Source organism: Mesorhizobium japonicum MAFF 303099 (genome assembly GCF_000009625.1).
Lineage (GTDB): Bacteria > Pseudomonadota > Alphaproteobacteria > Rhizobiales > Rhizobiaceae > Mesorhizobium > Mesorhizobium japonicum.
Map to the genome: position 1 here is coordinate 6,444,496 of NC_002678.2, position 55,461 is coordinate 6,499,956.

A 55,461-nucleotide genomic window follows, 5' to 3' on the forward strand; every position below is an offset into this window, starting at 1 on the left:
GGCCGAGATGACGCTGCGGGCAAACCCACCGCTTTTGAGCTGCACGGCCGAGACATTGACCGCGATGCGCAGGCCGGGAGGCCAGCTGGCCGCCGCCGCGCAGGCCTTCCTCAGCGCCCACTCGCCGAGCGGCACGATCAGCCCGGTCTCTTCGGCGACGGGAATGAACGCGTCCGGCGCGACAGTGCCGCGCGCAGGGGAATGCCAGCGCATCAAGGCCTCGGCGCCGATGATCTCGCCGGAGGCGATGTTCATGATGGGCTGGAAATCGAGATCGAACTCCTGGCGCGGCAGCGCCGCGTCGAGGTCGACTTCGAGCGCCCGCCGAGCCTGCACGATGGCGTCCATCGCGGGCTCGAAGAAGCGATAGAGGTTTCTCCCTTCGCTCTTGGCCCGATAGAGCGCCGTATCGGCGTTTTTCAGCAGCGTATCGGCGTCCCTGCCATCTTGGGGGAAAACAGCGATGCCCAGGCTGATGCCGATATGCATATCCCGGCTCTTGTCGCGAAACTGTTTTGCGATGGCCTCGACGATGCGTTTCGCCAGTTTTTCGGCATCGGCGATGCCCTTCGAGTTGAACTGCATGACGACGAACTCGTCGCCGCCGAAGCGGGCGACGACGTCCGTCTCATTGTGCAGGCAACGCTGCAGCCTCTCGGCGACGCTTTTCAAGAGCCAGTCGCCGGCGGGATGTCCCCAGGTGTCGTTGATCGCCTTGAAGCGGTCGAGATCGAGCGAGAAGATCGCCAGCGGCGGTGCCGCCGCATCCTCCAGCGCCAAATCGAGCCGTTCGCGGAACATCGAGCGATTGGGCAGTCCGGTCAGCGTGTCGTGATGCGCAAGATGGATCATGCGCTCTTCGGTGCGTCGACGTTCGGTGACGTCGTCGAAGGTCACCACCCAGCCGCCGCCGCTCATCGGCTGGCGCGTGACCAGAACCGTCCTGCCGTCGGTTAGGTAGCGATAGGCCGAGTGCATTTTTGCCACCACCAGACAGGCCTCGGTCTTGGCGACTTCGCTGTCGACGTCGATCTGCTGATAGATGCCGATTTCCAGCAGTTTTTCCAGCGCATCGCGATGCGTCGTTCCAAGCGGGAAGTCCGCCGCGGTAACGTTGTAGAGCTCCAGAAAACGCCGGTTGCGCACGATCATCTTGCCGTCGGCGTCGTACATCAGCAGGCCTTGCGACATGTTGGCGAGTGCCGCGTCGAAACGGCGATGTTGCTCCTTGAGGTCCTGCTCGGCGCGCCGCTGTTCGGTGATGTCCTCGTAGATCGAAACCCAGCCGCCCAGGGCCAGCGGGCGGTGCGAGATGTTGATGATGCGACCATCCGACAGCGTCTCTTCGTAGGTCGAGGGTTTCGCCTGGTCGATATAGGGTTTGCGGACGGCATAGAGCTCGTCGGCGCTTTGCGAGGCGATGCCGATGTCGACGCTGTGCCGCAGGATGTCGATGAAGTGGATGCCCGGTCGTACCAGCTTGGCGTCGAGGCAGAAGATGTTGATGTAGTTGCCGTTGCAGATGATCATGCGTTCGTCGGCGTCGAACATGCACAACCCATGCGACATGTTCTCGACAGCGGCCGAAAAGCGTTCGTTCTGTTCGCGCAGCTCGTCTTCCATGCGGCGCGGGCGCTCCACGCCTTCGGCCGCCCGCTCCGGCACGATCGAACCATCCTTGACATCCACGACGGGCATGAGGCGCGCCTGCGGTGCGTGATCGAACACCACACTGTTGCCGTTTCCGGTTAATTTAGCGTTCTCTACCCTACCACCGACGTCGCAACTGGATGCCGCGATTTCTCAAGCGCCGAAAACCGCTTCAGGAAGGCATCCTGCGCCCAGGTGACCGAGCGTGGTGTGAAATCGAAGCGCTCGGCTGAAAAACCGCGCGGACGGCCGAAGAATTCGGTCGCTTCGGCGGTCGAGAAGCCGGCAAGCAGCGTTGCCTCGAAATAGGCTGCGATCTGGTCGGCGCGCTTGATGTCCCTGCGCACCGCCGCGGCCGGTTCGGCCGGCAGCGAAAAGCGCTGGTGGATGGCACGCTGCAGGCGCAATTCGCAGTCCTTGTAGCTGCCGCCCATCACCGACTTAAACGGCGAGATCATGTCGCCAATGACATATTCAGGCGCGTCATGCAGCAGCGCGGCAAGCCGGTCGGTGGCAGAAGCCTGAGGCACCAGGTCATTGAACAGGGCTTCGACCAGCAACGAGTGCTGGGCGACTGAAAACGCATGCTCGCCGCTGGTCTGGCCGTTCCAGCGGGCGACGCGGGCGAGCCCATGGGCAATGTCCGAAATCTCGATGTCGAGCGGAGAGGGATCGAGCAGGTCGAGCCGGCGGCCGGACAGCATGCGCTGCCAGGCGCGCGGCGGCGCCCCGGTGCGGTCCGCCGCCATCAGGCTTCCTCCGCGCTGACGGTTTCCTGCGGAAAACTGAATTTGGCCCAGGCGGGAATGGCGAGCCGCACCGGAACGTCGCCGGCCAGGATCGGCTGGCCGGCGTCCAGTGCCACCTTGACCCTGTCGATGCGGGCAATGGCAAGCCCGATGTCGCCGGCGCTCGAGCCGAGCGTGCCGACCGGCCGGCCCTCGACGGTGAGTTCGGTGCCGGGGGCGGGCAGGGCAAGCCCGGCCTGCACGATCAGCACACGTCGCCTGGCGGTGCCGCGATGCTGCATGCGCGAGACCACTTCCTGGCCGACATAGCAGCCTTTCTTGAAGCCGACCCCGCCGGTCTCATCGAGAAGCACGTCATGCGGGAAGGCGTCGCCCAGCGCATAATCGGCACCGCTCTCCGCCATGCCGTGGGCGATGCGGAAGGCCTGCCACGCGGCGATGTCGCCGGCGTCCGCAATGCCGGCATAGGTGCGTGTGACGCTTTCCTTGGCAAAGCGCTTGTCGGCAAACGCGGTTGAATCATTTTCTGAGGCGATTGACTCTTTTCCCCACGCAACAGCGACAAGCGACTGTTCCGACTTGGCAATCTCGACCTTGGCGCGAAGTTTGTAGAGCATCAGCCGGCGAACAAAATCATCTGAAATGTCGGCCCGGCATTCCAGCCGGAAGGCGTTTTCGCCGGCACGCGAGATCAGGAAGTCGAACAGGATCTTGCCTTGCGGCGTCAACAGCGCGCCAGGCTTTGTTTCGCCGGCGCCAAGCGTATCGAGATCGGTGGTCAGGATGTTTTGCAGAAAATGCTCGGCATCCGGGCCGGAGACGGAGATGAGCGCGCGGTCTTTCAGCAGGGCAAAGGGCATGGGGAGGATAAACGCCTGATCTTGCAAAACGGTTGGCCATTACGTAAGCCGCTGACACTCCCCCCGCAAGAGAGCATGGCCATGACCTACGACCTCATCCTGACAGGCGGCACAGTGGTCAACCATGATGGCGAGGGGGCACGTGACATCGGCGTGAAGAATGGACGCATCGCCGCAATAGGCGATCTCCGCCAGGCCTCGGCCGACGAGACGATCGACTGCCGCGGCCTGCACATCCTGCCGGGCGTCGTCGACAGCCAGGTGCATTTCCGCGAGCCGGGACTGGAGCACAAGGAAGATTTGGAAACGGGCTCGCGGGCGGCGGTGCTTGGCGGTGTCACCGCGGTGTTCGAGATGCCCAACACCAACCCGTTGACCACCAGCGAGGCAACGCTGGCCGACAAGGTGCGGCGCGGCAGTGGGCGCATGCATTGCGACTTCGCGTTCTGGGTCGGCGGTACCCGCGACAACGCCAGGGATGTCGGCGAGCTTGAACGGCTGCCAGGCGCCGCGGGCATAAAGGTCTTCATGGGATCGTCCACCGGCGACCTGTTGGTCGAAGACGACGAAGGCGTCGCGTCGATCCTGCGGAACACCCGCCGCCGTGCCGCCTTTCATTCGGAGGACGAGTTCCGGCTGCGCGAGCGCCTTGGCGAACGCATCGAGGGCGACCCGTCATCGCATCCGGTTTGGCGCGACGAGATCGCCGCCTTGCGTTGCACCGAACGGCTGGTGCGCATTGCGCGCGATGTTCGCGCCCGCATCCACGTCCTGCACATCTCGACCGCCGAGGAGATCCTGTTCCTCGAACAGCACAAGGACGTCGCGACCTGCGAGGCGACGCCGCACCATCTGACGCTGAGCGCCGACGACTATCTAAGGCTCGGCACGCTGATCCAGATGAACCCGCCGGTGCGTGCCTCCCGCCACCGCGATGGCGTCTGGCACGGCATCGCGCAAGGTATCGTCGACGTGCTCGGCTCCGATCACGCGCCGCATACGCTGGCCGAAAAGGCAAAACCCTATCCGGCCTCACCGTCGGGCATGACCGGTGTGCAGACGCTGGTGCCGATCATGCTCGACCACGTCAACGCCGGCCGGCTGACCTTGCAGCGTTTCGTCGATCTCTCCAGCCACGGCCCGCAGCGTATTTTCGGCATGGCCAGAAAAGGCCGCATCGCCGCCGGCTACGATGCCGACTTCACGGTTGTGGATATGAAGCGGCGCGAGACCATCACCAATGCGCAGGCCGGCTCCAAGGCCGGCTGGACGCCTTATGACGGCAAGGAAGTCACCGGCTGGCCGGTCGGCACCGTCATTCGCGGCCGCCGCGTCATGTGGGAAGGCGAAATCGTCACGCCCGGGCAGGGCAGGGCGGTGGAGTTTTCCGAGGCGTTGCCTGCTTAGAGCCTCAAACTCCCCTTGTGAGGTTGGACCGAAAGTTCGGGTGGACGCGGCGCCGCCCCCTTGCTCCGAGGGGCAGGGGTAAGCCCACTCAGTCTCCGGCGACGAAAAATGTCCACTGCCCTGCAGGCGTGATGCCGACGCGATAGAAAATATAAGCGCCGAACTGCTTCATGTCGTCGAAATCGCCGGCTGTGACGATCTTGAACAGTTCGACACGCTGCTTGGCGTCGAGCTTGTCCAGCGGCAGCGCGAAGAAATACGGCCAGACATAGAGTTCCTGGGCTGTTCCGGCGTCGACATGGACATAGCCGGCGCTGAGCACTTCCTCCAGGATGGCCAGGATCTCCTGGCCGTCAGGGTCGCCGGACAGGCCTTTGAGGAAGGCGATGGCGTCGCCATCTATGTCGGCCAGCGACAGCTGGGTCATGCTGTCGCCCTTGCCGATCAGGGGCCGGAGCTTTTCGATGTCGCCGCTCTTGCAGGCCTCGATGATCAGATCATGCATGCGCCGCACGGGCTCGGGCAGCTTGCTAAGGTCGTAGACCACCTCGGGCAACGGCGCCTCGGGATCGACACGCGGCCTGTTGCTGCCGCCATCCGCTGGACTGTCGGGCTCCGCCGCGTCAGGAGCGGCCGGCTGCTGGCCGGTGGAAGGCGGCGTTCCGACCGGGGCGGGCATGGGAACCGCGCCGCCGGGCGACGAGACGTCGTCATCCGCTGACGGTGTGACAGGTGAGGGAAGTTCTTCGCGTTGGATCTCGCTCAGCGCATAGGCCGGGCTGCTTTCCAGACACGTCACAAAGGCAATCGCTGCACAGCAAGTGGCGAGACGGATGTAGAGGACCAAGCCCTTCGGCCCGCCTGACATCGGAAAATTCACTGCCCGTATCTCCTTGGCTCCCGGGCATGATGCCCAAACGGCACTCGATCGTCAAAGAACCGGATGTCGGTTCAGTGCCGCAGCCGCTCGGGTTCGAAGGCGCCAGCAATCACCTTTTCACGCATGCGGTCGAGCAGGGCAAGGGCCGACGTCTCGCCATTGGCGCGCAACATTTCACCGAATGCGGTCTCAAGCGCCGCCTCGGCAATGATCTCGGGCTCGATGCCGGCTGAAAGGCCTTCGGCCCAGGCTTCGCTGTGGCTTTCCACTGCCGTCAGGCGTTTTTCTTCCCTGACCAGCGCGTCGATGTCGTTGACACCATGTTCCATAAGCGATGTCCACCCTTTCAAGCTGCGATCCATCAGTGCGGATCTGGCTTGATCTGTTCCGTTTACACGCAGCCCTAAGTAAGTATCTGTAAATACGACATTTTTTTGATCGTCTTTTACAGCAGACGGCTGTGTTTGGCGAAGCTGCGTTTCAACCCGGATCAAACTTAGCCGATTAGGCCGGCCTGCGGGGTGAAAACCTTCAGTTTGAGTTAATTTCGCATTCTCGCGGTAACGTTTGATTAACGTTGTTGCAGAAGTGCAACATCAGGTTTGCACCAAGACACAGGCCGCTACAAGCCAGATTTGTCCGACATGCCCAGCGACGGCTCGGATATCTGTTGATGGACGCCTAGTTGCCATAGCGCGAGGCGATATCGCGCGACAGCGTCTCGCCTTCCTTCATATAGCGGCTGATGGCTTCCGTGGCTGAAGCGGTGCACTGCGTATAGGTGCCGCCGAAGGAACGATAGCCGCGATTGAAGCTGGCAATGAAGCGGGCGCGACGCTCGGGATCCGGATTTTCCGAATCGAGCAGTTTCTCCATCTCGCCACGCCACTGGTCGCCCTTCTCGCCGCACAGATTGCGCAGGAAATGCAGCGACCCCAGCACCTCCGCCAACCGCATCAGCCCCGGCTCGAACGGCGACTCGGCGCTAAACGCCGGCCGCACGGCCACGGCCGTACTGGCGGCAAGGCATAAAGCGACAAGAAAGGGAGCGCGGCTCATAAGTCTATGTGACCAAACAATTTGTCGCCTGCAAGGCGTTTCCGGCGCGGCGGCTGGGGGATTCAGCGGCTTTCAGGGGAACCAGCAAGTCGGCCAAGCAGATCTTCCGCCACCGCGAACACCGAGCCGGCAAGCGGCAGCGCCGTCATCTCACGGAGCGTGTAGAAGGCAGCTGTCTCGGCATCGTCGCTGGCCACGGCCTCGCCGCCTGCATAGGCAGCGCCGAAGACCGTGAGGCGGTAATCGACCGGGTGGGAATCGTCCCTGCCGTCGATATGGATTTCCCGAAGCGGGCGAAAACCGGTGGCACGCAAACCGGTCTCTTCCTGCAGTTCACGCTTGGCGGCATCCTCCAGCGTCTCGCCGGCCTCGACCTTGCCGCCAGGAAAGGCATAGAGACCCTGCGAAGGTTGCCGCGCCCGCTTGACCAAGAGCACGGTGTCGCCACGCACCACGGCTACCGAGACCGCCGGCAGTATCTTTCGCGTATCGCTCATGGCTCCCAATCGTTCGACCGCCGCAGCCGCTGTGGACGGTCAGCACCGGACAGCTTTAGCGGTTGCGGTGCGGCTGTACCATCGCCACTTTCTGGCGGAACCATTCGAAGGCAGGAGCAATCGATCATGTGCGGACGTTTTGCCTTGACCGCCACGCCGGATCAGACCGCCGCCTTTCTCGGCCTGGCCGAGCTGCAGGATTTCCCGGCGCGCTACAACATCGCGCCGACGCAACCGGTGCTGATGGCGACCGCCGGCGCACCACGGGCGCCGGGCTCCAATTTGCCGGACCTGCAACCGATGCTGGTGCGCTGGGGGCTCATTCCCACCTGGGTCAAGGACACAAGGGAGTTCCCGCTGCTGTTCAACGCGCGCTCGGAAGGCGCAATCGAAAAGGCGTCGTTCAAGGCCGCCATGCGCCATCGCCGCGCGCTGGTGCCGGCGTCTGGCTTCTACGAATGGCGGCAGAGCGGGGGCAAGAAGGGGCAGCCCTACTGGATCCGGCCCAGGCATGGCGGGCTGGTCGCCTTTGCCGGCCTGATCGAGATCTATGCCGAGCCCGGCGGCTCGGAAATGGACACCGGCGCCATCCTGACGGTCAACGCCAATACCGACATTGCCCATATCCACGATCGGATGCCTGTGGTGATCGATCCCAGGGATTTCGCCCGCTGGCTGGATTGCCGCACGTTGGAGCCGCGCGATGTCGCCGACCTGCTGCGGCCGGCGCAACTCGATTTCTTCGAAGCTATCCCCGTCTCCGACCTCGTCAACAAGGTCGCCAACACCGGCCCTGAGATTCAGCAGAGGGGCGAGGTCGGGCCGGAACCCGAGAAGACCAGGCGCCAGAAGCCCGACGCGGACGACAGTCAGATGACGTTGTTTTAGAGGATACCGCTTTTCGAGGCGTATGTGAGCGCCTCATGCCCGGCGCCTTTGGCGCCGGCGGCACTGCTTCAGGCAGCGCGGGGTGATACGATCTTCGGCGCCGGCTTCTTTTTCTTCGCGGTGTGAAGAAGGGCGGCGACGATCGCGGCCGGGCCGATGGCGCGATAGTGGCTGGCCAGCGCCGGTTGCTTGGCGCGGGCGGCTTCCTGCTTGCTTCGAGGCATGTTTCTCTTCCCAGGTAACGTTTTCGTGTTCGCGTTTGACCGTTGAATCCGACCAAATCGTGACGTTTGGTGATCTAGCCGGCGAATGTTTCATGACTGTGCCGACATGTTTAATAAAATGTTTCACTGCCTGATTCCGCGTGATCGGGCGACGCGTTTCCCAATCTTTACAGCGTTTTTCTTGGAAGCAGCGGCTTGACGGCAACACTGACCAAGGCGATAAAGCCGCCCATGAAAACGTCTTTCGCCATTTGTGGCATTTGCATTATTGGCTAGCCTCGCGCTGGTCCGGACGTTTTCGCCTCATCTTTTCCCAGAGTGGACAAACGCCCCGGCCAGCAGGCTGGAGTCTGATTTGCGCCTCGGCGCGGGCCTGGCTCCATCCAGATAGAAGTTCTGAACCGGGAAGGCATGGAATGTCCGACGCATCGCAGGGCCTGCGCCTCTACAACACACTGACACGTGCGAAGACGGACTTCGTTCCGATCGATGCGCTCAATGTGCGCATGTATGTCTGCGGCCCGACGGTCTACGACTTCGCCCATATCGGCAATGCCAGGCCGGTTATCGTCTTCGACGTGCTGTTCCGCCTGCTACGCCATCTCTATGGGCAGGCGCATGTCACCTATGTGCGCAACATCACCGACGTCGACGACAAGATCAACGCGCGTGCGCTGCGCGATTTCGGTAGCGAGATATCGGCCGGAAAGCTGTCGCTCAACGAAGCCATCCGGCGGGTGACCGAAAAGACCGCCGACCAGTTCCACAGGGATGTCGCCACGCTCGGCTGCCTTGAGCCGACGGTCGAGCCGCGCGCCACCGAATTCGTCGAGCCACGCGCCGACGGCAAGGCCGACATGATCACCTTGATTCAAAGCCTGATCAAACGCGGCCATGCCTATGCCGCGGCAGGCGAAGTTCTATTCGACACCGCGTCGATGCCGGACTACGGACAATTGTCGAAGCGCAATCTCGACGAACAGCAGGCCGGCGCCCGCGTCGCCGTCGACGCGCACAAGAAGAACCCTGGCGATTTCGTGCTGTGGAAGCTGTCATCGCCGGAAGAACCGGGCTGGCAGAGCCCATGGGGCAGGGGCCGGCCGGGCTGGCACATCGAATGCTCGGCGATGTCGGCAGCCTATCTCGGCGAGGTGTTCGACATCCATGGCGGCGGCCTCGATCTCATCTTCCCGCATCATGAGAACGAGATCGCCCAGTCGCGCTGCGCCCACGGCACATCAGTCATGGCCAATGTCTGGATGCACAACGGCTTCCTGCAGGTCGAAGGGCAGAAGATGTCGAAGAGCCTCGGCAATTTCTACTCGATCCACGAACTGCTGGAGACGGAGACCTTCGGCGGCCGCAGCTGGCCCGGCGAGGTGCTGCGGCTGGCGATGCTGATGACGCACTACCGCGAGCCGATCGACTTTTCCGTGCGCAAGCTGGAGGAGGCCGAGAACACGCTGCGCAAATGGAAACGCGCCGCGGATCTGGCGCCTGCGGCAGGGCAGTTGCCGGTGGAGGTGATCGATGCCTTGTCGGACGATCTTGCCACCTATGCCGCCTTCCAGGTGCTGACGCAGTTGGCCGGCGAGGCCGCGGACGGCAACGAAGCCGCCGCTGCGCTGAAGGCGTCGCTGCTGTTCCTCGGCTTCGATGTCGCCTCGGCCGACATCGATGAAGATGGTGTTGCCAAGGCGATCGCCAATCGCCTCGCGCTCATCGCCGCAAAGAACTGGACCGAGGCCGACCGCATCCGCGACGAGTTGCTGGCGCAAGGTGTACAGTTGAAAGACGGCAAGGACCCCGTCACGGGCGAACGCATCACCACCTGGGAGGTAAAAAGATGATCGACCATCTCGGCATAACCGTGGCCGATTTCGATGCTTCGAAGGCTTTCTACGACAAGGCGATGGCTCCGCTTGGCGCCTTGCTCCTTTACATGGTGCCGCTGGAATACACCGGCGGCGCCAAGGTCGGTGGTTATGGCCGTGACCGGCCGGTGTTCTGGCTGAGTTCGGCCAAGGACAAGCCGAGAGATCGCCAGCACGTCGCCTTCACCGCGCGCAGCCGCGCCGAGGTCGATGCCTTCTATGCCGCGGCATTTGCCGCCGGCGGCAAGGACAATGGCGGGCCGGGCCTGCGCCCGCACTATCACGCCAACTATTACGCCGCCTTCGTCTTCGACCCCGACGGCAACAATGTCGAGGCCGTCTGCCATGCCTCGGAGTGACCAGCGATGAGCCTCGACAACCGGCCGACCTACACCGGCGGCTGCCAATGCGGCGCGGTGCGCTTTCGTGTCGAGGGTGCGCTTGGCGACGCTTCGATCTGCCATTGCCGCATGTGCCAGAAGGCGTTCGGCTCGTTCTACGCGCCGCTGGTATCGGTGCGCGGCGCCAGGCTCGACTGGACGCGCGGCGAGCCGAAATACTTCCGCTCTTCCAGCCATGTCGACCGCGGCTTTTGCGCCGATTGCGGCACGCCGCTGACCTTCACCGCGCCGGATGGTGTCGGTCTCGCCATCGGTGCGTTCGACAATCCGGCGGAGATCGTACCGCTGATCCAGTGGGGTACCGAGGCAAAATTGCCCTATGTCGACACGATCCCGCAATTGCCGGGCGAGGAGACGATGGCCGACATATCGTCGGCCCCCTATCTTGCCGATCTCGTCTCCTACCAGCATCCGGACCACGACACCGAACAATGGCCGCCGAAGGAAAGATCATGACCGAAACAATACGAACCGGCGGCTGCCAGTGCGGCGCGGTGCGCTTTCGCATCAAGGGGGCGCTCGGCCGTCCGTCGATCTGCCATTGCCGCATGTGCCAGAAGCAGTTCGGCTCGTTCTTCGGTGCGCTGGTCATCGTGCCCAAGGATGGCGTCGAATGGACCCATGAAGAACCGAGCTATTTCCAGTCGTCGGTCAACATCGATCGCGGCTTCTGCGCCCGTTGCGGGACACCGCTGACCTACCGGCAGCCCGGCGGATTGGAGATCGCCATCGGCGCCTTTGACGACCGTTCCGATCTCGCCCCGCAAATCCAGGTCAACTACGCCGCGCGGCTGCCCTGGGTGGAGACGATCTTCGATCAGCCCATCCATCAGGACCCCGACTACTATGCCCGGCAGGAACAGATCATTTCCTTCCAGCACCCAGACCATGAAACAGCGGACTGGCCGACCAAGGGTTTGCAGCTATGAGCAGCCAATTGCGTAGCCTCTATCCCGAGATCGAGGCGGTCGAGTCCGGCATGCTCGACGTCGGCGACGGCCATCAGGTCTATTGGGAACGTTCCGGCACCAAGGGTGCCAAGCCGGCCGTGTTCCTGCATGGCGGGCCGGGCGGCACCATCTCGCCAAAACACCGGCGGCTGTTCGACCCAAAGCTCTACGATGTCATCCTGTTCGACCAGCGCGGTTGCGGAAAGTCGACGCCGAACGCCTCGCTGGAGGCCAACACCACCTGGCATCTCGTCGCCGACATAGAGCGGCTGCGCGAAATGGCCGGCTTCGATACATGGCTGGTGTTCGGCGGCTCCTGGGGCTCGACGCTGGCGCTCGCCTATGCCGAGACGCATCCCGATCGCGTCAGCGAACTGGTGGTACGCGGCATCTATACGCTGACCCGCGCCGAGCTCGAATGGTATTATCAGTTCGGCGTCTCCGAGATGTTTCCCGACAAGTGGGAGCGTTTCCTGGCGCCGATCCCCGAGACCGAGCGCGGTGACATGATGGCCGCCTACCGCAAGCGGCTGGTCGGCTCGGACCGCAAGGCGCAGCTGGAAGCGGCCCGCGCGTGGAGCCTGTGGGAAGGCGAAACCATCACGCTGCTGCCCGAGCCGGAAACCAGCGGCAAGTTTGGCGAGGACGACTATGCCGTCGCCTTCGCCCGCATCGAGAATCATTATTTCGTCCATGCCGGCTGGCTCGACGAAGGGCAGCTGCTGCGCGATGCCTGGAAGCTCAAGGATATCCCCGGCACCATCGTCCATGGCCGCTACGACATGCCGTGTCCGGCACGTTACGCCTGGGCGCTGCACAAGGCCTGGCCGAAGGCCGATTTCCATCTGATCGAGGGCGCCGGCCATGCCTATTCGGAGCCCGGCATCCTCGACCGGCTGATCCGCGCGACGGACAAATTTGCAGGCAAATGACCATGACCCGCGAGCGCCTCTATCTCTTCGACACCACATTGCGCGATGGCCAGCAGACGCCGGGCATCGACTTTTCCGTCGAGGACAAGATCGCAATTGCAAAACTGCTCGACGAATTCGGCATGGACTATGTCGAGGGCGGCTATCCCGGCGCCAATCCGACCGACACGGCCTTCTTCCAGCAGAAACGCACGGCAAGCGCCAAATTCGTTGCTTTCGGAATGACCAAGCGGGCAGGGGTGTCGGCATCCAACGACCCCGGCCTTGCGGCGCTTGTGCAGTCGAAATCCGACGCCATCTGCTTCGTCGCCAAGAGCTGGGATTATCATGTCCGCGTCGCGCTCGGCTGCACCAACGAGGAGAATCTGGAGTCGATCAAGACTTCGGTGGAAACCGCTGTCGCTTCGGGCAAGGAGGCGATGGTCGATTGCGAGCATTTCTTCGATGGCTTCAAGGCCAATCCGGACTATGCCTTGGCCTGCGCCAAGACGGCATACGACGCCGGCGCACGCTGGGTGGTGTTGTGCGACACCAATGGCGGCACGCAGCCCTCGGAAGTGCGTACCATCGTCGCCAAGGTCATCGCCTCGAGCATACCGGGAGATCATCTCGGCATCCATGCCCATGACGACACCGGCCAGGCGGTCGCCAATTCGCTGGCCGCGGTCGAGGCCGGCGTGCGCCAGATCCAGGGCACTCTGAACGGCATAGGCGAGCGCTGCGGCAACGCCAATCTGATCTCGATCGTGCCGACACTGGCGCTGAAGCCGGCATTCGCGGATCGCTTTGTATCAGGCATTTCGGCCGAAGCGCTGACCGGCATTTCGCGCCTGTCGCGCGCATTCGATGAATTGCTGAACCGCGCGCCGGAAGCGCAGGCGCCCTATGTCGGCGCCTCGGCTTTTGCCACTAAGGCCGGCATCCATGCCTCCGCCCTGGCCAAAGAACCGGCGACCTATGAGCATGTGCCGCCGGAATCCGTCGGCAACCGCCGCCGCGTCATGGTCTCCGACCAGGGCGGCAAGGCCAATTTCCTCGCCGAGCTGAAGCGGCGCGGCATCGAGGTGCCCAGGGACGATCACCGGCTCGACGCGCTGATATCAGTCGTCAAGGAGCGCGAGGCCGAAGGCTATGCCTATGAGGGCGCCGACGCATCCTTCGAGCTCCTGGCGCGCAAGATGCTGCATGGCCTGCCGGAATTCTTCAATGTCACCTCATTCCGCTGCATGGTCGAGCGCCGCTTCGACGCCAACGGCAATCTGAAGACCGTCTCCGAGGCCATCGTGAAGGTCGAGGTCGACGGCGAGGAGAAGATGTCGGTGGCGGAAGGCCATGGTCCGGTCAACGCGCTCGACATCGCGCTGCGCAAGGATCTCGGCAAATATCAGAGCGAGATCGTCGACCTCGAACTCGCCGACTTCAAGGTGCGTATCCTCAATGGCGGCACCGAGGCCATCACCCGCGTTCTGATCGAATCGCATGACGGTACCGGTGCGCGCTGGTGGACGGTCGGGGTTTCCGAAAACATCATCGACGCCTCGTTCCAGGCGCTGATGGATTCGATCATCTACAAGCTGATGAAGAACCGTGAGATGGCCGGGCTTGTTGCCGCCGAATAAGGTTGAACCATAAGCGAAAGTCCATTGATCCATCAGAACTTTGTGATGGTCTTGCCAAGGTTACTGGGCCATAGCGTTGGGCCATGGTCACTGAAGCAATTACCCTGGACGCAGAGTCAAAAGGCCGTCGCGGCTTCCTGCTGGCGCTGGGCGCCTATCTCTTGTGGGGGTTGCTGCCTTTCTACATGAAGGCGGTGGCGCATCTGCCACTTGCCGAGGTGATCGCCCACCGCATCGTCTGGTCGGTGCCGATCGCCGCGGCGGTCCTGGTCTGGGCCGGCCGCACGGCGGACTTCAAGGCGGCCATTCGCTCCCCCCGCACCATCGCCATGGCGGCGCTGACGGCGGCGCTGATTTCGGTCAACTGGGGCATCTATGTCTGGGCGATCGCCGTCGACCGCACCGTCGAGACCGCGCTTGGCTATTACATCAACCCGCTGGTCAGCGTCGTCGTTGGTGCGCTGCTGCTTGGCGAGCGACTCGACCGTTTGCAGATCGCGGCGGTGGTGCTGGCGACGGTCGCCGTCACGGTGCTGACAATCGAGGGCGGCAAGCTGCCCTGGGTGTCGCTGGCGCTGGCGTTTTCCTTCGCCGCCTACGGCTTTTTCCGCAAGACACTGCCGATCGGCCCAAGCCAGGGCTTTCTGCTGGAAGTGCTTTTGCTGTCCGTGCCGGCTCTTGGCTGTATCGTCTACCTGATCGCGACCGGACAGGACCACATCGTATCCAGCACCGGCACCGACACGGCGTTGCTGATCGGCTGCGGTCCGGTCACGTCGGTGCCGCTGCTTTTGTTTGCGTTCGGCGCCAAGCTTTTGCGCCTCTCGACCATCGGCATCATGCAATACATCGCGCCGACCATGGTGTTCCTGATCGCGGTTCTGATCTTTGACGAGCCGTTCGGCACGGCACAAGCCATTGCCTTTGTCCTGATCTGGACGGCGCTGGCGATGTATTCCTGGTCGATGCTGGTCACGGCGCGACGGGCGGCGGCTACATCTGTCCGAGCCGCCTGACGAACAGGTACGTCACGCCGGCGATCAGCAGCGAAACCGCCGTCACTACCCAGAAACCCATCGGCGTGTCGACCAGGGGCAAACCGCCGACATTCATGCCGAACAGGCCCGAGATGATGGTCATCGGCAACAGCACCGCCGTCATGACCGAGAGAATGTAGAGAAGCTGGTTCGACTGCATGGTCAGTTTCGCCATCAGCTCGTCCTGCAACAACCTTGTGCGTGCCTGCAACTGCTCGCCGTCATTATAGAGGGTGAGTGCCCGGTGCGAGAGCCTGGCCGCCATATCGTTGATCAGATCGGGTAGCTCGTCGCGATGCGAATGGTCGAGATGCCGGAACAGGTTGGTGAGTGTCGCCATCTGCCGGTGGATCACCACCAGTTGCCGGCGCGCCTCGACCAGCGCCTGGCGTTCATTGTGCCATGCATCGCGCACGACGCGGTCCTCTATGCCGTCGAGCGCATCGCCGAGCTTGCCGAGCTCACTCGACATGCCGTCGAGCGACTGGCCCATGACCGCCTCGATCAGGTCCGACGGCGAGCGGAATTTCCGCGATCCATTCTCCACCGCCTTGCGGATGGCGTCGACGGACTCCAGCGGCTGCTTGCGGGCGCCGATCAGCATCGTGTCGTTGAAAGCGAAGCGGAAATGGACGAGCCCACGCGCCTCCGAGAAGTCGTGCTTGAGGTCCGGCAGATCGCCATAGAGCCAGCCATCCTCATAATCGATGTGGCAGCCATGGCTGGGGGCGAGGAATGCGTCGCGTGCCGGGGCCGGCAGGGCCTGCTCGGCGCCTATCTCCTGGCGAGCGTGGAGGTCGGTGATCTGGTAGCTGCGCCAGGTCCAATGGGCTTGCGCGGGATCCTTGGTGCGCACGCCCTCAGCGGTGAAATGGTAGATGAAGAACAGCCCGTGTTCATCGGGCAAATAGGGCGAAAGGTCGGTGCCTTCGGCGGGGAGGGCGATGTTCACTTGTCGCTTCTCCAGATGGTCCAAGCAACGAACCGCGCAAGCGGCTCAACTCCAAGGTCTTAGCATGCGAGAAGCCGGTTTCGTGTGACAGTTTCTTGACAGCTGATCACAGTGTGTCGAGCAGGGAGCGCGGTGACGGCGCCTTCACCGCCACCGCGTCGCGATCGGGGCAACTCAGTGCTTCGGCCCAAATCCGGGATAGGGGTTCAGCGGCACGATGGCCGCGATCTCCATCATGCCGGCCTTGATCAGCGGCAAGGTGGCGAGGTGGCCGCGCACTTCGGCGTCGTCGGCCGCCTCGAACATCATGCCGCTGCCGGGGATGTCGCCACGGTTCCAGACCTGGCGCACCGCACCTTCGGCGTAGAGCGTGCGGCGCTGTTCGGCCTCGCCTGGCAGAAGCGGTGCAAAGTCGGCGTCGGCGAACTTTGCGGTGTTGCGGGTGAGAAGGGCAAAGAACTGCATGTCGGTCTCCTTTGGTTGGGATGACCGAATATCCCTGAGACTGGTCAGACTGTCCAAGACTGATTAGGATAGAGTTCAGACCTGTAAGGACTTGATCGCCAGGGAAAAGATGTTCGACCTGCGCCAGCTCCGCTACTTCATCACGGTCGCCGAAACCGGCAATGTCGGTCGCGCCGCCGAAATCCTGCACATTTCGCAATCGCCGCTCAGCCGGCAGATCATGCAGCTCGAGGAGCAGCTGGGCGTCGCCCTGTTCGAGAGGGCAAGGCAGCGGGTTCATCTCAATGCCGAGGGCCGCGCCTTTCTCACCGAGGCCCGCGCACTGATTGCCAATGCGCGGCGCGTGGAGGAGTTCGGCCGCAGCCTCGCCAGCGGCGCGGTCGGCCGTCTCGCCATCGGCTATGTCGAGGGCGCCGTGCATGCTGGGTTGGTCGCCGGCATGCTCGGGCAATTTCGCCGCGAGCGGCCGCAATTGCATCTCAGCCTGATGAGCCTCCGCTCCGCCGCACAACTGGAAGGGCTGCACCTGCGCACGCTCGATCTCGGCCTGGTCTATTCACCGCCGCCGGCCGACTATCCTGAAATTGCCTCGATGCTGGTCCGCCGCGAGCCATTGGTGCTGGCGATACCCGAGGGCGATGCGCTTACGGCTGTCGCCGACATCGGCCCGCATCACCTCGACGGGCGCCCGTGGGTCACCGTGGTGCGCCAGCCCGCCGACACCAACCGCGGCCAGTTCCTGGCCGCTTGCATCGAGGCCGGCTTCGTGCCCGACATCGCCTATGAGACCGCCGATCCGTTGACCTCGCTTGGCCTGGTCAGCGCCGGATTGGGCCTGGCGACGGTGCAGCAAAGCCTGCGAAGCGCCGCGCCGCCGGGAATAGTCTTCCGCGACCTTCCCTGGTTCAAGCGCAGCGTGGCGATTTATCTCGCCTGGCGCCGGCAGGATGAGCGCGCGGTGATTGGGGATTTGCGGAAGGCAGTAGGCAGTAGGCAGTAGGCAAGCCCTATTCCCCACTTCCTATTCCCTACATCTTGTCGATCACCGACTGCACGCCCTCGGTCGGGGCGTCGACGGAAGAGCCTGCCACCATGATGGCGGCGACGATGGCCTCCGGATCGTTGACGACCAGCGGCTTGACCCGCTGCGCGGTGTGGATGAAGCCCTCCGCCGTCATATGATCAAGCAACGCCGTCATCGGATCCCAGAATCCGTTGATATTGGCGAAGACGATCGGCTTGCGGTGATGGCCGAGTTGCGCCCAGGTCATGATCTCGACGATTTCCTCGACTGTGCCGATGCCGCCAGGCAGCGCCACAAAGGCGTCGGATTTCTCGAACATCTTGTGCTTGCGCTCGTGCATGTTGTCGGTGATCAGCAACTCGTCGAGCCGGTCGAGCGCGGTTTCGGTTGCTTCCCTGTTGATCAGGAAGCGGGGAATGATGCCGGTCACCTTGCCGCCGGCCTTGAGCGCGCCTTCTGCGACGGCGCCCATAATGCCTTTGGTGCCGCCGCCATAGACCAGCCGCAGGCCCGCTTTGGCAATCGAGCGTCCAAGCAGGTGCCCGGCCTTCGCATAGATTTCATTGCGGCCCGGAGACGAGCCGCAATAAACGCAGACGGATCGAATCGTGTTCATGCGGATGATTGGTGATTGGGTCTGAAAGCGTGGTCAAGCCCTAAGGGTTGACAAGCCGGGCTTTTTCTTGAGTGCCCGTTTTTCTTGTCGGCATTGGCAAAACACGCTAGACCGGCATTAGGTGGCTAAGGGGTAGGGAAATATGGCAATTAATCCACTGAAGGCGTTCCTGTTCGCGGCGGGTGGGACCGTCGCGGCCGCGGGAACTGCCTATGTATCGGGCGCACTCGACCCGTATCTTCATCCAACGCCGCCGGCGAAGGTCGCGGCCTTGACGCCGCCCGAGGCGCCGAAACCGGCTGATCCCGGCACGGAAGGGCGACTGCCAGCGCCGGCGGTGCCGGCCGCCCCCGCCGCGGCGCCGCAGGCGACTGCTCCAGCCGCGTCCGCGACAGAGGCTACAGCTCCGGCAGCGCCTGCACCGGCCGCACCCGCAGCTGCCGGCCCGACCGCGCCGACTTTCGATGTCGTGCGCGTCGAGAGCAATGGCTCGATCGTCATTGCCGGCAATGCAGCGCCCAATTCAAAGGTCGAGATCCTGAGCGGCACGGCGGTGCTCGGTTCGACGGTGGCGGGTGCCGATGGCGCCTTTGTCATCGTGCTCGACGATCCGCTGAAGCCTGGCGACTATACGATTACCCTGCATTCGACCGTCGGCACGGTCGTGACCGTCTCGGTGCAGACCGCTGTCGTTTCGGTTCCCAAGAACGCCGCCGGCCAGGTGCTGGCCATGGTCGAGGAGCCCGGTAAGCCGGCCGAACTGCTGACGGTTCCCGCGCCCGAGACCAAACTGGCAGCACCCGCCACCGGCGACCAGGCTGCCGCTCCGGCTGCACCGGGGCCAGCTCCGGCCGCTGAAGCGCCCGCAACGGCTGCTCCGGCCCCCGCCGCACCGGCAACGCCGCCCGCCGCCGTGGCCGAACCCAAGATCGTCGTCGAGGCGGTCGAGATCGACGGCAACAAGATCTTTGTCGCCGGTCTCGCCGATCCGGGCCGCAAGGTGCGCGCCTATGCCAACGACATCCTGCTCGGTGACGCGCTGACATCGCCGGACGGTCATTTCCTCATCGAAGCGACGCGCGACATTCCAGTCGGCAGCTACACCATCCATGTCGACGGCCTCGATGCCGACGGCGTGAAGGTCGTGGCCCGCGCCGCCGTGCCGTTCGAGCGCGAGCCGGGCGAAGCGGTTGCCGCGGTGGCGCCTGCCGGGACCAAGCCGGCGGATGCCAAGCCGGCCGCACCGGCAGCCGCCGAAGCACCCGCCGCTCCGGCTCCTGCCGCACCGGCTGCGCCCGCTGCGGAGGCTCCGGCCGTTGTCGTTGCCCCCACGCCGCCAAGCGACGTGCCGGAAGCCGTGGCGCCCAAGCTCGAACATGCCGACGGCGCCGTGATTATCCGCCGCAACGACACGCTGTGGCGGATTTCGCGGCGCGTCTACGGCCACGGCGTGCGATATTCCACCATCTACCTCGCCAACCAGGACCAGATCAGGGATCCCGACCACATCTGGCCCGGCCAAGTGTTCAAGGTCCCGGAAAAGTCCAAGGAAGGCGAAGCCGCCGACCTCAAGGCAATGGGCGAGCAGGCCACGACGGCGCCGACTAAGAAGCAGTAGGAGCCTACATCGATCAGCTGGCATCGCCTGCTTGGTTGGAGTGAAGCGCGAAACCGTTTGCCCCGGGATCGCCCAGCTCAGGGCGGAGATTCATGCTCGGAATGAGATAATCTCCGCCATTTTGCCGACGGTATGGAATGGGCGCCGTCGTCGCAAGCGTCCTCATCCTGTCACGCAGCCGTTCAGCCACGGGCTCGAAGCCGGTCTCGTCGAGACGATCGACCTTGTAGACCACGAACGGCGGAAGCACGTCGTATCCGGGGTAATAAAGGATCCCGTGATTGATCGGAAACAGCAGGTCGTCGATGGGTCCGTTGATCCCGCGCGGCGTGTAGTGCTCCTCCCAACCCCCGGCGGTCACGATCAACATAGCGCGTTTCCCGACAAGGGTGCCCTCGCCATAGCGATCGCCCCAGCGCCGATCGCTGTGCTCACCAACGCCATAGGCGAATCCGTAGGCGAACACACGGTCGACCCAGCCCTTGAGGATTGCCGGCATGGCGAACCACCAAAGCGGGAACTGCAGGATCAAGGTGTCGGCCCACAGCAGCTTCTCGATCTCGGCCTTTACATCTGCGGTTAGCGTATTGGCCTCGAAACCCTTCTTGGAAGCCGCGACCGGGATGAGCCGCGCATCGGGTTCCAGCGAAGGGAAGTCGGCGCGATCGATTTCGGATTTCCAGCCATCGGCGTACAGGTCCGATACGCGCACCTCATGCCCTTGAGCCTCGAGTTCCCTTATGGCGACGTCACGAAGCGCGCCGCTCAGCGAGCGTGATTCAGGGTGGGCGAAGACAAGCAGAACTTTCATGGGTCAGATCCGGTATTGAGGAAACTGACGCAAACGTAGTCAACGACGATACGATCCACTATATGCAGGTAATGCATAATATTGTGCCGAATAATGGATAAGTCCGACATTACATTCGAGCGCATGCGCAGCTTCGTTCGCGTGGCCGAGCGTGGCAGCCTGTCGGCCGTCGCGCGGGAATTTGGTGTCGGGCAGTCAACGATCACGCGGCATGTGCGGGAACTGGAAGAAGCTGTCGGCGTGCCTTTGCTCAGCAGGACGACCCGGCGGGTCACGATGACCGCCGAAGGCAGCCGCTATTATGCCAATAGCGTTCAGATCCTGCGCCTCGTCGAACAGGCCAGCGATGAGGCCCGGGGCACGCGCGGCGCGCCCGCCGGCACGATCCGGATAAGCTGCACGGCGGCCTTTGGCGTCTTGCACGTCAGCCGCCTGATCTTCGCTTTTCAGGACCGTCATCCCGACATAGGGGTTGACCTCAGCCTCACGGATGAGCGGGTGGACCTCGTCCGTGAGGGTGTCGATATCGCACTTCGGCTGGGCCCGCTCACGGACAGCTCGTTGAAGCTGCGGGCTCTCGGCCAGTCGCGGCGCCTGCTCGTGGCGTCTCCGGACTATCTTGCGGCGCGGGGAAGACCGGCCGACCCTTCAGATCTGTCCCGGCATGAGGGCATCCGGATGTCGAACGTGGCGGGCAGCGAAACGCTTGCTTTGCAGGGCGCCGACGGCCAACGCCACACGGTGCCTTTCGCCGGGCGACTGCGTATCGATCATGGACTTGCCGCGCGGCAGGCCATGATCGCCGCTCGCGGGATCGCGCCGGCGCATCGATGGCTGGTGGACGATCTCCTGGCTGCGGGCTTGCTCGAGACGATCCTTGCGGATTATTCGCTGCCGTCCGTCCCGCTGAACATGTTGATCGTCCCGGAGCGCGCGGGCGTCGCAAGGGTCCGCTTGCTGGTCGAGTTTCTGGCTGAGCAGATTGCCGCCATTCCAGGGATCGAGAAATCCCTGTCGGAGCATTAGCCGCCGTCCGATCTGCCCGGAAGAGTAGCTTGCGGCGGTGCCGTTCATCGTCTATCGCCGATGAACGATGACAGAATCCGCCCTTGAACCAGACCGCGCGACGAGTGCTATACCCAGCTGCATCTCAGACAGTGGCGCTATCGCGGCGCGATTTGCGGCGTTGTCGCATCCCGCCCGCATTGAGATATTGAAACACCTTTCGGCCAGCAATTCCTGCTGCTGCCGCGAGGTCGTCGACCGTTTCGATCTGGCGCAGTCCACCGTCTCCCAGCATCTGAAAATACTGGTCGAGGCCGGTCTGGTTCGCTTCGAGCCCGACCGCCAGCGCTCGCGCTATGCCGTTGATCGCGCAGCCCTTGCCGATGTATCGGCATCGCTGAACGCCCTCGTCAATTCCTGCTGCTCCGGCCGCTGATCCTCTCACCCAAAAGGCAAGAAAAGTGGCCGAAAAAACCGTCTCCGCCGACACCTCAACGCTCACGACATTGCGCAATTTGTGGCCCTATATGTGGCCAGCCGACCGCGCCGATCTCAGGGCACGCGTCACCTGGGCGACGCTGCTGCTGGTCGTTGCCAAGTTAACGCTGGTCGCCGGTCCCTATTTCTTCAAATGGGCAACCGATGCGCTGGCGGGCGGCTTCAAGACGCCGCCGCCGCTGCCGTCTTTCATGCTCGCCCCGGTGATGCTGGTCGTCGCCTACAATGTGCTGAGGCTGGTTCAACTCGGCTTCAACCAGTTGCGCGACGCGCTGTTTGCCCGCGTCGGCCAGCATGCGGTGCGCCAGCTTGCGTTCCGCACCTTCGTTCACATGCACCAGCTGTCGCTGCGCTTCCATCTGGAGCGCCGCACCGGCGGCCTGTCGCGTATTATCGAGCGCGGCACCAAGGGTATCGAGACGATCGTGCGCTTCATCATGCTCAACACCGCGCCGACCATTCTCGAATTCGCGCTGACCGCCGGCATATTCGGTTTCACCTATGGCTGGAAATATGTGGCCGTAGTGGCAATCACCGTCTGGGTCTATGTCTGGTTCACGGTCAAGGCCAGCGACTGGCGCATTTCGATCCGCCGCGACATGAACGACAGCGACACCGACGCCAACACCAAGGCGATCGACTCGCTGCTCAATTTCGAGACGGTCAAGTACTTCACCAATGAGCGCATGGAGGCCGACCGCTTCGACCGTTCGATGGCGCGCTACGAGATCGCCGCCACCAAGACCTGGACCTCGCTCGGTTGGCTGAATTTTGGCCAGGGCGTCATCTTCGGCCTCGGCACGGTTGTCGTCATGTGCATGTCGGCGCTGGAAGTGCAGGCCCACACCCAGACCGTCGGCGATTTCGTCTTCATCAACGCCATGCTGGTGCAGCTTTCCGTGCCGCTCAACTTCATCGGCTTCATCTACCGCGAAATCCGGCAGGGGTTGACCGATATCGAGCATATGTTCGATCTGCTCGACGTGCCGCAGGAGATTGTCGACAGACCGGACGCCAAGCCGCTCAGCGTCAGCGCGGGCAAGGTCGAGTTCCGCGACGTGCATTTCTCCTATGATCCGAACCGCAAGATCCTGAAGGGTGTTTCCTTCGAGGTGCCGGCCGGCAAGACGGTCGCCATTGTCGGGCCGTCGGGCGCCGGCAAGTCGACCATCTCGCGGCTGCTGTTCCGCTTCTACGACGTGCAGGCCGGCCAGGTGCTGATCGACGGCCAGGATATCCGGGATGTCACCCAGGACAGCCTGCGCTCCATGCTCGGCATGGTGCCGCAGGACACGGTGCTGTTCAACGACACCATCGCCTACAACATCCGCTACGGCCGCGTCGGCGCGAGCGAGGAGGAAGTCCGCAAGGCTGCCGAACTCGCCCAGATCGGGCCGTTCATCGAAAAGCTGCCGGACGGCTACAAGTCGATGGTCGGCGAACGCGGGCTGAAGCTTTCCGGCGGCGAAAAGCAGCGCGTGGCGATTGCCCGCACCATCCTGAAAGCGCCGCCGATCCTGATGCTCGACGAAGCGACTTCGGCGCTGGACAGCCACACCGAGCAGGAGATCCAGGCCGCGCTCGATCTCGTCAGCAAAGGCCGCACCACCATTGTGATTGCCCACCGTCTGTCGACGGTGATTTCGGCCGATGAGATCATCGTGCTCAAGGACGGCCAGATCGCCGAACGCGGCACCCATGTCGAGCTGATGCGCAAGCACGGCCTCTATGCCTCGATGTGGGACCGCCAGCGCGAGGCGACCGAAGCCGAGGAGCGCTTGCGCCTTGCCCGCGAGGGCGACGAGCTCGGTGTCATCGTTCGCCGGCGGACGTCGGAGGTAAATTGACGCCGCTTTCCTTCTCCCCTTGTGGGAGAAGGAAAAAATTCGCTTGACCTCAACTTAAGTTGAGATTGTACGCCGTTCCTGGAGCCCGAAAACGCCATCATCCAGGAACGGAACAATCGAAATGAACGACATAAATCAGAACGTTAACGGCGGCAGCGTGTTCAGGGTGGACAAGTTCGTCGTCCCGGCCGCCGCCCGCGAGGAGATCCTCGTCAAGGTCAAGACGACGCATGAATTGCTGCGCCAGCAGCAGGGTTTCGTGCAGGATTTCCTGCTCGAGCAATTTTCGGGGCCGGGCGAATTCAACCTGGTGACGATCGTCGAATGGGAAAGCCAGGCGGCCGTCGACAAGGTCGTTCCGATCGTCAAGGCCGCGCATGAGCGCATCGCCTTCAATCCGCAGGAGACGATCGCGCGCCTCGGGGTACGGGCCGACATCGCCAACTATCAGCGGATTCCCGAGGCATAGAGCGACGAACTGCTCCAGGCTTAAGGCCAGCCGACGCCGGGTGCCGGCGCATCCACGCTGAGCACCTGGCCGGTGCGGGCGTCGCCGACCATGTGTTCGAAGCCGCGCCACTCGGCGGCGACGATGAACAGCGTCCTCCTGTCCGCGCCGCCCAGCATGCACGCGAAGCAGCCGCGATCGACGGTGACGGTCTGCAGCACCTCGCCGCCTTCACGCACCCGTACGCAGTGCTTGTTGGGAACATCCGCATACCAGACCGCGCCTTCTGCATCGAGGCAGATGCCGTCGGGATAGCCGTCGAGGTCGGCCCAGGCGCGCCGGTTGGACAGGCTGCCGTCGGCGGCGATATCGAAGGCGGTCAGCCGATTGCCATGGGATTCGGCAAGGATCAGCGTCTTGTTGTCCGGGGTCACCGCCATGCCGTTGGCGAAGGCGATGTCGTCAGCCACTTGCCGGACCGCGCCGTCCGCCGTGATCAGCACGACGGTGCCCGGGCCGAAATACTCACCGGCAGCCGGCGCCGGCCCGCCGCCATTGACATAGATGTTGCCGCGCCCGTCGACGACGATCTCGTTCCAAGGGCTTTTCGACAGGCCGCGCAGATCGGCATGGGTGACGAGCTTGCCATCAACTTCCTGTCGCAGCAGCAAGCCTTCACGGCCTGAAACGACCAGCAGACGACCGTCCTGCAGCCAGTCGATGGAATAGGGCAGGACGGCAGGCACTATGAGCATGATTTCGCGGTTGCCATGCGCATCGGTCGCGATGATCTCGCTGGTGCCCCAGTTGCAGACCCACAGGCGTCCGCCATGCCAGCGGGGCGATTCCCCGAAGGCAAGGCCAGTGGTGACGAGACGCGCCGGGGTGACCGATTGCATCTGCATGGGGAACTCCTTGTTGCGCGTCATCATGGCTGAAAGAGCCTTGGAAAGACCGCTGTCTCAGCAAGGACGGGCGAGGGGTCTTCTTTCCGACAGCCGCTTTGTTATTTCGTTCAGGAAAGTTGCCGATAGGGCGCTGGCAACGCATCACGGTGGCTTGTTCGTTGTCGTTGGTATCGGCGCCTGCGGGTCTTGACCGTGCCGCCAGCATTTGCAGGTACTGTAGCCCATCGTCGCGCCCGCCAGCGGCAGCCAATGCGGCGTGGCCGATTGTTGCGTTGCGGGCAGGGGGTGTTTCGGCTATTGAGGCCGGACCTGAAACAGGGACCGCCCCCACCCCATGAGCCTTGTCGACACGGTCAAGAACGCGTTCGTACCGATCCATCGCGAAGGCTATCCCTTCATCGCGGCCTGTGGCGCGGGTACGCTTTTCCTTGGCTATTTCTCCTCGGTCCTGTTCTGGCTCGGCCTGATCCTGACAGCCTGGTGCGTCTATTTCTTCCGCGACCCCGAGCGGGTTACGCCGGTAGACGACCGCCTGGTGGTGAGCCCCGCCGATGGCATCATTTCGGCTGTAGGACCGGCCGTGCCGCCGCGCGAGCTTGGCCTCGGCAATGTCGAGATGACCCGCATCTCGGTGTTCATGAACGTCTTTTCCTGCCATGTGAACCGCTCGCCCGTGCGCGGCCGTATTGCCAAGATCGAACATCGGCCGGGAAAATTCCTCAACGCCGAACTCGACAAGGCCAGCACCGAAAACGAACGCAACGGCCTGGTCATCGAAAGCCCCAACGGCACGGTGGCGGCCGTCCAGATAGCCGGCCTGGTGGCGCGCCGCATCGTCTGCTGGGCCGAGGCCGGCGGCTCGATCGGCACAGGCGAGCGTTTCGGCCTGATCCGCTTCGGCTCGCGCGTCGACGTGTTCCTGCCCTTGACCGCGACGCCACGCGTCGCCGTTGGCCAGACGGCGGTCGGCGGTGAAACCGTGCTCGCCGAATTCGGCGGCGTCGCCGGCACCCCGCTGGTCAGGATTTCCTGAGCCTTGGGCGCGCCATTCAAGAAGTTCGAGGCCCATGCCAGCGGCGGTCCGCGCATCCGCGAGATCCCGATGCGCATGGTGCTGCCCAATCTGGTCACCGTGCTTGCCATCTGCGCCGGCCTGTCCGGCATCCGCTTTGCCTTCGAAGACCGCTTCGAGACGGCGGTGGTGATGGTGCTGCTGGCTGCCTTTCTCGATGGCATCGACGGCCGGCTCGCACGCATGCTGAAGGCGACTTCGAAATTCGGCGCGCAGATGGATTCGCTCGCCGACATCGTCAATTTCGGTGTCGCGCCGGCCTTGGTGCTTTATGCCTTCCTGCTCGACCGCGCCGGCTCGCCGGGGTGGATCGCCGCCCTTCTGTTCGCCATCGCCTGCGGGCTGAGGCTCGCCCGCTTCAACGTGCTCGACGACGAGAAAGCCGAACGCCCGCTGTGGCAGTCGGAATATTTCGTCGGCGTGCCGGCACCGGCGGGCGCGGTGCTGGTGATGCTGCCGCTCTATCTGTTTTTCTTGCGGCTCGGACTGGAGCCAAGCCGGCCGGCCGCCTTCGTCGCCACCGGTTTCACCATCCTGGTCGCTTTCCTGCTGGTCAGCCGGCTGCCGGTCTATTCCGGCAAGAGCATCAAGATCCCGGGCGACAGGGTACTGCCGGTCATTCTCGCCGTCGTGCTCTACATCCTCTTGCTGATGACCTATCCCTGGTACACGCTGACGGCATCGGTCGCGGGCTATCTGATCTTCCTGCCGTTTTCCGTGCGCGCCTATTCCAAGCGCGCCAAGCTTGAAGGCGAGAAGGTGCCGCCTTCGGACATAGGTTAGAAGGTTCGCCGAAGTCCTTGATTTGACTCAGGCCGCGACGCCCAGTCCCAGCCTGTCGATCGCCAGCTTCCTGGTCGAGACATAATCGGTCTTGCCGGAACCGAGCACCGGGATTTCCTCCACCTTGACGATGTCGTTGGGCACCATCAGCTCGGCGGCCCCGGCTTTCTTGCCGAACTGGCGCAATTCTTCGGGATTGGCGTCGTCGGCGGTGGTGACCAGTACGATGCGCTCGCCGCGCCTCTTGTCGGGCACCGCCACCGCCGCATGGCGTTCTTCCGGCCACAGCGACTGCACCAGCATCTCGACCGCACCCAGCGACACCATCTCGCCGGCGATCTTGGCGAAGCGCTTGGCGCGGCCGCGAATGGTGATGAAGCCATCGCGGTCGACGGCGACGATGTCGCCGGTGTCATGCCAGCCGCTCAGCGGCTGCAGCTCACCGGGGCGGTCCGCAGTCATGTAGCCCATCATCAAATTGGGTCCGTCGAGCCACAACTGGCCGGCGTCCGAAATACCTTCGACCGGTTCCAGCTTCATGCGCATGGCCGGCAACAGCCGGCCGACCGTACCATCGCGCCCATGGATGGCGGTGTTGACGGCGACCACGGGTGCGGCCTCGGTCAGCCCAAACCCTTCGATGATCTCGGCCTGGAAGCGCTCGCGATAGATGCGGCGGGTTTCCGGCTTCACCGCCTCGGCGCCGGCGACGACGAAGCGCAGGCTGGAGAAGTCGCCGTCCTTGGCGGTGCGCGCATAGTTGGCGAGGAAGGTGTCGGTGCCGAACATGATCGTCGGCTGCACCTTGCGGGCGATCTCGGGGATGATCTTGTAGTGGAGCGGCGAGGGGTAGAGGAAAAGCTTCACTCCGGTGACCAGCGGCAGGACGGTGCCGCCCGTCAGGCCGAAGGAATGGAACACCGGCAGCACGTTGAGCAGGATATCGGCCGGCGAGATGGTGATGCGCGCCTCGGCCTGCATGGCATTGGCGAGAAGGTTCTTTTGCGACAGGACAACCGCCTTCGGCGTGCCCTCCGAGCCTGACGTGAACAGGATCACACCCGGCTTGGCCGCATCCTGGCGCTGCAGCGGCAAACGCCACAGCAACGCGGCGGCAAGCTTGTCCAGCGCGGTGACGCTGGTCCGAACATCTTCCAGCCACAGCAGCCTGGCGCCGCCCATCTCGACCGCGGCGACGATGTCGCCAAGATCGGCCTTCTCGACGAAGGCGCGCGAGGAGATGACGGTGCGGATGACGGCCGTGCGCACGGCGGCGGTGACGCTCGCCGGCCCAGAAGTGTAGTTGATCATCGCCGCCACTCGTCCCGCTGACAGAAGGCCGACGAATGACAGCACGACGCCATTGGCGTTGGGCAGCATTATTCCCACCGCTTCGCCTGGCGCGGTCACCGCCTCGAAACGCCTGCCCAGCACGCGGGCGCCGATGAACATCTTGCGGTAGCTCAGCGCACCCGAGATCACGTCCTCGATGATCGGATGCGAGGCGCCGACCCTGGCCGCGGCATCGCGCATGGCCAGGAACAGGCCGCGGTCGAGGTCGTTGCCGAAAAGCCGGGCCTCGGCGACGCGGTCGAACAGCGCATTGGTATTGGAGGCCTGGTCCGGATTGCGCGCCACCAGCTCGGCGATGGTCATCGGCTCCAGTACGCTCATCGAGAGCTGCGGAAACCAGTGCCGCGGGGCCCTGGCCGCCGGCGTCAGGGAAACAGGCAGGCTGCGCGCGCCGGCGACAAAGATCGGCACGATGCGGGCATCGGCCTGCATGGCGATGCGGGTGACGGCGCGAAACAGCCGAAACGTCTTGACGTCAGGCTCGACCGCATCCGGCAGATAGACGGCGAGCCGGCCCTTGCCCTTCAGCACACGCACCAGCCGGCGGCTGACGAAAAGATGTTCGGCATTGAAGGCAATCGTGCGGCCAAGCTCACGCCAGGGTTCCAGCCACGGCGAGCGCGCCGAGACCTCGTCCAGAATGTGCAGCGTGTCATCCGGCAGCAGCGACAGCATCAGCGCCGGTTCGAAGCGCGACTGGTGCGAGATGACATAGATGACGGGAGCCTGCGCCTTGCGCGCGATCCTGATGTGGCTGTCGTCGATCCGGTAGGCGAGCTTGAACGGCACATAGAGCAGCGCCTGGCCGAAACGCAGGCCGAGGCGGAATTTTTCCACCACGCCGATCAGCAGCCAGGCCAGGGCAAGACCCGCAAGCAGAGCCAGTGTCAGGATCATGCCGCTTCTCTCCCAACGATTTTTGTCATCGCGGCTCTTCCGCGGCCGCCTCGGCGCAGAGGGTAGCGCAAGTGGGCGCTAGGTCAATGTGGGAAGAGACGGTGTTCCTTCTCCCTCCGGAGGAAGAAGGAACGACCCTTACGCCGCCTTCAACCGCCCGCTGATGAAGCGGAACTCCTGCGTCTTGCCGCCATAGCCATAGGCGGCTGCCGGCACTTCATGCACGAAGGCGTAGCTTTCCTCGTGCACGCCACCCAGCAGGCGGCCGAAGGCATCGAAGAGGGCCTTGAGATAGGCTTCCAGCTCGAGCTTGGTGTTGGTGCCGTCGACCACCTTGATGTCCAGCCAGAACGTGTTGGTGCCATGCTCGGCCAGAGACTTGCCGCCGGCGAACCAGTGCTGCGGATCGATATAGGATACGACAACGGCGGTGATCGTCGGATCCTTGCGCAACTGCGTGGCGGTGATCTCGGTTATTTCCCTGGCGATGCTGGCGGACAAAGCGGCGTTTGGCTTGCCGGTGACGCTGATATTGATGATGGGCATCTTTTTTCTCCTTGGTTTGTAGCGGCGTCTGACCGCCGTTGGAGAGACCATGCCATCTTAATTGAGTCAAAAAAATCGAATTGTTTTCAACTAAAGATTCGATATCATCGAATTATGGAAACGCTCGATCCGGATTTGCTCAAAACCTTCCTCGCTTTCGTCGACAGCGGTTCGCTGGTGCAGGCAGCGTCGAGCGTTGGCCGTTCGCCTTCGGCGGTGACCGCCCAGATGCAGCGGCTGGAGGAGATCGTCGGCGAGCCGCTGCTGGCGCCGCAGGGGAGGGGGCGCGGCCTGACGCCGGCCGGGGAGGACCTTGTCGGCCATGCCAGGCGCATCCTTGCCGCGCACCGCGAGGCGTGGCTGGCGCTGAAGGGAGCGCGGGCTGCCGGGCGTGTCGCGATCGGCACGACGCAGGATTTCGCCGACAGCGGCTTGCCGGAACTTTTGCGTGCCTTTGCCACCAGCCATCCGCGCGTCAGGATCGAATTGCGGGTCGGCCGCTCCGCCGAACTGGCGCAGGCGCTGCAGGCCGGCTGCCTCGATCTGGCGATCGTCATGCGCCAGACAGCGGTACCCGATGAGGTCGGCGTCCTGCGCGAGCCGATGATGTGGCTGTGTTCTGGGAAAGGGCTCGCCTCGCGGCAGGAAGAACTGCCGCTGGCGCTGCTCGATCCCTATTGCGGTTTTCGCGAGGCCGCCCTCGCAGCGCTCGATGCTGCCGGCCGCCGCTACCGCATCGCCGCCGGCAGCGCCAGCCTGGCCGGCCTGCGCACCGCGGTGAATGCCGGCGTTGCACTGACCTTGCGAACCCCGCGCTTTGCCCATTCCGGCATTGTCGAAGCGCCGCGTGAGCTTGGCCTGCCGTCGGTTCCGATGGCCGAATTCGCGATCCGGCTGCGTACAGGAGCCGATGCTTCCGCGGGCGATCTGGCGGCGCTGCTCAGCGGCAACCTGGCCCTGTCCCAGCCGCCTGGCTGATCAGGCAGGGCCGGGAACTGCGTCGCCGGCCTGTCGGCAAAGAAAAAGCCGACCTTGCGGTCGGCTTCGGAGTAGGACGGGCCGAGGGGTTTGGGGGGACTTGGGGGGTGGCCCGTCGCACCAATAATGTCTGAGTCCGATGATGGTTCCGTGACTATGTCACTTTTTTAAGAAATATTTGACGCCGCCTGGTGTGAGCGGGCTGCCAGCCAGTCGCGGCCGGCATGGACGAACACCGCGCAGAGCACAATGGCGCCGCCGACCATGCTGGCGACAGGCGGTATCTCGGCCAGGAAAAGGAAGGCAAACAGGATCGCGAACGGCACTTCCGCCGAGCCGAGCAGGCCGGATTCGGGCGCCGGGATAAGCCGCGCCCCTTCCGTCCACAGGATCGACGACAATGCGAAGGATGCGCCGAAGGTGACGAGCAGAACCGCATCCCTTGCCGACACTGCCAGGGGATCGGTGATGAACCAGCCGAGAATGAACAGCAGGAAGGCTGAAACCGCGCCGGCCCACACCACCGGCGTGTCACGAAAGGCGCGCACCATGATCATGTAGAGCGCGCTGCCGGCCGTCATCAGCAGCGCAAGCCCGTCGCCGAACAGATGGCCGGTGCCGAACCCCGACCAGACCATGATGCCCACGCCACACATTGACACGGCCGCCGCCAGCATCGTCTGCAGGCGGAAAGGCTCGCGCACCAGCACCCAGGCCAGCAGGGCGGCAATGAAGGGCGACGTCGCATAGATGACCGCGACATTGGCGACGTAGGTGAACTTGAATGCCGAGATGAAGGCGATGCTCGCCAGCGCGCCTTCCACCGCCAGCAGCCAGCCGCGCCAGCCAAGCCGCAGCGTGCCGCGGTTGCCGGAGCGATGGTGGCGCCACAGCACATAGAGGCTGATCAGGATCGAGCCGACAAAGCCGCGCCAGCAAGTGATCGTCAGCGGATCGGCGTGGATCGACTTGGTCAAGACGCCGGTCAGGCCGAATACCGCCGCCGATGACGACACCAATATGATGCCGAGCGTGCGTTCGGTGGCTTCGGGTTTGGCGGCTGCGGCGTCAGTCATGCCGGCAGCCTACCCCGTCCGGTCCTGACATCGTAGGGTCAGCAGCGAGCGCCATCCACATCACAGCCGCTTGCGGAAATGCTCGCCGCCGACGATCAGCAGCCCGGCGGCGATGATCAGGGCGGCACCCAGGAACACCTCGCGGCGCGGCACGTCGCCCCAGATCGCGAAGCCGAGCGCGAACGCCCACAGCAGAGAACTGTATTCAAGAGGGGCGAGGATCGATGCCGGCATGCGCTTCATGCCTTCGAAGAGAAGGTATTGCGCCAGGCCGCCAAGCGCGCCGACGCTGGCGAGAAGCAGCAACTGGGCCAGATCAGGCGTATGCCACCACAACAGCGCCGGCACCGCCGAAAACAGCAGGAAATAGAAATTGTTGAGGAGAAGCTGGATCATCGAGCGCTCGGCAAGCGCTGTCTTGCGCAGCAGCACGATGGCGATGGCCCACAAGAGTGCGGCTGCCAGCACCAGCAGCACCGGCACGGACAGGCCGAGATGGGTCGGGTCGCAAGCGACGAAGACGCCGGCAAAACCGATCAAAACCGCCAGCCATCGCAACATCGGCACCTTTTCGCCGAGCAGGAACACCGAAAACACGGTGACGATGATCGGCGCCGCGTAATAGACCGTGGTCAGTTCGGCGAGCTGCAGGCTGCGGGCGGCGTTGTAGTAACAGAGCCAGGCGGCAAGGGTGAAGGCGCTGCGCACCAACATCGGCCGCACGATCGGCGAGCGCACCGTGTCGGCAAACAGTTGCCGCCCGCCGATCGCCGCGCAGGCGCTGAGGATGGTGATGCTGCGGAAGAACATGATCTGCCAGACCGTCATCCCGGTGACCAGCAGCTTGATCGAAGCGTCCTGCGTCGAAAACAAGAGATAGGCAGCACCGGTCAGCAGGATGCCGGCGAGAACCCTTTCGCGTGTTTCGAGAATGGCGACATCGGCCATAGGCGCGGACCAGAGGTGCGGGAAGCGACAGGAATAGCTCGAGGACTCTGGGAAATCAGGCCTCGGCTCCCAGCTATACGGGTGAAAGTCGACACAGCGCTACGCCAGCCCTGAGGTTGCATTGGGGCAGGGATTACTTGCTTCCAGGATCCGATCGGCACTTATATCTGATATCCGACGAAGCCATGCTGCTCGCTGGCCGCAAAAGCGAAAGAGGCAACGAAATGGACGCCACCGAACTGAAGGCCATGCAGGCGCCGCTGAAGCAGGCCTATCGCGACGACGCCTCGCAGGCGCTGATCACGCTGAGAGCGAAGGGCTCCATCGACGACCAGTCGGTGGCCTGCAAGGTGGAGACGGGCAGGGCGATCGCTGTCGCTGGTCTGCATCCGGCAACCGGCGGCTCAGGACTCGAGCTCTGCTCCGGCGACATGCTCCTGGAAGCACTGGTGGCTTGCGCCGGGGTGACGTTGAAGGCAGTGGCGACGGCGCTCGAGTTCAAGCTCGGCGCCGCCACGGTGGAAGCCGAAGGCGATCTCGATTTTCGCGGTACGCTCGGCGTCGCCAAGGACGTGCCGGTCGGTTTTCGTGCCATCCGGCTCAATTTCACTCTCGACACGGATGAACCGCAGGAGCGCATCGATTCACTGCTGAAGCTGACCGAGCGCTATTGCGTGGTGTTCCAGACCATCAGCCAGAAGCCGGAATTGACGGTGAGCGCACGGCGCTGAAAATAACAAGGCCCGCAGCCAACGGCTGCGGGCCTTGTTGCAACGGATGCTTACTGCGCAGACGGCTGTTCGGCATCGCCTTCGTCGGTAAAGGGCGAGGCACTTGGCACGCACTGCACGGACCAGCCAGCGGGGGTCGGCTGCTTCTGATATTCGGTGATGGCGGCGGTGCACTGTTCGCGCTTGTCGAAGGTGCTGGGCAGCACCACCATGCCGCCCTGTGGGCCGGCGATTACCAGATACCAGACCAATGCTGCGGTCGTAGCCATGGGAGTTTCCTTGTTCTGCCCAGTTTGGGCTCTCGCTGTTGTGGGAGTCGCTACGATCCTAACAACTCCGGGGAAATGACGAAAGCATGACCGCCGCGCAGCTTTTCCCCCCTCAGATCACAGCCGCGTGATGATGTGGCGGATTTGGGGCCGGGATTTTGAGCCAGGTAGGCTCAGTTGGAAGCCGTCTGCGCATGATCAGTGCTCAAGATCGCCCGGCCATAAGGATGCGGTTATTCGGGTTGCCTGTAGGCGACGAAGCGGTTGTGCTTGGCCTGGAAGATCAGCCCGGTCTCCTTCAGCTCCGGGCTGGCCAACGGCACGATGCGCTTGGCGATCTCGGAAGGATGCGGCAGCGTCTCCGGATCCTCGCCTGGCACGGCCTGGGCTCGCATGGCGGTGCGGGTGGCGCCCGGGTCGGCGGCATTGACGCGCAGCGGCAAGCTTTGCGTCTCATGCGCCCACGAGCGCATCATGGTCTCGACTGCCGCCTTCGAGGCGGCGTAAGGCGCCCAGAAGGCGCGCGCCGAATGGGCCGCGTTGGACGACAGGATAATGGCCCGGCCGGCATCCGAAAGCCTGAGCAGCGGGTCGACCGAGCGGATTAGCCGCCAGGTCGAGGTGACATTGATGGTCATCACCTTCTCGAAGGTTTTGGCCTCGACATGCCCGATCGGCGAGATGACGCCGAGCACGCCGGCATTGGCGACGAGGATGTCAAGCTTGCCCCAGCGCTCATGGATGGCGCCGCCCAGCCGGTCGATGCCGGCCATGTCGGCGAGGTCGAGCGGCACCAGCGTCGCCTGACCGCCGGCCGCCTTGATCTGGTCGTCGAGTTCCTCCAGCCCGCCGACCGTGCGCGCAACGGCGATGACATGCGCCCCGGCGGCGGCCAATTCCCTGGCGATGAAATAGCCGATGCCGCGCGAGGCGCCGGTGACGACCGCGACGCGGCCGGTAAGGTCGAGGGTCATGCGAGAAATTTCCGTAAGGTCTGGCTTACGCCCCACTGTTCGCCAGCAGCGACAGCGTGCGCACATTGTCGTGGCCTTCGAAGTCGAGCAGGCGGGTCGGATACTGGCCGGTGAAGCAGGCGTCGCAGAATTGCGGTTGCTCATCGTTGCGGCCGGCCTCGCCGACGGCGCGGTAGAGGCCGTTGATGGAAAGGAAGCCGAGCGAATCGACACGGATGAACTCGGCCATCTCTTCCACCGACATGCGCGACGCCAGCAGTTTCGATTTCTCCGGCGTGTCAACGCCGTAGAAGCAGGAGGCGCTGGTCGGCGGCGAAGCGATGCGCATATGCACCTCCCGGGCGCCGGCATCGCGCACCATCTGCACGATCTTCTGGCTGGTGGTGCCGCGCACGATCGAATCGTCGACCAGCACGACGCGCTTGCCCTCGATCATGCGGCGGTTGGCGTTGTGCTTCAGCTTGACGCCCATGTGGCGGATCGAATCGCCGGGCTGGATGAAGGTACGGCCGACATAGTGGTTGCGGATGATGCCGAGCTCGAAGGGAATGCCGGCCGCCTGGCTGAAGCCGATCGCCGCCGGGGTGCCCGAATCCGGCACCGGCACGACGATGTCGGCCTCGACCGGGTTTTCCTGTGCCAATTCGGCGCCGATGCGCTTGCGCACCTCGTAGACGTTGCGGCCTTCGACCGAAGAATCCGGCCGGGCGAAATAGACATATTCAAAGATGCAGAAGCGGGTCTTCTGCGGTTCGAACGGGAACAGGCTTTCAATGCCCTTGGAGGTGACGACGACCATCTCGCCGGGTTTCAGGTCGCGCACGAAACGCGCGCCGATAATGTCGAGCGCGCAGGTCTCGGAAGCGAGAATCCAAGCGCCGTCGAGGTCGCCGAGCACCAGCGGCCGGATGCCGAGCGGATCGCGGCAGCCGATCATCTTCTTGGCCGTCATCGCCACCAGCGAGAAGGCACCTTCGACCTGCCGCACGGCGTCGATGAAGCGTGAGTTGAGGTCGCGTTCCTTGCTGGTCGCAACCAGATGCAGGAGCGTCTCGGTGTCGGAGGTCGAGGAGAAGATCGCGCCCTGCTTCTGCAGCGCGCGCTGCACCGTCATGGCGTTGGTCAGATTGCCATTATGGGCGACGGCAAAGCCGCCATCGGCGAGCTCGGCGAAGAAGGGCTGGATGTTGCGCATGCCGGCGCCGCCCGTCGTGGCGTAGCGCGTATGGCCGATGGCGCGGTTGCCTTGCAGGCTGTCGATAACGCGCTGCTTGGTGAAAGTGTCGCCGATCAGGCCGACATGGCGTTCGACATGGAACTGGCTGCCGTCATAGGAAACGATGCCGGCCGCTTCCTGGCCGCGATGCTGCAGCGCATGCAGGCCGAGTGTGACGATGGCCGCTGCGTCCTGCCGGCCGAAAATGCCGAAAACGCCGCATTCGTCGTGGAAATGGTCGTCGGCCTCGGCGGAAAGCACGTCGTCTGCGTCTGCCATCTTAAGCTCCGCTAAAATCGCCATATAATGCGGGTTCGCGTCGAAAGCAACGCGCGCCATGCAGTCGTTCACACCATCGTCTGTTCAGACGCCCTTTTGGGGGTCAGTTTGCCGGCGCTGCTGGTGCGGCCGGTGCTGGCTTGGCTGTGTTGTCCGCCGGGCCAGCGTCATTGTCGTCCGGGGCCGGCGCATTGGCATCGTCACCTGTTGCCGGCACATCCGCCGCTGGCGCATCCGGAGCGGCCGGAGTCTCGCCACCCGATTTCGGGCTGAGCTTCTTGAGGATTGCGTTTTCGGTGTCGGCGGGCAGCAGGTTCTCGATCTTGGCGCCGATCGATTCCAGCAATGGCCGTGATTTGGCGTCCGTCACCCAGGCCGGGGCCTTGGCGCCGGCCAGCCAGTTGAAGAACAAAAGCGCCACCGCGACGACCAGGATGCCGCGCGCGGCGCCGTAGAGGAAACCGAGCGTGCGGTCGAGCGCGCCGATGCGCGAATCGATGATCCAGTCGGCGAGCTTCATGGTGATGACCGAGACGACGATCAGCGCGATGATGAAGACGACGCCGGCGGAGGCCGCCATGGCAATCTTTTCATTCTCGATGTAAGGCTTCAGATAGGGCAGGACCGGCTTGTAGAAGAAGAAAGCCGCCGCCGCCGCCGCCGCCCACGAGACGACCGACAGGACCTCGCGCGAAAAGCCGCGAACCATGGCGAGCATCGCCGAGACCAGGGTGAAGCCGACCAGGATTCCGTCAAGCAGCGTAATCGGCATGTCTTTCGCCCCACTCCGATTCTTTTTTCACGGCTCGGCGAGCCGCGTCATTCTTCTTCGTCCACGCGGCTTCGACGTGAGCCGGCTATGCGCGCCACGAGGTCGGCAAGCTCGGTGGGCTGGAAAGCACCGGCCCCGATCCCTCCGGCAAGTTCCTCGCTGCCCAAGGGCAGAACCGCACTACCAAAACCCAGCTTTTCGGCTTCCTTGAGGCGTTGCTGCGCATGCGCGACCGGCCTCACGGCACCCGACAGGCTGATTTCGCCGAAATAGACGCAATCGGCGGGAAGGGCAAGACCGGTGAGCGAGGAAACCAGTGCGGCGGCGACCGCGAGATCGGCCGCCGGCTCGCTGATGCGGTAGCCGCCGGCGACGTTGAGATAGACGTCGTGCTGGCCGAATCGAACGCCGCAATGCGCCTCCAGCACCGCCAGGACCATCGATAGTCGCGCACCGTCCCAGCCGACCACTGCCCGGCGCGGCGTGCCGAGCGAGGATTGTGCCACCAACGCCTGGATCTCGACCAGAACGGGCCTTGTGCCTTCCATGCCGGCGAAAACGGCGGCACCCGGCGACTTGGCATGCCGCTCGCCGAGAAACAGCTCCGAGGGGTTGGAGACCTCGCGCAAACCCTTGTCCGACATTTCGAAGACGCCGATCTCGTCGGTCGGCCCGAAGCGGTTCTTCACCGTGCGCAGGATGCGGTAGTGATGGCCGCCTTCGCCCTCGAAATAGAGAACGCCGTCGACCATGTGCTCGACCACGCGCGGGCCGGCGATCTGGCCTTCCTTGGTGACATGGCCGACCAGCACGATCGCGGCACCCGTGGATTTCGCATAGCGGATCATCGCCTGGGCGGCGGCGCGCACCTGGGTGACTGTACCTGGCGCCGAATCGGCAAGGTCGGTCCACAGCGTCTGGATGGAATCGAGAATGACCAGGTCCGGCCGCTTGCCGTCGGCGATCGTGGCAAGGATGTCCTCGACATTGGTCTCGGCCGCCAGTTCGACTGGTGAGTCGGCGACGCCGAGCCGCTGCGCCCTCAGCCTGATCTGCGCGACGGCTTCTTCGCCCGAGACATAGACGATACGGTGGCCTCGCGACGCCAGCGCGGCGGCGGCCTGGGTGAGCAGCGTCGACTTGCCGATGCCGGGATCGCCGCCGACCAGAAGTGCGGAGCCGCGCACGAAGCCGCCACCGGTGGCGCGATCCAGTTCGCCAATACCCGAAATGATGCGCGGCGCGTCCTCGATGTCGCCGGAAAGCGTGGTCAGCACCACCGCGCGGCCCTTGCGGGCGTTGCGCATATTGGCTGGCCCCGAGCCGATGCCACCGGAGGTGCCTTCCTCGACCAGCGTGTTCCATTCGCCGCAGGCATCGCATTTGCCGGCCCAGCGCTGATGCACCGAACCGCAATTCTGGCAGATGAACTGGACGCGCGATTTGGCCATCAGGCGTGGCCTGCCGTCAGATACGCGCACAAAGGTGCTGGAAGGGTCGAGGCCTGTCTCAAAAGGTCACTCAAACCTCTCCGCAATATGATGCTCTTCCGCCAGATCGGAGAAGCGGGTGAATTCGCCGTGGAAGGCGAGCGTTACCGAGCCCGTCGGGCCGTGGCGCTGCTTGGCGACGATGACCTCGGCCTTGCCGCGCATCTCGTTCATCTCGTTTTCCCACTTGACGTATTCCTCGGTGCCAAGCTTGGGCTCGCGGTTCTTGAGATAATACTCTTCGCGGTAGACGAACATCACGACGTCGGCGTCCTGCTCGATCGAACCGGATTCACGCAAGTCGGAGAGTTGCGGGCGTTTGTCTTCGCGGCTTTCGACCTGACGCGACAGCTGCGACAGCGCGATGATCGGCACGGCGAGCTCCTTGGCCAGCGCCTTCAGGCCTGTGGTGATCTCGGTGATTTCCTGCACGCGGTTCTGCGAAGCCCTGGCGGATGAACCCTGCATCAGTTGGATATAGTCGATGACGATCAGGTCGAGGCCGCGCTGGCGCTTCAGGCGACGCGCGCGGGCGGACAGCTGCGCAATGGAAATACCGCCGGTCTGGTCGATGAAAAGCGGGATCTTCTGCATGGTCTGCGAACAGGCGACCAGCTTTTCGAAGTCCATTTCGCTGATTTCGCCGCGGCGGATTTTTGACGACGAGATTTCCGTCTGCTCGGAAATGATACGGGTCGCTAGCTGTTCGGACGACATTTCGAGCGAAAAGAAGCCGACGACGCCGCCATTGGCCGCCTTGAACGAACCGTCGGCCTGCTGCGCTGGCACGTAGGCTTCGGCGATGTTGAAGGCGATGTTGGTGGCGAGCGACGTCTTGCCCATGCCCGGGCGTCCGGCAAGCACGATCAGATCGGACGATTGCAGGCCGCCCATGCGGCGGTCGAGATCGCGCATGCCGGTGGCAAGACCCGACAGGTGGCCGTCGCGCATATAGGCGGCGTTGGCCATGTCGACAGCGGTCTTGACCGCGTCGGTGAAGCTCTCGAAGCCACCATCGTAGCGGCCGGTTTCGGCCAGTTCGAACAGCCGGCGTTCTGCGTCCTCGATCTGCTCGGAGGGCGACATGTCGACCGGCGCGTCATAGGCGATGTTGACCATGTCCTCGCCGACGGTGATCAGCGCGCGGCGCGTGGCAAGGTCGTAGATGGCGCGGCCATAGTCGGTGGCGTTGACGACGGTGACGGCTTCGACCGCCAGGCGCACGATATATTGCGCCACCGTCATGTCGCCGACCTTTTCGTCGGCCGGCAGGAAGGTCTTCAAGGTGATCGGCGTCGCCACCTTGCCCATACGGATGAGCTCGGCCGCGATCTCGAAGATCCTGCGATGCAGGGGTTCGTAGAAATGGCCCGGCTTCAGGAAGTCGGAGACGCGGTAGAAGGCATCGTTGTTGACGAGGATCGCGCCGAGCAGCGCCTGCTCGGCCTCGATATTGTTCGGTGCCTCGCGATAGAGCGGTTGCTCCGCCACACCGAATTTCCGCGCTGCCTCTGCCATGATATCCCCGATTTCAAAACCCACCTTGCCGTAGCAGACCACGTTAAGGGCGGGTGAAGATTCGTCGTCCTCTCCTGCTTGTTCACAGCACAAAAAAATCGGTGGAAAGAATCCCGATTGACTCGAATCAGGCGGCTAACCGTAGCGAATCCGCATCAGGAACAAAACAGGAAAATACACTGCCGCAAGGTCGGACGAGTCTAGTCGCGCAGGGTGCGATGTTCGGCGAGTTGATCGAGACGAGTCTTTAGGAAACGTCGTTCTGCCGGCTGGCGGGTCAGGTCCAGCGCCTGCTGGTAAGAGGCGCGTGCGGCTTCAGTCAGGCCTAGTCTGCGCAACATGTCGGCGCGCGCCGCGTGCGCCAGATGGTAGCCGTCGAGGCCACCCTGTTCCAGTGCCGCTTCGATCGCCGTCAGACCGGCTTGCGGCCCGTCGCGCATGCCAAGGGCGGCGGCACGGTTCAGCGTGACCACCGGGGAGGGGGCGACGCGCCTCAGCACGTCATAAAGTGCAACGATCTGGGTCCAGTCGGTGTCCACCGTACCCGCCGCTTCCGCGTGGATGGAGGCAATGGCCGCCTGGAGGATGTAGGGTCCAACCCGTCGTGAAGCGAGCGCCCGCCCAATGAGGCCGTTGGCTTCGCTTATCAGCCCGCCGTCCCACAGCGACCGGTCCTGATCCTCAAGCAGGACGATGTCGCCATTGGCATCGACCCGCGTCGCGCGCCTTGCCTCATGCAACAGCATCAACGCCAGCAGCCCGTGTGCTTCGGGCTGGTCGAGCAAATCCACCACCAGTCGGCCGAGGCGGATCGCCTCTGCGCACAGATCCGCCCGCGTCAGGCTTGGTCCCTGCGTTGCCGCGTAACCCTCGTTGAAGATCAGGTAGATCACCTGCAGCGCACTTTCGAGGCGTGCCGGCAACGCGCTGCGGTCGGGCACTTCGTAGGGGATGGCCTCGTCGCGGATCCTTGCCTTGGCCCGCACGATGCGCTGGGCAATGGTCGGCGCCGGCGTCAGATAGGCGCGGGCAATCTCTTCGGTAGTCAAGCCGCCCACCTCGCGCAGCGTCAAGGCAATGCGTGCGTCCGGCGCCAGTGCCGGATGGCAGCAGACGAAGATGAGCCGCAGTTGATCGTCCGCTATGTCTTCAGGCGTGATCGGTTCCGCTATCTGTTCGCTCAAGGCCAACAGTTCCGGCAAAGTGCCGGCCAGCCGCGCTTCCCGGCGCCAGCGATCGATGGTTCTGAAGCGGCCGGCCGAGACCAGCCAGGAATAGGGATTGGCCGGCAGGCCTTGGCGCGGCCACCGCTCGGCGGCGGCGGCGAAGGCCTCATGCAAGGCCTCCTCCGCCGCGTCGAACCCGCCGAGCAGGCGGATCAAGGTCGCCAGCACGCGCCGTCCCTCGGTGCGATACACCGTCGCCAGGCAGGCATGCGTGCTGGCGGCGCTCACAGTACCGGCCGGGGCTGGCTGAAGTCGACGACCGGACGGACTTCGATGTGCCCGATCGTGGCCAATGGATGTCCGCTTGCCACCCGCACGGCCTCGTTGAGGTCACGGGCCTCGATGACGATGATCCCGCCCAGGACCTCCTTGGTCTCGATGAACGGGCCGTCGACCGTCGACATCTTGCCGTCGCGGACCTGCAAGGTCATCGCTTCTTCCGGCAGCACCAGGGCTTCGGCGGTGACGAAATGGCCGCTGGCCTTGAGCACCTCGTCATATCCGGCGCACTCGGCAAGCGCGGCATCGGCCTGCGGACTTCCCCCGAACAGTGTCTGAGGGTGATAGTAGATGAGACAGGCATAGCGCATGATGGTTTCCTGGTCTTGATTTGCGCGGTCAGGCGTCGAGGATCGGCGCGAAGCCGCCATGGACCCTTCGTCCGTTGTCATAGGGCTTGATGTCGGCATACATGCGCGGATCGGAAATCACCTTCTTCCAGCCTTCGTCACGAACCTGCTTCGACGGCCATTCCACCCAGGAGTAGACGATGGCTTCCCCGTCCGTCGCCTTCACCGCTGTCCTGTAGTCGGTGACCTCGCCGTCGGAGATGTCTTCGCCCCAGGCTTCGACGATGCGGGTGGCGCCGAATTCCTTGATCACGGCGGCATGCTTTGACGCCACGGCCAGGTAGGCGGCCTTGTTGGCGATGGGAACCGGCACCAGCGAGCCGTCAATATAGCCGGGCTTGCCGGAAATTCCCTCGTCGATGATCGATGCGAAGCCGCCTGTCATCATGCGCTGGCCGTCGAAGGGCATGGTTGCGACGATCTTCGCCAGACGCGGATCGCTCATCATCGTGTGGTAGGCGGCGTCCGCTGCTGCCTTGTCGGGATATTCGTGCCACGAAAAGATGACGACCTCGTCCGACGTTGCCTTCACGGCGCGCTTGAAGTCGGTGGTCTTGCCGCCGGGCACGTCGTCACCCCAGGCTTCGACCATCCGGGTCGTGCCGAATTCCTTCAGCACCGATGCCGCCTCGGTGACATGCCTGCGATAGGCTTCCTTGCTGGCGGCGGGGACGGCGGCGACAAATCCTGCGATATAGTTCATTGTCCTTCTCCTGTTGGCGTCCCGGAAGGTCCGAGAACGCCAATGGTCGAACGGCGCAGCTTGGATTCGACATCGCCCCCAAATTTTTCTTGGCCGGCGCCGTCTGGATGCCGTTGCGCTCTATTCGGACGCCAGCCTGTCGCCCCAGTCCAGCCGCCGGGCCAACTTGAAGTCCGCGCCGTCACGCTTGGTGAAGAGTTGCTCCGTGGCCGTGCCGTCTTCCTGGCAAAGCTTGAGCAGAACCTTGCCCGAACCGGATTTCGGCGGTGCGATGACCCGCGCGGCATGGGAGGCGGCCGGCTGGCGCGACGCGGCGACAAAGATGAACTTCTCGTCTTCCCACGGCACATCAGCATCCTTGGCCAGCCGGTGCAGGCGCGAGCGGGCGACGCGGCGGGAAAAGTGGCACCAGTCGGGTGGGGTAAGCGGGCAGGGCGCCTCGTGCGGACAAGGCGCCAGCAGATGCGCCCCGGCGGCGATCAACTGCGCGCGCACCGCCAAAATGCGCTGCCAGCCCGCCGGCGTGCCCGGCTCGACGATCAGCAGCGTGTCTGTCGTCAGCTGCCACAACCGGTCGACCATCTTGGGCAGCGATGCCGGCACGATCTCGTCCAGCACATAGGCGCAGGTGACGAGGTCTGCCGGCTGAAGGTCGGCAAGGTCCATTGTGACATCGCTGGCCCGCCAGACGGTTCGGGCTGTGATGGCGTCGGCGGCGAGCGTCTCGCCGACCTTGCGCACCGCCGCACTCGCCTCCAGCAAGATCGCCTGTTCGAGATCAGGCCAGAGACCGTTGGTGGCCCAAAGCACCGTGCCAGGACCGGCGCCGACATCGAGCAAGGTTTTCGGCGCGAAATCCGGCCGGGCCGCGTTCAGCGCGTCGAGGCTGGCACGGACCGCGGCATAGGTCGCCGGTAGCCGCGTTGCCAGATAGGCCTTGACCGCCATGTCCTGTGCCATGTGCAGACGGCCGTCGCGCAGTTCGGCGCGGTAGCGGTCCGACAGGGTTTTCGCCGCCTGCTTGAGCTCAGGCAGCGGAATTTTTTCCAGGATGCGATCGACGGCTTGTCGAAGGGGGGCCGGCAGTTCCACGCTATGCTCCTCGCGGTGCGAGCAGGATGAGCGAAGCGCCCGCTATGCAGAGCGCGGCGCCAGCAAGATCCCAGCGGTCGGGCCGCACGCCTTCCACCAGCCACAGCCAGGCAAGCGAGGCAGCGATGTAGATGCCGCCATAAGCTGCATAGGCGCGGCCCGCCGCATTGGTGTCGACCAGCGCGAGAAGCCAGGCGAACAAAAGCAGCGAGACGAAGCCTGGCGCCAGCCACAAGGGCGATCTTTCCAGCCGCCACCAGGCCCATACCGAAAAACAGCCGGCGATCTCGGCGAGCGCCGCGGCGGTATAGAAGAGATAAGTCATGAAAAAAGGCCTCGCGACGATCACGAGGCCTTTTTCAGGGCAGGGGCCGGGATTGGCAAGCGCCAATGGCGAACGGCGTGTCTACTCCGCCACCTTGCGGCGGCGGGCGGGCTTGACGGGCTTCTCGACGGGAGCCGCTTCGCGGCGGCCCATGTCGCGCATTTCCAAGGCCTTTTCGCATTTGGCCATATAGTCGCGGGTCATCGGCAGCGTGTCGTTCTTCTTGGCAATCTGGAACTGGAAGATGACTAGGTCCTGCCAGCGGAAGGCAGCTTCCGAAGCGGCCAGATAGAATTCCCACATGCGGCAGAAGCGTTCGTCGTAGATGGCCTTGGCCTTGTCGCGATTGGCGGCGAAGCGCTGGCCCCAGTGCTTCAGCGTGTCGGCATAGTGAAGCCGCAGGATCTCGACGTCGGTGACCACGAGGCCGGACTTCTCGATCGCTGGCAGCACTTCCGACATTGCGGGTATGTAGCCGCCCGGGAAAATATACTTGCGGATGAAGGCGCTGGTCGCCCACGGCACGCCTGAGCGGCCGATCGTGTGCAGCAGCATGACGCCGTCAGGCTTCAGCAATGTCGCCGCCTTGTCGAAGAAGGTACGGAAGTGGTTGACGCCGACATGTTCGAACATGCCGACCGAAACGATGCGGTCGAAGCGTTCGTTGAGTTCGCGATAATCCTTCAGCTCGAAATGGACGTGGCTTTCCAGGCCTTGCGCATGCGCCCGGTCTGTGGCCACGCCATGCTGTTCGGTCGACAGCGTCACGCCCTGGACGTCGACGTCGAACGCCTTGGCCAGATAGAGGCCGAGCCCGCCCCAGCCGGAGCCGATGTCGAGCACCGTCTGGCCGGCCTTCAGCCTGAGCTTGGCGGCGATATGGCGCTTCTTGGCAGCCTGCGCCTCGTCCAGCGTCATATCAGGCTGTTCAAAATAGGCGCAGGAATACTGCATGTCCTCGTCGAGGAAGAGCCGGTAGAGATCGCCCGACAGATCGTAGTGGCGCTGCACGTTGCGGCGCGAGCGCGAGGTGGTGTTGATCTGCTGCAGGCGGCGGAAGGCGTGGCGCAGGCCTTCGATGGCTTTCGACCAGGTCGCGTCGATGCCACCGCTGCCCATGTTCTGGAAGGCGATGCGCATCAGGCCGAGCACGCCACCTTCGAGAATGTCGAGCTCGCCGTCCATGTAGGATTCAGGCACCGCCAACATCGGATCGAAGGTGATGGCGCGTTCGGCATGCCGGGTCTTGATGTGCATGTGCACCGGCTCGCCACTGCCGTCGCCGAAGATGACTGTCGAGCCTTTTGGCCCAGTTACCTTGAGATTGCCCGTGCGCACCAGGCGGTCGAGAACGCGCTTCAGCAGAATGTTCATAACCAAATGTCCCCTCACGGTCAGACTGGCTGCCTTAATTCTGCAACAATATATAGGGGTTCGAAAAGTTCCTTTTGGCATAAAAATGCCCGGGCGAGAGGCCCGGGCATTGGTCCACAAAGGTGGGATTACGACAAAGTGATCGGAGCGCTGCTCCGACGCCCGTCTTGCGCGATCAGGCGTTGTCTTCGCCGCCGTCGAATTCGGCATTCGGATCGAAGAAGTTTTCCGGACGCGCATTGTCGTTGATGTCGTCGCCATAGATGGCTTCGGCGGTGGTCAGCGTTTCGCCCTTGGCCTGGCGCTCGGCTTCGTCGGCCGTGCGGGCGATGTTGAGCGTGACGGTGACCTCGACTTCCGGATGCAGCGCGATCGCCACATTGGTCAGGCCGATGGTCTTGATCGGCTGGTTGAGCAGGATCTGGTTGCGGTTGACCGAAAAACCTTCCGCCGTCAGCAACTCGGCGATGTCGCGCGTCGACACCGAACCGTAGAGCTGGCCGGTTTCACCGGCGGAGCGCACGGCGATGAAGCTCTTGCCGTCGAGCTTTTCGGCAACCTGGCTGGCTTCCGACTTGCGCTCGAGATTGCGGGCTTCGAGCTGGGCGCGCTGGCCTTCGAACTTCTTCTTGTTGGCTTCGTTGGCGCGCAGCGCCTTGCCCTGCGGCAGCAGGAAATTACGGGCAAAGCCGTCCTTGACCTTGACGGTATCGCCCATCTGGCCGAGGCGGGAAACGCGTTCGAGAAGAATGACTTCCATGGTTTTGTTCCTTTAAGGTTAGGCGTAGACGCCGAATTCTCTGGAACAGGTCAGGAAGCTTGAGCGCCTTGAGCGCCGGTGTCGCTGTCCTGCCTGTCGCGGCAGTTAGAGGTCTTTGACCTCAACTCGGGATTTGACGGCTGAACCGGTCATGCCCGTCATGGCCGGTAAAAGGAACGGGCGGCGAACCGCCCGTTCTGGAGAATTAGCGGACCACGTAGGGCAGCAGGCCGAGGAAGCGGGCGCGCTTGATCGCCTTGGCGAGTTCACGCTGCTTCTTCTGGCTGACGGCGGTGATGCGCGACGGCACGATCTTGCCGCGCTCCGAAATGTAGCGCTGCAGCAGACGCACGTCCTTGTAGTCGATCTTGGGCGCGTTGGCGCCGGAGAACGGGCAGGTCTTGCGGCGACGATGGAACGGGCGCCGGGTCGGGATCTGGTTGATGTCGACCATTATTCTGCACCCCCTTCAAAGCCTTCGCGCGGACGGCGCGGACCACGATCGCCACCGGCGTCGCCGAACGAACGCGGCGGACGATCGCCACGGTCGCCGCGATCGCGGTCGCCGAACGAACGCGGGCCACGATCGCCACGGTCGCGGTCGCCGAAGCTGCCGCGCTCGGAGCGCTCTTCGCGCTTTTGCATCATGGCCGACGGACCTTCCTCATGCGCCTCGACCTTGATGGTCAGGAAACGCAGGACGTCCTCGGACAGACCCATCTGGCGCTCCATTTCGTTGAGCGCTGCCGGCGGGCAGTTGAGGTCCATGAGCGTGTAGTAGGCCTTCCGGTTCTTGTTGACCCGGTAGGTGAGGGACTTCAGTCCCCAGTTCTCGACCCGGCCGACGGACCCGCCATTCGCGGAGATGACGCCCTTGTACTGTTCGACAAGCGCATCGACCTGCTGCTGCGAGAGGTCCTGCCGGGCAAGAAACACATGTTCGTAAAGAGCCATTATGTCTTCGTGCCTTTCTTCGTTTCTCTCCCGGTTCCCGGCGGCAAAAGCCTCTGCAACTTCTCTGACCCGCTGGTCCCGGTTAAGGGGCGGGGAAGAAAGGAGCATGACGAGACGGTCGAGAGCGGAGACACGGGAGGCGGAAGCACTTCTGGCGTCACACGAAGGCTTTGATAAAACCTCCGGCCCTCCGTTCAGCCCCCAGCTGGGACCGGCAGATTGGCGGCGTCTATACAGCAATCCGGCGATAAGGCAAGGGCAAGCGGCGTTCCCGATGTCGCAGGTCGCCGGAAAATCAGGCGACAGCGCCGGAATAGCCTGGCGATATCCGGCAAGCCGCCCTTAACCACAATGTCAGGTTGTACAGGTTGAGCCCTCGCCGTCAACGGTCGATTCATCAGGGAGGGCGCAAAAGCCCGGGCGATCCGCGCAGATCAAGCGGGCAAGCATTTCCGGGGGTAAGGATGCTTCTCAACAAATTCTGGCGCTCGAAGAGCGGCAATTTCGCGCTGCTGATGGGGCTCGGCCTGCCGGCCATCCTGTCGGCCGTGGCCTTCGCGGTCGACGTGTCCACCGTCATGCGGGCCAAGAGCAACCTGCAGAATGCACTCGACGCCGCAAATCTTGCCTCCTCGCATCTCGGCGACCTCGACATTAGCCGCACCGATGCCTTCGATCGCTATTTTCAGGCCAACATCGCCGGGCATGGCGAACTTGCCAACGCGCAGGCGACGCTGACCGTCGACAGGGGCGTCAACTTCATCAAGACCAAGGCGGTTGCGTCGGCCGACGTCAATTTGAACTTCGGTTTCCTCTTCGGCCACAACAGACACATCGCCGTCGATGCCTCGGCGGTCGAATCGGACAATCAGCTCGAAGTCGTGCTGGTGCTGGACAATACCGGCTCGATGGCCGGTGCCCGCATGACGGCGTTGAGGACGGCAACCAAGTCCTTGCTGGACACACTCGAGGCGACGAAATCGCCGACGCGCCAGATTCGCGCCTCCCTGGTTCCGTTCGTCACGGCCGTCAACGTCAATGGCGATGAATTCGACCCGTCATGGATCGACATGGACGGCAAGTCTTCCACCAACGGCGTCAATTTCCCCGTCATCGACGGCAAGCGTCCCAATCATATGGCGCTTTTCAAGCAGCTCAAGGACACCGGATGGACCGAGGCCGGATGGAACGGCACCGGGTGGAAAGGCTGTGTCGAGGCGCGGCCGGGCGCTTACAACATTTCCGATACCCCACCCGACCCGGACAAGCCCGACACGCTGTTCGTTCCGTATTTCGCGCCGGACGATCCGGAAGATGCCCAAAAGCCGTCTAGCTCCTATGGCAATGCGGCCAAATACTACAACAATTCCTATCTCGACGACGTCAGCGACAAGACCAAGACCGCCAAGCTGAAAGGCAACCGTCTCGGTATCGATCTCAGCAGTCTGGCCGACCCTGTGCCACCGGCCGACAAGGATGCCAAGGAAAAGGTGGCCAAATATGTTGCGCCGACCAAGGCGCTCATCACCGAGACGGGTTCCCCCATCACCGTCGGCCCGAACCGCGCCTGCCCGACCCCCGTCGTCTCCCTGACCGACGATTTCGACAAGCTGCGCAAGGCAGCAAGCGAGATGACCGAGTGGAACGGTTCGGGCACCAATGTCTCCGAAGGCCTGTCATGGGGCATGCGAGTGCTGTCGCCCGCCGCGCCCTACACCGATGGAGCGCCGTGGAAGACGCCCGGCATCAGCAAGATCGTGCTGTTGCTCACCGACGGCGAGAACGTCGTCTATGGCGCCAGCGAACAGCCGACGAAGTCCGACTACACATCCTATGGCTATCTGGCGGGTGGCCGTTTCGGATCGGACGACCAGACCGCCGCGGCGCGCAATGTCGACGGCTGGACCAAAAGCGTTTGCACTCAATTGAAGAACCAGGGCGTGCAAATCTACACCATGGTGCTGCAATCCGACACCGCCGCCAACCGCGCGCTTTACAGCGCATGTGCCTCGGACCCGAGCGGCTACTACGCCGTCAACGATCCGGCCAAATTGCCGGACGTTTTCCAGCACATCGCCAACAAGTTCTCAAGGCTGCAGCTGACCAACTAGCAGCCTATCACGCGCGAGCCAGGCACCTCTAAGGATCACCCCTCAACTCATGTGAGCGACAACCTTGTCGACCGTCTCGGGGAAGAAGTCGGGCGCCGCGTGGCGCTTGCCGAACATCATGTCGTACTGGATGAGCTGGAAATCGCGGATCGCCGGGTCGATCTCCTTCTGGCGCGACCAGTCGGGCGTGGCCGCGCCGGCCGGCGTCAGAAGCAGGTTGCGGTCGACGACCCGGTAGCGTTCCCGCATCTCGCCCAGGAAGCCCGTATAGTAGGGATGGGTGATGCCGGCGGCAGTCAGGATATGATAGGGCAGGAATGCCGGGCTCACCGTGCCGAGGTCCGCGACCGGACCGGAACGGTTCGACCAGATGATCAGTGGCGTTTCGTGATGGTCAAGGGCGGCTTGCGGTGTCGGCTCCTTGCGCGGCGCGACATTGTCCTTCAGGAAGCCGGTTTCGACATAGACCGGCCCCAGCGGTGGCAGATGGTCGCCGAAGAAGGCGACAATCGTCGGTCGCTCCCGCTTCTTGGCCCATTCGATCAGACGTTCAAGGCCGCGGTCCGCGTCGGCTGAACCTTCCGCATAACTCAACAGCGAGTCGCGCGCCCATTGGCTGATCGGCGCCTGCACCGCGTGGGTCGGGTTGTAATAACGGTTCGGTTCGTAGGGGCCATGGTTCTGCAGGCTGACCGCGAAGAAGAACACCGGGTCGTCGCTGGCGCCGGCTTCGCGGATGATCTCGTCGGTCATCGCCGCGTCGGATGCCAGCGGTCCGCGCTTTTCCATGGGCGGCAGCGTCTCTTCCGACTTGAAATCGTCGAAGCCGAAATCGGCGTAGACCGCGCCACGGTTCCAGAACCAGTTGGTGCCGGGATGGATGGCGCGCGCCCTGTAGCCTTCGCTTTTCAGGAAGGTCGCCACGGAAGGCGTCGGCGTGCGCACATATTGCTGGTAGGGGATGCTGCCAGCCGGCAGGAAAGCGTTGGAAAAGCCGGTCAGCGCCTCGAATTCGATGTTGGCGGTCATGCCGCCGAATTCAGGCGAGAACATCGAACCGGAACGCAATGCCCGCACGGTGGGAATCGGATCCGGCGTGATGGTGACGCCTGGCAGCTTGGTCGGATCCCAGAAGGATTCGCTCATGACGATAATGATGTCGGGCTTTTCATCGGGCACCGAGGCCGTCATCTGCGGCCGGTCGATCGCCGCGATCGCCTTGTCCGTATAGCCCGGCGGTGCCGAGACATGCGCCATCGGCACGTTGAGCGCGAAGGCGAGCGCAAAGCCGTTGGAGGCGTAGTTTTCCTTCTGGTCCCACATGATCGGGATGATCTGCAGCCGGTCCCTGGTCCAGGAGAAGGTGGCATAGTCCATGATCGAGACGAAGAAGGCGAGCAGCGGCACCGCCAGCGTCAGCCGGGCAAGGCGGCCCTTGTGGCTGAGCGCTGGAACCTTGCGGCGCCACAGCCGCCAGCCATAGACGAGCAGCGACAGGCCGGCGATGATGCCGGTGACCATGGCGAGCGCGGTCATCGGCCGCTCACGCACCAGAAGCGGCAGCAGCGCAAAGATCTGGCGAGCGTAGAGAAAGTCAGTCGGGTAGAGCGGATCGCCGAGATAATGCGATTTCTGATGGCCGACAAAGGCCAGCGCCAGCGTCAAGGGCGCGACGATCATCAGGCTCTGATGGCTGCGTCCCAGCAAGGCGTCGAGACCGATGAGGATCAGCGCGAACACAACGATGGTGGTCCAGCCCGGCTTGAGCGGCTGCAGGAAGAAGGAAACGGTGCCGGCAAAGTCGCCGCGCACGATCAGTTCGATGGCAAACACCAGGATGGCAGAGATCGCCAGGCTTATCAGCCCGTAACGGACGACCGGCCATCTCCGGCCCGGCAGATAGCCGGTGGACGGATCGTCTTCCAGGAATTGAGGCACGGCTTTACCCGCGCGTTTCGAACTCTTTGCCACTTTCACTTCCCACCCAGCGACAACCCAAGTCACGCGATTGTCATATAATTGTCACGCAAAGCTAGCGCCTGTGGCGGAAATAAGAAGAGCCAGCAAACGATTCGTGAGCGGTTTTCATCAGGAGTGATCGCCAAAAAGCCTTTTGGAACAGGCACTCGGCGCACGGTTCGGAGCTGGGTCCGGGGTGAACCGGGCTTGACTTGGCGGCCCGCCTTGCGCCACAGGCAGGGAAAATTCGTGTTATCAGCCAAGTAAAACCAGTCTTCGGGAGCCCTCGCATGGCCGTCGCATTCACCTTTCCGGGACAAGGCAGCCAGGCTGTCGGCATGGGCAAGGACCTCGCCGATGCCTTTCCCGAGGCGCGCAGGGTCTTCCAGGAAGTCGACGACGCGCTCGGCGAGAACCTGTCGAAGCTGATCTGGGAAGGTCCGGAGGAGACCTTGACGCTGACGGCCAATGCGCAGCCGGCGCTGATGGCGGTTTCGTTGGCGGCGATCAGGGCGCTGGAAGCGCGCGGTTTTTCGCTGAAGGACAAGGTCGCCTATGTCGCCGGCCATTCGCTGGGCGAATATTCGGCCCTTGCCGCAGCCGGCTTCGTTTCCGTCGCCGATGCGGCCCGGCTGCTGCGCATTCGTGGCAACGCCATGCAGGCGGCGGTGCCGGCCGGCGAGGGCGCCATGGCGGCGATCATCGGACTGGAGCAGCCAGATGTCGAAGCCGCTTGCATCGAGGCCGCGCAAGGGGCCAGCAAGGTCTGCCAGATCGCCAATGACAATGGCGGCGGCCAGCTGGTCATCTCCGGCGCCAAGGCCGCGGTCGAGCTGGCTGCCAAATTGTGCACCGAAAAGGGCGCCAAGCGGGCTCTGATGCTGCAGGTCTCGGCGCCCTTCCATTCGGCGCTGATGGCACCGGCTGCCAATGTCATGCGCGAGGCGCTCGCCGGTGTGACGAAGCATGCGCCGGGGGTGCCAGTGGTGTCCAACGTCACGGTGACCCCGACCAGCGATCCCGACGAGATCGCCCGGCGCCTGGTCGAGCAGATCACCGGCCGCGTGCGCTGGCGCGAAACAGTCGAATGGTTCGGCGCCAACGGCGTCACCACGCTTTACGAGATCGGCGCCGGCAAGGTGCTGTCGGGCCTGGCTCGGCGCATCAACCGCGACATCGCGACATCGGCCGTCGGCACGCCGGCCGATGTCGAGGCCGCGCTGGCCACATTCGCATAATCCACTGGCGATTTGACCCCACCCGTGTGAAGGGTGTTTTCTCAGATCAGGAGACGAAAATGTTCGAACTGACCGGCCGCAAGGCGCTCGTCACCGGCGCATCGGGAGGCATCGGCGAGGCGATCGCCCGCGTGCTGCATGCGCAAGGCGCCATTGTCGGCCTGCACGGCACCCGCATCGAGAAACTGGAGGCCTTGGCGGCCGAACTCGGCGATCGGGTCAAACTGTTCCCGGCCAATCTGTCGAACCGCGACGAGGTCAAGGCGCTCGGCCAGAAGGCGGAGGCCGATCTCGAAGGCGTCGACATCCTGGTCAACAATGCCGGCATCACCAAGGACGGCCTGTTCGTGCGCATGTCGGACGCCGATTGGGACTCCGTGATCGAGGTCAATTTGACCGCCGTTTTCCGGCTGACCCGCGAACTCACCCATCCGATGATGCGCCGCCGTCATGGCCGCATCATCAACATCACCTCGGTGGTCGGCGTGACTGGCAATCCCGGCCAGACCAACTACTGCGCCTCAAAGGCCGGCATGATCGGCTTCTCCAAATCGCTGGCGCAGGAGATCGCCACCCGCAACATCACCGTCAACTGCGTCGCTCCGGGCTTCATCGAATCGGCGATGACCGACAAGCTCAACGACAAGCAGAAAGAGGCGATCATGGCGGCGATTCCAACGCGCCGCATGGGAACGGGTGCCGAGGTGGCGTCCGCCGTCGCCTACCTTGCCTCCAACGAAGCCGCCTACGTCACTGGCCAGACCGTCCATGTCAATGGCGGCATGGCCATGATTTGACGGATGTGGCGGGGCTGTGAAAAGAGACCATTTCGCCTTGGACCTCAGCCATTTTTCGTGTAATGCGGCCCGCAACCCGGCGGTTCGGGCAAAAACCGGTTCGTAGCCGTTGCGTTTCCGGCAGGACCATCTTTCAGCTTGATTAGCGGCATTCTGCCCGCTAACGAAGACAGACAAACAAAAGACGAGGATGCCCCAAATGAGTGACACCGCAGAGCGCGTCAAAAAGATCGTCATCGAGCACCTTGGCGTCGATGCCGACAAAGTGACGGAGCAGGCGAGCTTCATCGATGATCTGGGCGCTGACAGCCTCGACACGGTCGAACTCGTCATGGCGTTCGAAGAAGAGTTCGGCGTGGAAATTCCCGACGACGCGGCCGAGACCATCCTGACCGTCGGCGACGCGGTGAAGTACATCGACAAGGCTTCGGCCTGACGCTTTCCGCAGTCATCACTGGGGAGGACCTGCGATGAGGCGTGTCGTCGTCACGGGCCTTGGGTTGTTGTCGCCATTCGGCATGGGCTTCGAGCACAGCTGGAAGGAACTTCTGACCGGCCGCAGCGCGGCCAAGCGCATCACCGAGTTCGAGGTGGAGGATCTTGCCTGCAAGATCGCCCACGTCGTTCCGCGTGGTGACGGCAGCAATGCCACCTTCAATCCTGAATCCGTGCTCGAGCCGAAGGAATTGCGCAAGATCGGTGACTTCATCCTGTACGGGATTGCCGCCGCCGACGAAGCGCTGAAGGATTCCGGCTGGGAGCCCAAGACCCACGAGGAGCAATGCGCCACCGGCGTGCTCATCGGTTCCGGCATTGGCGGCATCGAGGGCATCGCCGAGAACGCGATGATCCTCAAGGAACGCGGTCCGCGCCGCATCAGCCCCTTCTTCATCCCGGGCCAGATCATCAATCTCGTCTCCGGCCAGGTTTCGATCCGGCACGGGCTGAAAGGTCCGAACCATGCCGTCGTCACGGCCTGCTCGACCGGCGCGCATGCCATTGGCGATGCGGCCCGGCTGATCATGTGGGGCGATGCCGACGTCATGGTCGCCGGTGGCGCGGAGGCGCCGGTGACCAGACTTTCGATCGCCGGCTTCGCCGCCTGCCGGGCGCTGTCGACCGAGCGCAATGACACGCCGCAGACGGCGTCGCGTCCCTATGACCGTGACCGCGACGGCTTCGTCATGGGCGAGGGCGCCGGTGTTGTGGTGCTGGAAGAACTCGAGCACGCCAAGGCGCGCGGCGCCAAGATTTATGCCGAGGTGACCGGCTACGGCCTCACCGGCGATGCCTATCACATCACCGCACCGGCCGAAGACGGCGATGGCGCTTTCCGTTGCATGACCGCGGCGTTGAACCGGGCCAAGCTTACGCCCGCCGATGTCGACTACATCAACGCGCATGGCACCTCGACCATGGCCGACACGATCGAACTCGGCGCTGTCGAGCGGCTTGTCGGCAACGCCGCGTCGAAGATTTCGATGTCGTCGACCAAGTCGTCGATCGGCCATCTCCTTGGTGCAGCGGGAGCCGCCGAAGCGATCTTTTCGATCCTTGCGATCAGGGACAATGTCGCGCCGGCGACCATCAACCTCGACAATCCAGAGCGCGAAACCGCGATCGACCTGGTGCCGAACAAGCCTCGCTCCCGCCAGATCGACGTTGCGCTCTCCAATTCCTTCGGCTTCGGCGGCACAAACGCATCGCTTGTGTTCCAGCGCTACAATGGCTGATCGCCCGGCTGCCGGGCGATGCTTCGGCATGTCGTCAATTTTGCCATATTCGCCCCTACTCTGCCGCAGGGGATTCGTTGAGAGATCAAACGGTAGGGCGAAATGAACACAAATCCGGCGGGCAACGGAGAAGTCGGGCAGCGGCCGACGAACAATACCGGACCGATCGTGCCGAAGACGGCCAGCGAGGCCTTGCGGCCGGAAGCCGGAACGCCGCCGCCGAAGCGCTCGCGCGCTTCGCGCAGCCAGGTCGTCGTGTTCATGAACTTCGTCATCTCCCTGGTGATGCTGATGGTTCTTGCCGCGGGCGCAGCACTTTACTTCGGCAAGCAGGAATTCATCGAACCCGGTCCTTCGGCCAATGGCGACACCTTTCTGGTCAAGCCGAACACCGGCGTCCAGGACATCGCCGACCAGCTTGAGCGCCGTGGACTGATCA

General features: G+C 63.6%; 58 protein-coding genes (2 of these 58 cut by a window edge). 25 read left to right on the plus strand and 33 right to left on the minus strand.

Annotation, left to right across the window (positions count from 1 at the left end):
• From MAFF_RS31685 to MAFF_RS31695, 3 genes are all read right to left on the minus strand, one after another.
• On the minus strand, window positions 1-1,698 hold the 5' portion of the coding sequence (locus tag MAFF_RS31685) for a putative bifunctional diguanylate cyclase/phosphodiesterase (RefSeq protein ID WP_044551585.1). It extends 444 nt beyond the left edge of the window; the window shows 1,698 of its 2,142 coding nt (coding positions 1-1,698); it begins with the start codon at window positions 1,696-1,698; the stop codon falls past the left edge of the window.
• Between the two features lie 65 nt (window positions 1,699-1,763).
• On the minus strand, window positions 1,764-2,399 hold the full coding sequence (locus MAFF_RS31690) for an HD family hydrolase (RefSeq protein WP_010915120.1): 636 nt from the start codon (window positions 2,397-2,399) through the stop codon (window positions 1,764-1,766).
• A complete protein-coding gene (locus MAFF_RS31695) occupies window positions 2,399-3,259 on the minus strand; it encodes a YgfZ/GcvT domain-containing protein (protein WP_010915121.1) in 861 nt (286 codons plus the stop codon). Before MAFF_RS31695 ends, MAFF_RS31690 begins: the two co-directional genes overlap by 1 nt.
• Window positions 3,260-3,334: 75 nt before the next feature.
• On the opposite strand from MAFF_RS31695, the gene MAFF_RS31700 reads away from it, so the two are divergent.
• Complete coding sequence (locus tag MAFF_RS31700; protein ID WP_044549827.1) at window positions 3,335-4,666, plus strand: dihydroorotase; 1,332 nt, start codon at window positions 3,335-3,337, stop codon at window positions 4,664-4,666.
• 88 nt (window positions 4,667-4,754) lie between these two features.
• Here MAFF_RS31700 and MAFF_RS31705 read toward each other — a convergent pair whose 3' ends face one another.
• The 4 genes from MAFF_RS31705 to MAFF_RS31720 all read right to left on the minus strand — a co-directional run bounded on the left by MAFF_RS31705 (window position 4,755) and on the right by MAFF_RS31720 (window position 7,102).
• The gene (locus MAFF_RS31705) at window positions 4,755-5,546 is read right to left on the minus strand and encodes a hypothetical protein (protein ID WP_010915123.1); all 792 of its coding nucleotides are present in this window, start codon (window positions 5,544-5,546) and stop codon (window positions 4,755-4,757) included.
• Between the two features lie 71 nt (window positions 5,547-5,617).
• A complete protein-coding gene (locus MAFF_RS31710; protein WP_008874920.1) occupies window positions 5,618-5,875 on the minus strand; it encodes a hypothetical protein in 258 nt (85 codons plus the stop codon).
• 352 nt (window positions 5,876-6,227) lie between these two features.
• Window positions 6,228-6,605, minus strand: a complete 378-nt coding sequence (locus MAFF_RS31715; protein ID WP_010915125.1) for a TIGR02301 family protein — start codon at window positions 6,603-6,605, stop codon at window positions 6,228-6,230.
• A gap of 62 nt (window positions 6,606-6,667) precedes the next feature.
• Window positions 6,668-7,102, minus strand: coding sequence for an NUDIX hydrolase (locus MAFF_RS31720; protein WP_010915126.1), 435 nt, complete (start codon window positions 7,100-7,102; stop codon window positions 6,668-6,670).
• A 126-nt stretch (window positions 7,103-7,228) separates the two neighbouring features.
• Here MAFF_RS31720 and MAFF_RS31725 point away from each other — a divergent pair, with 126 nt between their 5' ends.
• Window positions 7,229-7,990 (plus strand): SOS response-associated peptidase, encoded by a 762-nt coding sequence (locus tag MAFF_RS31725; RefSeq protein WP_044549833.1) that lies wholly within the window; start codon window positions 7,229-7,231, stop codon window positions 7,988-7,990.
• Window positions 7,991-8,058: 68 nt separating this feature from the next.
• On the opposite strand, the gene MAFF_RS40160 is transcribed toward MAFF_RS31725, so the two are convergent.
• On the minus strand, window positions 8,059-8,214 hold the full coding sequence (locus MAFF_RS40160; RefSeq protein ID WP_010915128.1) for a hypothetical protein: 156 nt from the start codon (window positions 8,212-8,214) through the stop codon (window positions 8,059-8,061).
• Window positions 8,215-8,630: 416 nt separating this feature from the next.
• Here MAFF_RS40160 and cysS point away from each other — a divergent pair, with 416 nt between their 5' ends.
• The 7 genes from cysS to rarD all read left to right on the plus strand — a co-directional run bounded on the left by cysS (window position 8,631) and on the right by rarD (window position 15,006).
• Window positions 8,631-10,064, plus strand: a complete 1,434-nt coding sequence (gene cysS / locus MAFF_RS31730) for a cysteine--tRNA ligase (RefSeq protein WP_010915129.1) — start codon at window positions 8,631-8,633, stop codon at window positions 10,062-10,064.
• Window positions 10,061-10,447 carry a VOC family protein gene (locus tag MAFF_RS31735; RefSeq protein ID WP_010915130.1) on the plus strand — a complete coding sequence of 129 codons (387 nt, stop codon included), beginning with the start codon at window positions 10,061-10,063 and terminating at the stop codon, window positions 10,445-10,447. Before cysS ends, MAFF_RS31735 begins: the two co-directional genes overlap by 4 nt.
• 6 nt (window positions 10,448-10,453) lie before the next feature.
• Window positions 10,454-10,945: a GFA family protein gene (locus tag MAFF_RS31740; RefSeq protein ID WP_010915131.1), complete on the plus strand. Its 492-nt coding sequence runs from the start codon at window positions 10,454-10,456 to the stop codon at window positions 10,943-10,945.
• Window positions 10,942-11,418, plus strand: coding sequence for a GFA family protein (locus MAFF_RS31745; RefSeq protein WP_010915132.1), 477 nt, complete (start codon window positions 10,942-10,944; stop codon window positions 11,416-11,418). The genes MAFF_RS31740 and MAFF_RS31745 overlap by 4 nt, the downstream gene beginning before the upstream one ends.
• Complete coding sequence (pip, locus tag MAFF_RS31750) at window positions 11,415-12,371, plus strand: prolyl aminopeptidase (RefSeq protein WP_010915133.1); 957 nt, start codon at window positions 11,415-11,417, stop codon at window positions 12,369-12,371. The genes MAFF_RS31745 and pip overlap by 4 nt, the downstream gene beginning before the upstream one ends.
• Complete coding sequence (cimA, locus tag MAFF_RS31755) at window positions 12,368-13,990, plus strand: citramalate synthase (RefSeq protein ID WP_010915134.1); 1,623 nt, start codon at window positions 12,368-12,370, stop codon at window positions 13,988-13,990. Before pip ends, cimA begins: the two co-directional genes overlap by 4 nt.
• An 83-nt stretch (window positions 13,991-14,073) precedes the next feature.
• The gene (gene rarD / locus MAFF_RS31760) at window positions 14,074-15,006 is read left to right on the plus strand and encodes an EamA family transporter RarD (protein ID WP_010915135.1); all 933 of its coding nucleotides are present in this window, start codon (window positions 14,074-14,076) and stop codon (window positions 15,004-15,006) included.
• Here the strand turns inward: rarD and MAFF_RS31765 are convergent.
• Complete coding sequence (locus MAFF_RS31765; RefSeq protein ID WP_010915136.1) at window positions 14,984-15,979, minus strand: transporter; 996 nt, start codon at window positions 15,977-15,979, stop codon at window positions 14,984-14,986. The two genes, rarD and MAFF_RS31765, sit on opposite strands and share 23 nt — an antisense overlap.
• A gap of 174 nt (window positions 15,980-16,153) precedes the next feature.
• Entirely contained in the window at window positions 16,154-16,444 is a 291-nt protein-coding gene (locus MAFF_RS31770; protein ID WP_044549841.1) for a muconolactone Delta-isomerase family protein, read from the minus strand.
• Window positions 16,445-16,553: 109 nt separating this feature from the next.
• Here MAFF_RS31770 and MAFF_RS31775 point away from each other — a divergent pair, with 109 nt between their 5' ends.
• Window positions 16,554-17,444 carry a LysR substrate-binding domain-containing protein gene (locus tag MAFF_RS31775; protein WP_010915138.1) on the plus strand — a complete coding sequence of 297 codons (891 nt, stop codon included), beginning with the start codon at window positions 16,554-16,556 and terminating at the stop codon, window positions 17,442-17,444.
• Between the two features lie 28 nt (window positions 17,445-17,472).
• Here the strand turns inward: MAFF_RS31775 and MAFF_RS31780 are convergent, their stop codons facing one another.
• A complete protein-coding gene (locus MAFF_RS31780; RefSeq protein WP_010915139.1) occupies window positions 17,473-18,084 on the minus strand; it encodes a TIGR00730 family Rossman fold protein in 612 nt (203 codons plus the stop codon).
• A 142-nt stretch (window positions 18,085-18,226) separates the two neighbouring features.
• Between MAFF_RS31780 and MAFF_RS31785 the strand changes: the two genes are divergently transcribed.
• Window positions 18,227-19,702 carry a LysM peptidoglycan-binding domain-containing protein gene (locus tag MAFF_RS31785; protein ID WP_010915140.1) on the plus strand — a complete coding sequence of 492 codons (1,476 nt, stop codon included), beginning with the start codon at window positions 18,227-18,229 and terminating at the stop codon, window positions 19,700-19,702.
• Window positions 19,703-19,715: 13 nt separating this feature from the next.
• Here the strand turns inward: MAFF_RS31785 and MAFF_RS31790 are convergent, their stop codons facing one another.
• Window positions 19,716-20,513 carry an NAD(P)H-dependent oxidoreductase gene (locus MAFF_RS31790; protein WP_010915141.1) on the minus strand — a complete coding sequence of 266 codons (798 nt, stop codon included), beginning with the start codon at window positions 20,511-20,513 and terminating at the stop codon, window positions 19,716-19,718.
• 93 nt (window positions 20,514-20,606) lie between these two features.
• On the opposite strand from MAFF_RS31790, the gene MAFF_RS31795 reads away from it, so the two are divergent.
• From MAFF_RS31795 to MAFF_RS31810, 4 genes are all read left to right on the plus strand, one after another.
• A complete protein-coding gene (locus tag MAFF_RS31795) occupies window positions 20,607-21,539 on the plus strand; it encodes a LysR family transcriptional regulator (protein WP_010915142.1) in 933 nt (310 codons plus the stop codon).
• 67 nt (window positions 21,540-21,606) lie between these two features.
• On the plus strand, window positions 21,607-21,954 hold the full coding sequence (locus tag MAFF_RS31800) for an ArsR/SmtB family transcription factor (RefSeq protein WP_010915143.1): 348 nt from the start codon (window positions 21,607-21,609) through the stop codon (window positions 21,952-21,954).
• Between the two features lie 25 nt (window positions 21,955-21,979).
• Window positions 21,980-23,863, plus strand: a complete 1,884-nt coding sequence (locus tag MAFF_RS31805) for an ABCB family ABC transporter ATP-binding protein/permease (RefSeq protein ID WP_010915144.1) — start codon at window positions 21,980-21,982, stop codon at window positions 23,861-23,863.
• Between the two features lie 121 nt (window positions 23,864-23,984).
• Entirely contained in the window at window positions 23,985-24,332 is a 348-nt protein-coding gene (locus MAFF_RS31810) for a hypothetical protein (protein ID WP_010915145.1), read from the plus strand.
• Window positions 24,333-24,352: 20 nt separating this feature from the next.
• On the opposite strand, the gene MAFF_RS31815 is transcribed toward MAFF_RS31810, so the two are convergent.
• Entirely contained in the window at window positions 24,353-25,216 is an 864-nt protein-coding gene (locus MAFF_RS31815) for an SMP-30/gluconolactonase/LRE family protein (RefSeq protein WP_044551589.1), read from the minus strand.
• Window positions 25,217-25,553: 337 nt separating this feature from the next.
• On the opposite strand from MAFF_RS31815, the gene MAFF_RS31820 reads away from it, so the two are divergent.
• Window positions 25,554-26,252: a phosphatidylserine decarboxylase gene (locus tag MAFF_RS31820; protein ID WP_010915147.1), complete on the plus strand. Its 699-nt coding sequence runs from the start codon at window positions 25,554-25,556 to the stop codon at window positions 26,250-26,252.
• 3 nt (window positions 26,253-26,255) lie between these two features.
• On the plus strand, window positions 26,256-27,074 hold the full coding sequence (locus MAFF_RS31825; protein ID WP_032929550.1) for a CDP-alcohol phosphatidyltransferase family protein: 819 nt from the start codon (window positions 26,256-26,258) through the stop codon (window positions 27,072-27,074).
• 27 nt (window positions 27,075-27,101) lie between these two features.
• Here MAFF_RS31825 and MAFF_RS31830 read toward each other — a convergent pair whose 3' ends face one another.
• Window positions 27,102-29,324 carry an AMP-binding protein gene (locus tag MAFF_RS31830; protein WP_010915149.1) on the minus strand — a complete coding sequence of 741 codons (2,223 nt, stop codon included), beginning with the start codon at window positions 29,322-29,324 and terminating at the stop codon, window positions 27,102-27,104.
• 138 nt (window positions 29,325-29,462) lie between these two features.
• Window positions 29,463-29,870, minus strand: coding sequence for a tautomerase family protein (locus tag MAFF_RS31835; RefSeq protein ID WP_010915150.1), 408 nt, complete (start codon window positions 29,868-29,870; stop codon window positions 29,463-29,465).
• 114 nt (window positions 29,871-29,984) lie between these two features.
• On the opposite strand from MAFF_RS31835, the gene MAFF_RS31840 reads away from it, so the two are divergent.
• The gene (locus tag MAFF_RS31840) at window positions 29,985-30,848 is read left to right on the plus strand and encodes a LysR substrate-binding domain-containing protein (RefSeq protein WP_010915151.1); all 864 of its coding nucleotides are present in this window, start codon (window positions 29,985-29,987) and stop codon (window positions 30,846-30,848) included.
• A 167-nt stretch (window positions 30,849-31,015) separates the two neighbouring features.
• Here MAFF_RS31840 and MAFF_RS31845 read toward each other — a convergent pair whose 3' ends face one another.
• Window positions 31,016-31,924 carry a DMT family transporter gene (locus tag MAFF_RS31845; protein ID WP_010915152.1) on the minus strand — a complete coding sequence of 303 codons (909 nt, stop codon included), beginning with the start codon at window positions 31,922-31,924 and terminating at the stop codon, window positions 31,016-31,018.
• Between the two features lie 60 nt (window positions 31,925-31,984).
• The gene (locus MAFF_RS31850) at window positions 31,985-32,872 is read right to left on the minus strand and encodes a DMT family transporter (protein ID WP_010915153.1); all 888 of its coding nucleotides are present in this window, start codon (window positions 32,870-32,872) and stop codon (window positions 31,985-31,987) included.
• Window positions 32,873-33,096: 224 nt separating this feature from the next.
• Here MAFF_RS31850 and MAFF_RS31855 point away from each other — a divergent pair, with 224 nt between their 5' ends.
• Entirely contained in the window at window positions 33,097-33,603 is a 507-nt protein-coding gene (locus MAFF_RS31855; protein ID WP_044551591.1) for an OsmC family protein, read from the plus strand.
• A 50-nt stretch (window positions 33,604-33,653) separates the two neighbouring features.
• On the opposite strand, the gene MAFF_RS31860 is transcribed toward MAFF_RS31855, so the two are convergent.
• The 15 genes from MAFF_RS31860 to rpsF form a co-directional block, all read right to left on the minus strand.
• A complete protein-coding gene (locus MAFF_RS31860) occupies window positions 33,654-33,872 on the minus strand; it encodes a hypothetical protein (RefSeq protein WP_010915155.1) in 219 nt (72 codons plus the stop codon).
• Between the two features lie 233 nt (window positions 33,873-34,105).
• Window positions 34,106-34,846 carry an SDR family NAD(P)-dependent oxidoreductase gene (locus MAFF_RS31865; RefSeq protein ID WP_010915156.1) on the minus strand — a complete coding sequence of 247 codons (741 nt, stop codon included), beginning with the start codon at window positions 34,844-34,846 and terminating at the stop codon, window positions 34,106-34,108.
• 25 nt (window positions 34,847-34,871) lie between these two features.
• The gene (purF, locus tag MAFF_RS31870) at window positions 34,872-36,341 is read right to left on the minus strand and encodes an amidophosphoribosyltransferase (protein ID WP_032929556.1); all 1,470 of its coding nucleotides are present in this window, start codon (window positions 36,339-36,341) and stop codon (window positions 34,872-34,874) included.
• Window positions 36,342-36,444: 103 nt separating this feature from the next.
• On the minus strand, window positions 36,445-37,113 hold the full coding sequence (locus MAFF_RS31875) for a CvpA family protein (protein ID WP_010915158.1): 669 nt from the start codon (window positions 37,111-37,113) through the stop codon (window positions 36,445-36,447).
• Between the two features lie 47 nt (window positions 37,114-37,160).
• Entirely contained in the window at window positions 37,161-38,564 is a 1,404-nt protein-coding gene (radA, locus tag MAFF_RS31880; RefSeq protein ID WP_010915159.1) for a DNA repair protein RadA, read from the minus strand.
• 66 nt (window positions 38,565-38,630) lie between these two features.
• Complete coding sequence (locus MAFF_RS31885) at window positions 38,631-40,121, minus strand: replicative DNA helicase (protein WP_019857258.1); 1,491 nt, start codon at window positions 40,119-40,121, stop codon at window positions 38,631-38,633.
• 200 nt (window positions 40,122-40,321) lie between these two features.
• Window positions 40,322-41,575 (minus strand): RNA polymerase sigma factor, encoded by a 1,254-nt coding sequence (locus MAFF_RS31890; RefSeq protein WP_010915161.1) that lies wholly within the window; start codon window positions 41,573-41,575, stop codon window positions 40,322-40,324.
• Window positions 41,572-41,937: a YciI family protein gene (locus MAFF_RS31895; protein WP_010915162.1), complete on the minus strand. Its 366-nt coding sequence runs from the start codon at window positions 41,935-41,937 to the stop codon at window positions 41,572-41,574. The genes MAFF_RS31890 and MAFF_RS31895 overlap by 4 nt, the downstream gene beginning before the upstream one ends.
• Before the next feature lie 28 nt (window positions 41,938-41,965).
• Window positions 41,966-42,679, minus strand: a complete 714-nt coding sequence (locus MAFF_RS37050) for a DUF1428 domain-containing protein (RefSeq protein WP_010915163.1) — start codon at window positions 42,677-42,679, stop codon at window positions 41,966-41,968.
• 120 nt (window positions 42,680-42,799) lie between these two features.
• The gene (locus tag MAFF_RS31905; protein WP_010915164.1) at window positions 42,800-43,771 is read right to left on the minus strand and encodes a small ribosomal subunit Rsm22 family protein; all 972 of its coding nucleotides are present in this window, start codon (window positions 43,769-43,771) and stop codon (window positions 42,800-42,802) included.
• A 1-nt stretch (window position 43,772) separates the two neighbouring features.
• The gene (locus MAFF_RS31910; protein ID WP_010915165.1) at window positions 43,773-44,096 is read right to left on the minus strand and encodes a YnfA family protein; all 324 of its coding nucleotides are present in this window, start codon (window positions 44,094-44,096) and stop codon (window positions 43,773-43,775) included.
• A gap of 81 nt (window positions 44,097-44,177) precedes the next feature.
• Complete coding sequence (locus tag MAFF_RS31915; RefSeq protein ID WP_010915166.1) at window positions 44,178-45,470, minus strand: SAM-dependent methyltransferase; 1,293 nt, start codon at window positions 45,468-45,470, stop codon at window positions 44,178-44,180.
• A gap of 175 nt (window positions 45,471-45,645) precedes the next feature.
• Window positions 45,646-46,230: a 50S ribosomal protein L9 gene (gene rplI / locus MAFF_RS31920; protein WP_010915167.1), complete on the minus strand. Its 585-nt coding sequence runs from the start codon at window positions 46,228-46,230 to the stop codon at window positions 45,646-45,648.
• 205 nt (window positions 46,231-46,435) lie between these two features.
• Window positions 46,436-46,684 carry a 30S ribosomal protein S18 gene (rpsR, locus tag MAFF_RS31925; protein ID WP_006203718.1) on the minus strand — a complete coding sequence of 83 codons (249 nt, stop codon included), beginning with the start codon at window positions 46,682-46,684 and terminating at the stop codon, window positions 46,436-46,438.
• Window positions 46,684-47,184: a 30S ribosomal protein S6 gene (gene rpsF / locus MAFF_RS31930; RefSeq protein ID WP_010915168.1), complete on the minus strand. Its 501-nt coding sequence runs from the start codon at window positions 47,182-47,184 to the stop codon at window positions 46,684-46,686. The genes rpsR and rpsF overlap by 1 nt, the downstream gene beginning before the upstream one ends.
• Window positions 47,185-47,648: 464 nt before the next feature.
• On the opposite strand from rpsF, the gene MAFF_RS31935 reads away from it, so the two are divergent.
• A complete protein-coding gene (locus tag MAFF_RS31935; protein ID WP_010915169.1) occupies window positions 47,649-49,295 on the plus strand; it encodes a pilus assembly protein in 1,647 nt (548 codons plus the stop codon).
• A gap of 42 nt (window positions 49,296-49,337) precedes the next feature.
• On the opposite strand, the gene MAFF_RS31940 is transcribed toward MAFF_RS31935, so the two are convergent.
• Window positions 49,338-51,299: an LTA synthase family protein gene (locus MAFF_RS31940; RefSeq protein ID WP_010915170.1), complete on the minus strand. Its 1,962-nt coding sequence runs from the start codon at window positions 51,297-51,299 to the stop codon at window positions 49,338-49,340.
• 245 nt (window positions 51,300-51,544) lie between these two features.
• On the opposite strand from MAFF_RS31940, the gene fabD reads away from it, so the two are divergent.
• The 5 genes from fabD to mltG all read left to right on the plus strand — a co-directional run.
• Window positions 51,545-52,492, plus strand: a complete 948-nt coding sequence (gene fabD / locus MAFF_RS31945) for an ACP S-malonyltransferase (protein WP_010915171.1) — start codon at window positions 51,545-51,547, stop codon at window positions 52,490-52,492.
• Window positions 52,493-52,551: 59 nt separating this feature from the next.
• Window positions 52,552-53,289 carry a 3-oxoacyl-[acyl-carrier-protein] reductase gene (fabG, locus tag MAFF_RS31950; RefSeq protein ID WP_010915172.1) on the plus strand — a complete coding sequence of 246 codons (738 nt, stop codon included), beginning with the start codon at window positions 52,552-52,554 and terminating at the stop codon, window positions 53,287-53,289.
• A 199-nt stretch (window positions 53,290-53,488) separates the two neighbouring features.
• A complete protein-coding gene (locus tag MAFF_RS31955) occupies window positions 53,489-53,725 on the plus strand; it encodes an acyl carrier protein (RefSeq protein ID WP_006203723.1) in 237 nt (78 codons plus the stop codon).
• Window positions 53,726-53,759: 34 nt separating this feature from the next.
• On the plus strand, window positions 53,760-55,022 hold the full coding sequence (gene fabF, locus MAFF_RS31960) for a beta-ketoacyl-ACP synthase II (protein ID WP_010915173.1): 1,263 nt from the start codon (window positions 53,760-53,762) through the stop codon (window positions 55,020-55,022).
• 102 nt (window positions 55,023-55,124) lie between these two features.
• Window positions 55,125-55,461 carry the 5' portion of an endolytic transglycosylase MltG gene (gene mltG, locus MAFF_RS31965; protein ID WP_032929569.1) on the plus strand. It continues 944 nt past the right edge of the window, so only the first 337 of its 1,281 coding nucleotides appear in the window; the start codon lies at window positions 55,125-55,127; its stop codon lies beyond the right edge, outside the window.

Bases quoted from the DNA above. Each gene is read 5' to 3' on its own strand.
- MAFF_RS31710 (WP_008874920.1), bottom strand. From the start codon at position 5,875: ATGGAACATGGTGTCAACGACATCGACGCGCTGGTCAGGGAAGAAAAA.
- MAFF_RS31885 (WP_019857258.1), bottom strand. From the start codon at position 40,121: ATGGCAGAGGCAGCGCGGAAATTCGGTGTGGCGGAGCAACCGCTCTAT.
- MAFF_RS31690 (WP_010915120.1), bottom strand. From the start codon at position 2,399: ATGGCGGCGGACCGCACCGGGGCGCCGCCGCGCGCCTGGCAGCGCATG.
- MAFF_RS31910 (WP_010915165.1), bottom strand. From the start codon at position 44,096: ATGACTTATCTCTTCTATACCGCCGCGGCGCTCGCCGAGATCGCCGGC.
- purF (WP_032929556.1), bottom strand. From the start codon at position 36,341: ATGGCAGACGCAGACGACGTGCTTTCCGCCGAGGCCGACGACCATTTC.
- MAFF_RS31800 (WP_010915143.1), top strand. From the start codon at position 21,607: ATGACAGAATCCGCCCTTGAACCAGACCGCGCGACGAGTGCTATACCC.
- MAFF_RS40160 (WP_010915128.1), bottom strand. From the start codon at position 8,214: ATGCCTCGAAGCAAGCAGGAAGCCGCCCGCGCCAAGCAACCGGCGCTG.
- MAFF_RS31780 (WP_010915139.1), bottom strand. From the start codon at position 18,084: ATGAACACGATTCGATCCGTCTGCGTTTATTGCGGCTCGTCTCCGGGC.
- MAFF_RS31955 (WP_006203723.1), top strand. From the start codon at position 53,489: ATGAGTGACACCGCAGAGCGCGTCAAAAAGATCGTCATCGAGCACCTT.
- MAFF_RS31775 (WP_010915138.1), top strand. From the start codon at position 16,554: ATGTTCGACCTGCGCCAGCTCCGCTACTTCATCACGGTCGCCGAAACC.
- MAFF_RS31735 (WP_010915130.1), top strand. From the start codon at position 10,061: ATGATCGACCATCTCGGCATAACCGTGGCCGATTTCGATGCTTCGAAG.
- MAFF_RS31875 (WP_010915158.1), bottom strand. From the start codon at position 37,113: ATGCCGATTACGCTGCTTGACGGAATCCTGGTCGGCTTCACCCTGGTC.
- fabF (WP_010915173.1), top strand. From the start codon at position 53,760: ATGAGGCGTGTCGTCGTCACGGGCCTTGGGTTGTTGTCGCCATTCGGC.
- MAFF_RS31700 (WP_044549827.1), top strand. From the start codon at position 3,335: ATGGCCATGACCTACGACCTCATCCTGACAGGCGGCACAGTGGTCAAC.
- MAFF_RS31790 (WP_010915141.1), bottom strand. From the start codon at position 20,513: ATGAAAGTTCTGCTTGTCTTCGCCCACCCTGAATCACGCTCGCTGAGC.
- MAFF_RS31935 (WP_010915169.1), top strand. From the start codon at position 47,649: ATGCTTCTCAACAAATTCTGGCGCTCGAAGAGCGGCAATTTCGCGCTG.
- cysS (WP_010915129.1), top strand. From the start codon at position 8,631: ATGTCCGACGCATCGCAGGGCCTGCGCCTCTACAACACACTGACACGT.
- fabG (WP_010915172.1), top strand. From the start codon at position 52,552: ATGTTCGAACTGACCGGCCGCAAGGCGCTCGTCACCGGCGCATCGGGA.
- rplI (WP_010915167.1), bottom strand. From the start codon at position 46,230: ATGGAAGTCATTCTTCTCGAACGCGTTTCCCGCCTCGGCCAGATGGGC.
- radA (WP_010915159.1), bottom strand. From the start codon at position 38,564: ATGGCCAAATCGCGCGTCCAGTTCATCTGCCAGAATTGCGGTTCGGTG.
- MAFF_RS31810 (WP_010915145.1), top strand. From the start codon at position 23,985: ATGAACGACATAAATCAGAACGTTAACGGCGGCAGCGTGTTCAGGGTG.
- MAFF_RS31785 (WP_010915140.1), top strand. From the start codon at position 18,227: ATGGCAATTAATCCACTGAAGGCGTTCCTGTTCGCGGCGGGTGGGACC.
- MAFF_RS31740 (WP_010915131.1), top strand. From the start codon at position 10,454: ATGAGCCTCGACAACCGGCCGACCTACACCGGCGGCTGCCAATGCGGC.
- rarD (WP_010915135.1), top strand. From the start codon at position 14,074: ATGGTCACTGAAGCAATTACCCTGGACGCAGAGTCAAAAGGCCGTCGC.
- MAFF_RS37050 (WP_010915163.1), bottom strand. From the start codon at position 42,679: ATGAACTATATCGCAGGATTTGTCGCCGCCGTCCCCGCCGCCAGCAAG.
- MAFF_RS31725 (WP_044549833.1), top strand. From the start codon at position 7,229: ATGTGCGGACGTTTTGCCTTGACCGCCACGCCGGATCAGACCGCCGCC.
- MAFF_RS31770 (WP_044549841.1), bottom strand. From the start codon at position 16,444: ATGCAGTTCTTTGCCCTTCTCACCCGCAACACCGCAAAGTTCGCCGAC.
- cimA (WP_010915134.1), top strand. From the start codon at position 12,368: ATGACCATGACCCGCGAGCGCCTCTATCTCTTCGACACCACATTGCGC.
- MAFF_RS31915 (WP_010915166.1), bottom strand. From the start codon at position 45,470: ATGAACATTCTGCTGAAGCGCGTTCTCGACCGCCTGGTGCGCACGGGC.
- MAFF_RS31860 (WP_010915155.1), bottom strand. From the start codon at position 33,872: ATGGCTACGACCGCAGCATTGGTCTGGTATCTGGTAATCGCCGGCCCA.
- MAFF_RS31820 (WP_010915147.1), top strand. From the start codon at position 25,554: ATGAGCCTTGTCGACACGGTCAAGAACGCGTTCGTACCGATCCATCGC.
- MAFF_RS31835 (WP_010915150.1), bottom strand. From the start codon at position 29,870: ATGCCCATCATCAATATCAGCGTCACCGGCAAGCCAAACGCCGCTTTG.
- MAFF_RS31720 (WP_010915126.1), bottom strand. From the start codon at position 7,102: ATGAGCGATACGCGAAAGATACTGCCGGCGGTCTCGGTAGCCGTGGTG.
- fabD (WP_010915171.1), top strand. From the start codon at position 51,545: ATGGCCGTCGCATTCACCTTTCCGGGACAAGGCAGCCAGGCTGTCGGC.
- MAFF_RS31795 (WP_010915142.1), top strand. From the start codon at position 20,607: ATGGATAAGTCCGACATTACATTCGAGCGCATGCGCAGCTTCGTTCGC.
- MAFF_RS31865 (WP_010915156.1), bottom strand. From the start codon at position 34,846: ATGACCCTCGACCTTACCGGCCGCGTCGCGGTCGTCACCGGCGCCTCG.
- MAFF_RS31815 (WP_044551589.1), bottom strand. From the start codon at position 25,216: ATGCAGATGCAATCGGTCACCCCGGCGCGTCTCGTCACCACTGGCCTT.
- rpsF (WP_010915168.1), bottom strand. From the start codon at position 47,184: ATGGCTCTTTACGAACATGTGTTTCTTGCCCGGCAGGACCTCTCGCAG.
- pip (WP_010915133.1), top strand. From the start codon at position 11,415: ATGAGCAGCCAATTGCGTAGCCTCTATCCCGAGATCGAGGCGGTCGAG.
- MAFF_RS31850 (WP_010915153.1), bottom strand. From the start codon at position 32,872: ATGGCCGATGTCGCCATTCTCGAAACACGCGAAAGGGTTCTCGCCGGC.
- rpsR (WP_006203718.1), bottom strand. From the start codon at position 46,684: ATGGTCGACATCAACCAGATCCCGACCCGGCGCCCGTTCCATCGTCGC.
- MAFF_RS31830 (WP_010915149.1), bottom strand. From the start codon at position 29,324: ATGATCCTGACACTGGCTCTGCTTGCGGGTCTTGCCCTGGCCTGGCTG.
- MAFF_RS31715 (WP_010915125.1), bottom strand. From the start codon at position 6,605: ATGAGCCGCGCTCCCTTTCTTGTCGCTTTATGCCTTGCCGCCAGTACG.
- MAFF_RS31845 (WP_010915152.1), bottom strand. From the start codon at position 31,924: ATGACTGACGCCGCAGCCGCCAAACCCGAAGCCACCGAACGCACGCTC.
- MAFF_RS31695 (WP_010915121.1), bottom strand. From the start codon at position 3,259: ATGCCCTTTGCCCTGCTGAAAGACCGCGCGCTCATCTCCGTCTCCGGC.
- MAFF_RS31745 (WP_010915132.1), top strand. From the start codon at position 10,942: ATGACCGAAACAATACGAACCGGCGGCTGCCAGTGCGGCGCGGTGCGC.
- MAFF_RS31840 (WP_010915151.1), top strand. From the start codon at position 29,985: ATGGAAACGCTCGATCCGGATTTGCTCAAAACCTTCCTCGCTTTCGTC.
- MAFF_RS31855 (WP_044551591.1), top strand. From the start codon at position 33,097: ATGGACGCCACCGAACTGAAGGCCATGCAGGCGCCGCTGAAGCAGGCC.
- MAFF_RS31895 (WP_010915162.1), bottom strand. From the start codon at position 41,937: ATGCGCTATGCCTGTCTCATCTACTATCACCCTCAGACACTGTTCGGG.